Genomic DNA, 55,393 nt, shown 5'->3' with positions numbered 1-55,393 from the left:
CAAGCATAGGGTTTCAGACCTTCAGTCTGATATTTATCAGAGGTCAACATCAAGGGGCGTTGCCACCTTGTTTTGATGTAATAGGCCTTCAGCCTCTGTTCGATTTAAAGCTAATTTCATTTCGAAGCTGTAGAAAAATATTCATGGTATTTCTCAGGCTGACAGCCTGAAATATCATAGCTTGGGGTATCACCCCAAGTGCATGTATGTAGTGCATAATCAGGCTGTAAGTCTGAAACAAAAAATGACAGATAAGCAATCGTTCAAGTTCAGCAAAGCGTCCCGCAATGTTTTCTTATATTCCATATCCTTTCCAATGTAGTTGAATAGAGATCAATTATATGTTTTGTTAGTTGATGTAAATAGATTTAGAACGGCCAGAGGCCAATGTAAAACAGCGAAGCGAGACGCTTCGCTGAGCAATGAGTCAACATCAAGGGGCGTTGCCACCTTGTTGTGATGTAATAGGCCTTCAGCCTATGTTCGATTTAATGCTAATTTCGTTTCGAAGCTGTAGATTAATCTCATAGGTATTTTTCAGGCTGAAAGTCTGAAACAAAAAATGACAGATAAGAAATCGTTCATAGAAGCGAGACGCATCTATAAGCAATGTGATCAACATAGTCAAATTTTGATTTTTAACCAGATGTTATAGTTAATGTGAAATTAAAAGTTTCTGATAGACCTGATACTTTCTTCTTCTTCCTGTTTCTTTTTCTTCTTTTTGAACATACGTTTACGGTTTTTTCGATAATAGGTGAAGTTATCGTAGCAGATAGATATTTCATGGCTATTGTAACCGATACCAGAGTTATTTCTGTTCAGATCGTACGAATAACCCAATAGTAGTTCTTTTGAGAGCTGAACATTTACAATAAATGCCATAGTATGTTTTATTCGGTACGATGCTCCAACAATAAACTTTTTATTAACAGAAAGTAATGCATTCATATCTAAATTAGCTTCTGCATCATCATTCATCTTAAACAGAATGGATGGTTTTATGGATAGGGATTTATTTAAACCTACTAATAATCCGGAAGAAAGATATGCGTTTCGTTTGTAACCGGGAACCTCAATGTTGTCGTATTTTGAAAAATGAGTCTGAATAAGATGAGGGAATGAAAGCCCCACGTAAAATATCGGAGAATATAAAAAAGCTCCTGCTCCAAAGTCACCGTTGATCTGATTTGATAAATCACTTTGAAACATGGGGTCATTACTTTGTACGATGCTGATTTTAGATAGGGTAATGTTCTGATAAATAGCTCCAATATTTAAACCTAATGAAAGATGAAGTTGGTCGTTTAACTTTAGCAAATGAGCATATGAAAAACTTGCATTGTAAGTATTTACTGGTCCAACTTTATGGTTAGATATTAATCCGCCTATTGCATTATAGGTTTTGTTAATAGGGCCATTGATGCCTAGCATATATGTAGTGGGTGAGCCTTCTACGCCCATCCATTGTTTTTTAATATTAAGATTTGTTGATATGGTGTTTCGAATACCTGTATAAGCCGGGTTAATACATAACTGGTTATTCATGTATTGCGAAAAGGAGGGATCCCATTGCGAAAAGGATTCTCCTGCAAAAAAGAAAAATATAACAAAGAGTAATATGGATTGTAATAGTCTCAAGTAATTATAGCTTGTTGTGTTAAAAATTGATGTATATATAGCCTTTTAAATCTAAATCCAGGTCAGCTACAATAAACCTGTAAAAGTAAGTGCCAACATTTACTTTACTTCCAGATTGGGAACCTGAATTAGCAATTCCATCCCAGTCGTTTTTGTAATCTTTATTTTCATATATAATATCGCCCCATTGGGTAAAAATACTTAAATGAACATTTGATGCATTTTCAAAATCAGGAACCGTAAAGAAATCGTTTATGCCATCTCCATTGGGTGAAAATCCATTGGGTATAAAGATATCATCCGAGGAGTCATTGCTTAATAAATTGATGATGATCCAGGCAGAACTGTAATCGCCATCTTCATCAATAACCGAATATTGAATGGAGTCAGCACCTGAATATCCTTTTCCTGGTGCATAAATTATGGTTGTATCATTTAAAGTATAGCAATCACCTTTTTCAGCAGCAGTTTCAATATTTAATTCAATCGGAAAATTTAACAGGTTGGAATCATTGGCACAGCAGTTAATCATTTTTTCCATTGTCCAGTATGTTGATATAGTATCGTTTATGGCTACAGGAATATAATCTTTATAAATGGTATTAATTTCAACAGTTCCGGTACCACAGTCGCCATACATATTACAAATTTCATAAACAAGTCTGTCTTCACCTGTAAAATTGATCTCAGGTGTATATGAAATGGAATGATCCTCATTGATCAGTACTGTTCCGTGCTCTGGTTGTTCAACTAATTTCAGCGAACTAATACCATCAGCAAACCCGTAATCATTTTCAATAATGTTTATTATTTCTGTTTTATTAAGGCTAACTTCGGCATAATCATCGTTAACAGATACAGCATTTGTATTTTGATTTTTAAATGATGTGTTGATAAATAAAAGCGTTAAGCTTATTAATTGTAAAAAGAGTGTTGAATATGTTTTCATTATTTGCATAATGATGATTAACGTTTTATAGTTGAGTTGTATTCATTTAAATTATGGTAAACTTAGTGTTTTCGTTTAATACCATCGTAAATTACATCCTGAAAACTACAAGGAACAGCTCCCTTTTTAAAATTGTTGCAGTTAAATTTATAGCCAACAACCAATTGAACTCCATTTCCATAATAGTTTTGAGTGCCAGAAAGGCTCATTTGATATTCTATTCCAAAGCTCATTCTGTCGTAATTTACACCAGCAGTAATACTTGATGATAGGTCTCTTCCAATTTTATGATCCATACTTCTTCTGTAACATAAAATGGTCCAATAGGCAAGTTTTTGGTTGTAGGTTGGCATTTTTAGTTTTAGGTTTATATCAAACCTTGTATCGGCAAATTTATTTCTTCGGTACATTAATTCCGGAAATAAAAATACGTCCCGGGATGATAATTTAAACCAGGTTCCCATATGTATATTTAAATCTGCTGGTAATTCATTATCGTAGTCGTTGTTGTACAAAGGATTATTTTGAGGTAGCAAATTTGTTAATGACATGCCCAGGTGATGGTTGTTAAACTTAAGGAAGAATCCCGTATTTGAATTTATTCCCCATCCACTTTCTGTTCCTCCGCTCATTACCGGGTCAAAAGGTTGATCTTGTCCGATAAATGCAGATTGATCAAATCTTGATTGAGCAACATTTATCGAAAGGCCAAACTGAATACTCGATTTTTGGCGCATGTTATCTAATAATTTTATTTCGTATGAAAAGGATTGTTGTAATCCCAACTGACTGGTATAACCATTTTTATCGTTGTAGATATAGGTGCCTGATCCTAACTGACTGCTAATACCAAACTGATAACTGAAAAGTTGAGTAGAAGGAGAATCATCCATTCCAAACCATTGTTTTTGATAATAGGCATTAAATGTATTGCAGCTTTTATCGCCTCCGGCAGCTGCCGGATTCATTAAAAAACAATCGTACACGTATAAGTTAGTAATGTAATGTTCCTGACCATTTGCGGCCTGACCATATACAATTATTATTAATAGTATTAATATATAATTCCTCATTTTCTTAGGTTCGATTAGCGTTTTAAAGTAAAGTGTCCTTTAAGTAATTTTTTAGTTGGTAAGAGCTCTATCACGTACCAATAGTCAGTTGAAGGCATTGGCTTGTTTTGATAGGTTCCATCCCAACCATACTCAGAAGCAAATGCTCCATTGTACATCACCAGCAGTTTTCCATACCTGTCATATATTCTTACTGCAGCTTCCGGAAGCTTTTCTAATCCGTCAATTCTCCATTTATCATTGTAGCCATCTCCATTAGGTGTTACAAAGTTTGGAACATCAATATCAATGGCATCTGAAATATAAAACACCTGTGAATTGGTACAACCATTGTTATCCAGTATGTAAGCTGTATACTCTCCGGCTTCCAGATTAGAAAAAGTATTTTCGTTTTGCCAGAAAATACTGTCAAGACTATACTGGTAAGGCTCATTTGCCATATCCATTCTTAAAACAACCTGACGATATATTGTGGTATCCAGTACTTCTATTTGAGGAAGTGGTAAAAAATTCATTACAACCGTATCCTGCTTAAAGTAACATGTGGTTGTACTATTGTTGATACTAATACCAATGTTTACAATGCTGGTATCATTTTCAAAGAATGATTTAAAAGATGAAGTACTGTTATCGCTCAACCATAAATACTGTCCGGTATGATTATCAGCTTCCGAATCCAGATCAAGCAATGATATTGTAGTATCTTTTTGACAAAGCGTGAAGTTGTAAGTTGTATCTTCCACTTGCATGTACTGAATCTTTTGCTGGTCAAATGTTCTACAATTGTTGGCATCAGTAACATTAACCGTATTAATACCACCAATATCGGCATTAATAGCAAAGCTTGTTTCATTATTATGCCATAAATAGCTGTTGTAAATATCCCCTTCTATTGGCGAAATGGCCAAAACATCAATTAAAGGACAAATCAGTGTATCACTGCCTAAAGTTACTTTAGGAGCATCGTACCATTTTACTTCTGTAGTAGCAGAACCTGAACATCCATTTTGGTCATCAGTTACTGATACATGATACGTTCCCGCACCTGCATTAATGGTTTCGTTACTAGAGTTGGTAGACCACCACACGGAGTATGATGCCGGCCTGTTTGCAATTTGTGGTGTTAGTTCAATTTCAGTTCCAGGGCATGTTGCAGGCGTATTAGGAAGCGTTACAACAGGTAATGGAATAGGATTGATATTGATGTCATCTGTAGCAAAACATCCATTTTGGTCGTAAACTGTAACACTGTAATTAACCGGATTACTTGCATTGTTGATTTCAATAGAAGAATCGGTTGATCCTGTATTCCAGATATAGGATGTATAGTTTTGCGGTGATGGTATCGACAATGTTTCACCAACACAAATATTTCTGTCTAAACCTAATTCTATCGAAGGAGAATTATAGATGATGATTTCAACAGAATCAGATTCCTCACAAAGGTTATTATCAATGATGGTTAACAGGTAAGTGCCGGATTCATTCACAGTCCAGTTTGTATCCGGATTTGGATTTCCGGTTGTGGTTCCCTGTTTCGTCCACTGGAAGCTTTGTATGTCAGTACCAACAGTTAAAGGACATTCCAATAAAATACCTTCATTGGTACATCCCTGAGTATTAATTCCTGAAAGATCTATTATTGTTTTAGGATATTGTACCACCTGAACATCATTAGTGTTTTTACATCCGTTAGCATCAGTAGCTTCAACAGTGTATGTGGCTGGAGTATTAACTGTAATAGCACTGGTTTGTTCCCATGTGTTCCATAAAAATGTTGGATTATTAACATCTGATCCATTTGAATATTTTACAGATGATACAGAAATAATATCAGATGATCCGTCACATAATCCTAACGAATTTGTGTTTAAGCTAATGTTAGGTAATTCATTAACAGTCAGGCTTACGGTTTCTGTAGTTGAACATCCGTTTAATCCTTCAACGGTTAATTGATAGGTTCCGGCAGTGCTTACTTTTGTTGTATCGTACGTAGATCCGGTTGACCATAAATAACTATTGTAAGTAGATGGAGAAGCCTGGAATAGAGTAGTATCTCCCTGACAAATTTCCTGATCTCCAGATATAGTAATACTTGGATTTGCTTTTGTTAATAAAGACATCGTATCAGAAGCAATACAAGCCTCATTAGTATATTCAACCATTAAAGCGTACGCTGCAGGATCATTGGTGTTTAACCAATCCTGATCAGTTGGGTTGCTTTCCGTAATATTACCATTTGCATCGAGCTTAACCCATTGATAACTCTGTAATTCACTGTAGTTTTTAACTTCATTTGGCGTAATTAAATCCGTAGCATCACCCTGACAGATATATTGATCAAATAATGCAGGAATAACAAATTCATCATGATAGTCAACATTTACCTCTGTTGTTGAATAGCAATGAAAAGGAGCACTGGTATCGTAAAAATCAACATTGGTATTTGAAATTACTAAAGAGTAAACTCCGGAAGCATCAATCTGGATGGTGTTGGGATCTGTTGTAGAGGCTGTACTGCCATTCCAGAAATAATTGATTTGATTGGTGAAAAATGGATGATTTGAATTAGAACTGGTATTATTAAAATCAATTAAGTCATTTAGTATGATCACATCGTTAGCACAAGGTTCGATATGATCTGTTAAAGAAATTACAGGAGCAGCAACCTTATGTACAGTGATATTATCCGTAAGAGAACATCCGCTGGAATGTACCGCATAAATTTCCCAATCTTCAGCAGATAAAGTGGCATCGGTATATTGTCCGGCTTCAATTGATTGATTGGTTGATTTTATTCCTGAATTAGCGCCATTTTGTAATGTCCATTGGTAAGTATCAAAACCATCATTGGCATTTAATTGTATCACATCTCCATTACAAATGGTTTTATCCGGTCCAAGATTTATGGAACCCACATCAACCACATAAAAGTTAATGGTATCTAAAACACTGCTACAACCGTTTTCATTAGCCTGAACAACGTACTTACCTGCATCCGAAAGAGATACATTGTTAATGGTGTAAGAATCAATGTTATTGTTTAGGTCAGTAGTAGAACTTCCGTCATTAAAGAACCATGAAATATTTGAGATACCTGCATTAGTAGTAATAGTGTATGGAACAGTTGGACATGCAGTAATGGTATCATTAGCAAATATGTTTACAGTTTTCCAATTGTAAGTGGTGTTGTCTGAGTTAACACATCCGTTACTGTCTGTTATGGTTACAGCCACTTCTTCAGGAGTTACAGCTGTGTAGGTTTGCTGTGTTGATCCATCGTGCCACAAATAACTAAAACCTGTACCAGCATCATAGGTTTCCGTTTCACCCTGGCATTCATCAGCAATATCAGGTAAATTAATATTAGGAAGAGGATTTACTGTTACATTAACATGATCAACACTATAGCATCCGTTTGAATGTGTTGTCATTACATAATAAGTGCCTGATGTATTTACCGAATACGTTGCGCTTGTGGCCAATGGGGTTAAACCAGTGTTGGTTTCCGGATCCTGATCGAACCATCTAAAGGCAGAAGCAGAAGCAGACCCGATATTCAGCGTGGTAAATTCACCTTGGCATATATTTTTATCACTACCTAAATCAATGGGATCACCAAGTGTTACATTTAATGTGAAGGTTTGAGATACTGAACAACCATTAATATCTGTGCCGGTAACCGTGTAAGTTCCTTCCTGCGATTTCAACACGTTAACCAGGTTGAGTGTTGCACTGGTTTCGCTTAATGTTGTGTTGTTATATTCCCAAATATAGCCAGCTAATATATCAGCATCTGCATTTAAACTTACGTCAGTATATCCACAGATTGTAATGGTTTTGGGTGTTGTTGTGGTTTCTGTTCTTAAGGTAATCAATGCACTGTCTTTTGCTAAACAGCCTGTTGTGTTATCTGTAATATTAACATATACACTGTCTGTTTGATTAAATGATATCTGTGCATCAGTTGAGCTTATACCAGAGTTTATCGTTGTCCATGCAAAATCATAATTACTATTGGAACTTACAGGAGAGGTATAAGTAGCATCGTGACATAAAATTTCATCATTTAAAGTGTAGGTTGGTAATGGTGATACGGTTATTTCGATGCTGTCAACAGCAGAACATCCATCCTGACTGGCTGTGAGATAATACCAACCCGTTTGATTTACATTAACATATGGATCAGTACTTATTATAGCTGATGTTTTATCTCCATATCTCCATTCATAGTTATCTAAAGTGGTTGTGTTGTATATTCTACTACCTGTACAAATGAAATTCTGCGATGTTACTTCAACGTTTAAATCAATAGGTATTTCTTCTTTAGTAGTTATTTTTATTGTATCAGTGGCACTACATCCATCTTCATCAGTAATTTGAAGCCAAATTTCATCTGTCCCATTCGTATTTGATGTATAGGTATAATTTGAATCAGAAGAACCATCCTGCCAATAAAATGTACCTTCGTTAAGTGTGGGTGTTATCACGTAAGTATCGTTAAAACAGATTTCTGTATCTGCACCCAGATCAAATTCAGGCAAGTTAAATTCTACTTCAATGCTATCCGTAAGTTCACATCCTTCGTTTGAATTAATCATTCGTGAAGCAACCACCCAGTATAAACCCGACTCTGTAACTTCAAGAACCTGGTCGGTTGAAATAATCTGCTCTTTTGTTTTTTCACTAAACCAATTGTAAGTACCTAGAGATTCACTGGCTCTTAATTGAATTACATTACCCGCACATTGTTCTGTAGGTCCGTTTATTGCCAGATTGTTGAATGCTGAGAAATATCCAAAACTTGCACTACCTGAGTTTTCATCAAACACACTTAGGTGAAAAAGCCCTTGTGAATTAGAAAGTGTATGTGGTTTGTTTGTATCAAAACCATCCAGTCGTTTGTTTACAAAATACCATGTATCATCAGCATTAGCAGCGCCTGTGTTAGGTACTTTAACCCAGTTTACCCCACTTAAAGCATTACTAGTATTTCCATTGTCATCAACAAAGGTAAAATCATTAATGTTTTTATATTGTGTTAAGATCTGTACAAAAAAGCGGGCATTCAATATTTTTGTAAAGGTTACCGATGAGGAACCTGTACATTTTATTGGAGGAAGTATAGCACTACCTAATTCGTTTGAACTACCTACCAACCCTGCCAATTGATATACATATACCGAAGCCGTTGATTTGATATGTAGTGAAGAATTTTCTAAAATATCCAAAGAAATGCTTTCACCTTTATTTAAATTGAAAGATCCTGAACTGGAGTCGGTTTCATCAACAGTTACTGTAGTATTGTCTTTTGTAGCAAGAATATATACTTTTTCAATGGGCATCAGAGACCATGAATTGGCTTGAGGAGCTCCTGAAAACATAGCAATATATTCAGTTCCTGTAATGGATACAGGAACTGTCTGGTCACCAATTAAATCCCATGATGCTCCTTTTTCATCTCTGATGGAGTCGTCAGAAATGGTTACAGCTATAACTTTATTCGATTTTATATAAGTTCCCGAAAGTGTATAATTTTTATCAATACTGTTTCCCTCAATACTATAGGTCTCTCCTCTGTTAAGAGTAATGGTGTAAGTTGTTCCTGCACCATGCCCCACAACATCTGCTGTAGGTGTTATTTCAACAACCGTTCCATCCTCAGTGGCTACAATATCAATAGCTTCATATGGTAAAGGATTATAATTATTATCTTTATTTGCATATTCTGTCTGGGATGAAGCAAAAAATTCAGTACCCAAAGCATTCTTTCCTTTTAGCGTAAATTTATCAGGATTATTGCTATTGGCCACCTCATAGTAAACAGATATTTTGTTATCCGAAGTAATTAAAATCCCCTTTGAGTTAATACTGTTCCCCGGTGAGTTTTCAATGGCATTAATATCAGACCTGCTGGTAAACTCTATTTTATCCTGTTCAAATGCATCAAGACTTAAGGTTCTGGAAAAACCCGGGTTGGCAGGCATCGTTAATGTTATATTCGCTGGTTGATCAAGCGCGGTTATTCTAAATGCAATTGGAGCATCGCCATGTTGTTGAATGACAGAAGGAGCTACAAACCAAAATTCTGTATCAACCTGAGCTTTTATTGATGAATATAAAAGCATTAGAATAAAGACTGTGAGTGTTGTGTATTTGTTTGGCATGGTGTAAAAAATGTATGTTGAATATTGATTAAGGGATGATTTATATTACCGTGAATTTTTTAGGTATATGTTTATTTATAATTAATAAATAGGTTCCTTTGGGAAGCTCACTTACAGAGGTTGTAGTTGATTTATTTGTGTTTAATGGAATAACCTTTACTACTTGTCCATTAGTGTTTATGATTTGAGCTTTCTTATTTTCAGAAGGTTCTGCAACAGATATCGTAATGTATTCATGTGCAGGATTTGGGTAGATTGAAATAGCCTTATTTTCATCTGTTGAATTAATGGAAGAGGTAATGTCAAAACTTACCTCAATTTTTTTGTCTGAAGTAAGATCAGATATTGTCATAGTGTTTTGTATAACAGTGCTGACACCATTAATTTTTATAGCACTAATGATGAAGTTATTCTCAGGAGTTATGGTATAAGTAACATAATCCCCATCTTCCAATATATAAAACCCAGAAGGTTCAATGTTACCTCCTGGTCCGGCAACCGATTCTATTACATGAGTATTGGCAATACTAAACATGTAACCTGAACCTGCGTTAATAAACTGATTGGCGCCATTTGCATCATGACTTTCGTTGAAGGCTCCTATGATGGCTTTGTTACCAAATATATCAACTGCACAACCAAAGCTGTCTCCGGCAGTTTTATCCGAAGCTTTTATCTTTTGTATCTGAGTCCAGGAACCAGATGAATTTAAATGGTAATAATAAGCACTTCCAGAATTGGAGAGCGTGTTGCTACCTGAAATGTCTTCATCTTCGTATTCTGCTCCAACAATAGCATAATCCTGAAAGATCGCTACTGAAGAACCAAATAAATCTTCGCTGCTTCTATCATCTGCAACTATTTTTTGATCTTCAATCCATTGATTGGAACTGTTTTGTTTAAAAATATATGCAGCACCAGCTTTTATCAATGAGCTGTTGTTTCCTTCGTTATTAGCACCAATAATAGCTTTATCTTCTGTGATAGAAACAGAAAAACCAAAACTATCTCCCAATTCAACATCCGCTGCACTAACCTTTTGTTGTTCTTCCCATAGTTGATTAGAGCTGTTGTAAGTGAAAAAATAGGCACATCCCGTATTATTGTTTTTACCTTTAGCCCCCACTAAAAAGGTGTTTTTATCAATGGAAACAGTATTGCCAAAATTATCATTTGCTTGAGTATCTGAGGCCGTAATTTTTTGACTTTCAGTCCAGGTATTGTCATTGTTGTTTTTAAAAACATATACAGCACCTGCATTTGTTTTGCCTTCAACAGTTTTTTTAAAGGTGCCAACTATGGCAAATTTGTTATTAATAGACACAGAGGAGCCAAAGTTATCATTGGCAATTGCATCGGCATGTTGTAATCGGGTAACTTCATTCCATACCCCGATTTCATTTCGTTCAAAAATGTAAGCTGCACCCACATCTTCAGTTGAACCTGTATGTTCTTTTGCACCAATGATTATTAAGTTTTCATATATATCAACACTCTGACCAAAATTGTATCCATCACCAGTATTTGAAGGAGTGAGTTGTTGCGTTTCCTTCCATATTCCATTTTCATCTATATCATAAACATAGGCTGAGCCGGCATATGCAGTAAATTCAGTAAATGAAGTGTATACAGTTTTCTGAGGGGCACCAATAATAGCTGTATTTCCATAAATAGCTACCGAAGTGCCAAAATTATCATAGGAAAATCGATCAGAAGCAACAATTTTATTTGTTTGATCAAGATTTTGACCATAAGCATATATGTTAACCAGAGATAAAGTAGTTATTATTATTGCAAATATATTTTGGGAAGATTTATTTTTCATAGTTCGTAATTAGTTTATCGTACTATTGCATGTGTATTTGATTTTGAGTATGTATTATTTCAATCATTTGTAATTATATATGTTTAACAAAAAGTTAAAATATTGATTTATAACGGAAATATATTAGCCTTAGTGTTTATTGAACTGATATAAATTTAAAAATCAAACAAATATTTCAAATATTCATATTGATGGTTTATACATATGTTATGTCAAAAAGGTTACATCTTGAGGTCGTTGTATTTTAAATAGATAGCACTTTATATGATTTAGTTAATACTATACATAATGGTGGAATTGAAGTCTGCCATTATTTTCAGCTCTAACTTTTTTTAGAACAGAAGGTGAACTGAAAAAAAGATATAGCTTTGTTACTCGAATTACATGTATTAGAATAGATGGACAAATACCTAAAAGTATTAAAGCAATATTGGGGATTTGATGGCTATAGGGCCATGCAGGATCAAATTGTGCAATCAATAGGAGACGGTAAAGATACTCTGGGATTGATGCCAACAGGAGGAGGAAAGTCAATTACTTTTCAGGTTCCTGCTCTGGCAAAAGAGGGTGTGTGTATTGTGGTTACTCCTTTGGTGGCTTTAATGAAAGATCAGGTTGCCAACTTAAAAAAGAGAGGAATAAAAGCAGTTGCTGTGTTTTCCGGACTATCTAGAGAGGAAATAAATATAGCATACGACAATTGTATTTTTGGCGATTATAAGTTCTTGTATCTTTCTCCGGAACGACTGTCAACATCTTTGTTTCTTGAAAAACTGGTACATTTTAATGTAAGTATGATAGTGGTTGATGAGGCCCATTGTATTAGTCAGTGGGGCTATGATTTTCGCCCGTCCTATTTAAAAATTGCTGAGTTAAGGTCGGAACTACCTGATGTTCCGGTGCTGGCATTAACTGCTACAGCAACTCCTAAAACAGTTGAAGATATTCAGGAACGTCTTCTTTTTAAAGAAAAGAATGTTGTTCAAAAAGGTTTTGAACGGGATAATCTGGCGTACATCGTCAGAGAAACCGAGGACAAATTAAATCAGCTTGTAAAAATTGTAAAATCCATTAATGGTTGTTCTGTAGTTTTTGTTCGTAACCGAAAAAAAACGAAGGAATATACAGTTTGGCTCAGGGAAAATGGTATTACGGCTCATAATTATCATGCAGGCTTAACGCAGGAATCAAAAGACCAGCGGCAAAAAGACTGGATGGAAGATAAAGTTCAGGTAATTGTTTGCACCAATGCCTTTGGAATGGGAATAGATAAGCCGGATGTGCGGCTTGTGGTTCATATGGATGCACCGGATTCTATTGAAGCCTATTTTCAGGAGGCAGGACGTGCTGGTCGTGATGGCAAAAAAGCCTATGCTGTGATGCTGTGGTCTAATGCAGATAAAGTAAGATTAAAGAAAAACGTAACGGTTTCGTTTCCTGAAAAAGAAGTTGTTTTTAGGGTTTATGATGCCTTGGGTAATTTCTTTCAGCTGGCATCGGGTCATGGTGCCGATTTGGTTTATGATTTTGATATGGTGGCTTTTTGTTCCGCTTATCATTTTAATTTGCTAACGGTTTTCAATAGTCTGAAAATACTTCAGCGAGCCGGATACATTGAGTACGAAGAAGAATGTAACACGCCATCCAGAGTTCATTTTATTGCACAAAAAACAGATTTGTATCGATTCCAGGTGGCCAATGCACAGTTTGACGGATTTATTAAATTGCTTTTGCGTTCCTATACTGGTTTTTTTACAGAATATGTTGCCATTAATGAACAGCAGTTGGCCAATAGGGCTAATGCTAATATAAAATTGGTTTATCAGTATCTGAATAAATTAAATCATCTGAAAATCATACGTTATATTCCCCAGAAAAAAACGCCTTTAATAAGATATGTACAATCCAGAGAAGAAGTGCGCTACATGAAACTTCCGGATGAGGTATACAAGGATCGAAAGAAGGATATGGAATACAGGGTATCTGCAATGATTGATTATTGCGACTACACTCATATGTGCAGGAGTAAGTTCCTGTTGAATTATTTTGGACAAAAGAATGCTAAAAATTGTGGTGTCTGTGATGTATGTATTGAAAAAAAGAAACGGGGTATCAATTCAGATCTGTCCAATGAAATGGAGGATAAAATTGAAGAACATCTGCAACAACCAATGAGTTTTAGTGAATTGGAAGACATGATGAAATCGTATCAAAAAGAGTGGATTGAAGTTTTTAATTGGATGGCAGACAATCAGGTAATCTATCCAAATGATGATGAAAAGTGGCTTCTGCGTTAGAAATTAATGTTTGTGTCTCAGGCATTAGTATTTAGCTTTTAAAATTACTAGTTTTGCACATTATTTATATATAGTCATCCTATTTGATAAATGGAACAAGAAGGGTTAGATCATATTGTATATTCCAAAAATGTATTGGAATTTGTTACCGTAGGAAATGAGTACTGTAATCAATTAGAGAATTCTTTTGATAAAACATCAAAGGAATTGCTTACTATTATGGTTAGAATTTTACCACTATTGTATATTAAAGCAGTAGTGCTTCCTAAAACAGACTTTGTTTTAGAGGAAAATATAGAAAAAACGGTAAGAGAAGAGGATTATATCAGAGTTCAGCACACATTATTAAATATTCTGGGACAACATGATGATTTTCTGGAAGTGTTTGTTCAGGATAACGAACTGGATCAACGTGATGTGGCGAGTAGTATTTCAGAAAATCTTACAGATATATACCAGGATTTGAAAGATTTCTTGTTTGCTTACAGAATCGGAGTTACCGATATCATGAATGATGCTTTGGTTGAAGTAACCAATTCATTTGAAATGTACTGGGGGCAAAAGTTGGTTAACGTGCTAAGGGCTTGTCATAACGTTTTATACAGTGCTGAGGATTTAGATGACGATATTTTAGGAGGATCAGAAAGTGGAGACCCATTGAAAGATAATGATTGGTTTAGCCGTTTTCAGGATCAATGGAACGATGAGGAAAATTAAAAAGAAGAGTTTTGGTTAAAAACACAATAAGTAACGAAGTATTAAACGAATTACCATTACAACATTTCGAAGGAGAGATTGTATTGGTAGAACATGAGGACGGAATTGCTCAGGTGATGAAGGAGGTAGAAGGTGAAACTGTTGTAGGGTTTGATACGGAAACCCGTCCTTCTTTTAAAAAGGGTGTTACAAACTCAATTGCATTATTTCAGCTTTCAACAAAAGATTCTACTTATTTGATCAGACTTAATAAAACAGGTGTTCCTGAATCCTTAAAAGGTTTGTTAGAAGATGAATCCGTTTTAAAAGTAGGTGTTGGTATCCGTGATGATATCAGAGGTTTGCAAAAGTTAGTACCTTTTAAACCACAAGGTTTTGTTGAGCTGCAATCTCTTGCTATTGAAAAAGGATTAAAAGATTTTTCTCTAAAAAAACTAGCAGGTATTTTGTTGAAATTCAGAGTTTCAAAACGTCAGCGTTTATCAAACTGGGAAGCAGAAACACTTTCAAAAGCGCAAATGGTTTATGCCGCAACAGATTCGTGGGTAGCTCTTGAGATATATAAAAAACTATTGGTGTTAGATTCAAGTAAAGTTATTGATGTTGAAATCGAAAATCAACAATAACAGTTTTAAGAATAATAAATTACAAAATAATTCATGTCTTATATAAAAGTTGTTTTAAAATCTGGTAAAGATCAATCCTTACGCAGATTTCATCCGTGGGTGTTTAGCGGTGCGATAAAAAAAATGTACGGTGAGCCTGCAGAAGGTGATATTGTATCCGTTTTTGATAATAAGAATGAGTTCTTAGGTTTAGGACACTACCAGATTGGTTCAATTGCAGTTCGAATTGTTTCTTTTACTGAAGTAGAAGTAAATGACCAGTTTTGGGAAGATAAAATCAGGAAGGCATACCAGTTAAGAGTTGATCAGGGATTGGTCGATGATGAAACAACAAATGCATATCGCTTAGTACATGCTGAAGGCGATAATATGCCAGGACTGATCATTGATATGTATGATGATACAGCAGTAGTTCAAATGCACTCTGTAGGTATGTTTTTAATTAAAGATACCATCGATGAAATATTAAAAAAGATTTTTGGCGATCAGTTAAAAGCCATCTACAATAAATCAGAGAGTACCATTCCTTATAAAGCTAAGGTTAATCCGGAAAACGGATATACATTTGGTAAATCGGAAACACGTATTGCTCTTGAAAATGGATTAAAGTTCAGAGTAGACTGGGAAAAGGGTCAGAAAACAGGATTCTTTGTTGACCAGAGAGATAACAGAGCCTTGTTGGAAAAATACAGTAAAGGAAAATCGGTATTAAACATGTTTTGTTATACCGGAGGATTTTCTTTTTACGCCATGAGAGGTGGAGCTAAGCTGGTTCACTCTGTTGATAGTTCAGAACGTGCTATAGAACTAACCAAAGAAAATGTTGAGTTAAACTATCCTGGAGATGAGCGTCATGATGCGTTTGCTGTAGATGCGTTTAAATACTTAGATGATATAAAAGATCAGTATGATTTAATCATATTGGATCCACCTGCATTTGCAAAACATAACAATGTTTTAAATAATGCGCTTCAGGGATATAAGCGATTAAATGCCAAAGCATTTGAACAAATTAAACCAGGTGGAATTATTTTTACATTCTCATGTTCGCAGGTTGTAAGTAAAGATGCGTTCCGAAAAACAGTATTTTCAGCTGCAGCTAAATCAGGTAGAAATGTGAGAATATTAAACCAACTAACTCAACCAGCAGATCACCCTGTAAATATCTATCATCCGGAAGGTGAGTATTTAAAAGGATTGGTACTGTACGTTGAATAGTAGACCGTCATCAGTACGCAGTAGGCAGTCCACAGTAGGCAGTACATAGTCCACAGTCCACAGTAGGCAGAGACTGTAGACTGAGAACTGAAGACTGGTGACTGGGAACTGAAGACTGAAGACTGGTGACTGAAGACTGGTGACTGAGACCTGTAGACTGAAGACTATATGCTGAGACCTTATATCTCATATCCTTATCTAAATAGTAATTTATGAAATTTAAAGAATTTGGATTTACCCCGGAAGTAATGGATGGTTTGGATGCGATGCGTTTTGAAACTGCAACTCCCGTTCAGGCACAAACCATTCCGGTAATTCGATCTGGAGCTGATTTGATTGCATGTGCACAAACCGGAACCGGAAAAACAGCAGCATATTTGCTTCCTGTTTTAGATCGATTGGTAAATGGAAATCAAAAAAATACATCCGCAGTTATTCTGGTGCCAACAAGAGAGTTGGCTTTGCAGATAGATCAGCAGATAGAAGGATTTAGTTACTTTTTATCTGTTACTTCTCTGGCTGTTTATGGAGGTAATGATAAAGATCTTTGGGATCAGCAAAAAAAGGCTTTAACACAAGGTGCTGATATTATTGTAGCCACTCCCGGCCGAATGATTCAGCATCTGAATATGGGTTATGTCGATTTTAAGTCGGTAAAACACTTTATTTTGGATGAGGCGGATAGAATGCTTGATATGGGATTTCATGAAGATATTATGCAAATTGAAAGCTTTCTTCCAAAGGAAAACCGTCAGAACTTATTGTTCTCAGCAACAATGCCGCCTAAGATCAGAGATTTAGCAAAAAAATTGCTGAATAATCCTGAAGAAATAAATATAGCTATTTCAAAACCTGCAGAAGGAATTCTGCAAGCTGCTTATGTTGTTCATGATTATCAGAAAAATGATCTGATTGTTGATTTGTTAAAGGGTAAGGATCTGCAGAGTATCATTATTTTCGTATCGCGAAAAGCCATCGTAAATGATGTGGTAAAAGCATTAAGAAAGAATGATTTTAATGCCAGAGCCATTCATTCCGATTTGGATCAAAATGAACGAATAGAAGTTCTTAGAGAGTTCAAAAACAGGAATGTGCAAATTTTAGTTGCCACAGATATTGTAGCCAGAGGAATTGATATTGAAAAAATTGATTTGGTTATTAATTATGATGTGCCTAATGATGCAGAGGATTATGTACACCGTATTGGACGAACAGCAAGAGCTAAAACAACTGGTGTCGGTATTACCTTTGTGAATGAAAAAGATCAGGTTGATTTTTATAAGATAGAACAGTTGATAGAAACAAATATCTATAAAATACCGTTGCCGCCGGAATATGAAGATGGTCCTGAATATAATCCGGAGGCAAAAATGAAAAAGGGCGGTAAAAATCGAAAAAAGAAATCAAATGGATTTCGCCCCAAAAGAAAGAAAGATCATAAATCATAAAAATATTTCGAGCCGTTCTTATTTATGCCAAAGGCAAATGAGAGCGGTTCTTTGTTTAATAGAATTAATAATTACCCAATGTCTGCTCAAATAAGTCAAATTATAGCCACTGAGTTGCAGTTGCAGCTTAATCATGTTGTTAATACCATTGAATTATTGGATGAAGGTGCTACCGTTCCTTTTATTAGTCGTTACCGTAAGGAAAGAACCGGTAGTATGGATGAAGTAAATGTTGCTGCTGTTAAAGAACGATACGAGAAACTTCAGGAAATAATAAAAAGAAAAGAATCCATTCTGAAATCAATGGATGAGCAAGGTGTGCTTACTCCGGAATTAAAAGAAAGAATTGAGAATACTTTTAATGCCACAGAACTTGAAGATATTTATTTGCCATTTAAACCAAAGAGAAAAACAAGAGCTGTTAAAGCTAAAGAAAAAGGTTTGGAGCCATTGGCAAAAGTGATCATGAAGCAATATGAACGTGATGTAGAGGGTAAAGCATCACATTTTATTAACGAGGATGTGGCGGATGTGGATGAGGCCCTGCAAGGTGCTCGTGATATTATTGCTGAATGGATTAATGAGAATAGTGTAGCCCGCGATATTGTACGTAGTGTTTTTGAACGAGGCGCAATAGTAACTTCATCTTTAGTAAAAGGAAAAGAGGAAGAGGGGATTAAATATAAAGATTATTTTGAGTTTTCTGAACCCTTAAAAAAATGTCCGAGTCATCGTTTGCTGGCCATACGCAGAGGCGAAAAGGAAGGAATTTTAAAGGTCACTATATCTCCCGAAGATGAGGAAATTACACATCGTTTAGGAAGGTATTTTGTAAAAGGAAATACAGAAGCTTCTGCACAGGTTGAGCTTGCATTGAAAGATGCCAATAAACGATTGTTAAAGCCATCTATTGAAACTGAGTTTGCCAACCTTTCAAAAGAAAAGGCGGATGCTGAAGCCATAAAAGTGTTCTCAAATAACTTGCGCCAATTATTGCTTTCGTCGCCTTTGGGACAAAAGAGAGTGTTGGCCATTGACCCGGGCTTTAGAACGGGTTGTAAAGTGGTGTGTTTGGATGCTCAGGGTAACTTGTTGCATAATGAGAATATCTATCCTCATGCTCCTCAGCGAGAAACCAAGCAGGCGGCAAAAAAGATCAGTTCAATGGTGGATGCTTACAAAATTGAGGCAATAGCCATTGGAAATGGAACCGCTTCGAGAGAAACAGAGTCTTTTGTTCGAAATATACAATACAGTCGTGATGTTCAGGTGTTTGTAGTGAGTGAAGATGGTGCATCAGTTTATTCGGCTAGTAAAGTTGCCAGAGATGAATTCCCGGAATATGATGTAACTGTTCGTGGAGCTGTTTCTATCGGTCGCAGGTTGATTGATCCTTTGGCAGAATTGGTCAAGATTGATCCAAAATCCATTGGTGTAGGACAATATCAGCACGATGTGGATCAGGGTAGTTTAAAATCTTCCTTGGATCAGGTAGTAGAGTCTTGTGTAAATAAGGTAGGTGTTGATTTGAATACATCAAGTATGCACCTGTTGACTTACGTGTCAGGTCTGGGTCCTCAGCTGGCAAAAAATATTGTTGAGTATCGTAAAGATAACGGTGCTTTCAGTTCAAGAAACGAATTAAAGAAAGTGCCAAGATTAGGTGCTAAAGCCTATGAGCAGGCAGCTGGTTTTTTAAGAATTACAGAAGCAAAGAATCCATTGGATAATTCAGCTGTTCACCCGGAATCTTATGCTGTAGTTGAAAAAATGGCAAAGGATTTAGGATGTAAGGTTCAGGACCTGATTACAGATGCACAGTTAAGAAATAAAATTAAGCTTGATAATTATGTGACAGATACAATTGGTTTGCCAACATTAAAGGATATTTTAAGCGAGTTGGAAAAACCAGGTCGCGATCCTCGCCAGATTATTAAAGTGTTTGAGTTTGATAAGAGCATTTATTCCATTGAAGATTTAAAAATAGGAATGGAGCTTCCTGGTATTGTTACCAATATTACCAACTTTGGAGCTTTTGTGGATGTGGGTGTTAAGCAGGATGGATTGGTTCATATATCCCAAATGGCCGATCGTTTTATTAGTGACCCTAATGATATTGTAAGCTTACATCAACATGTTAAAGTAAGAGTTACTGAAGTGGACATGGCTCGAAAAAGAATACAGTTGTCTATGAAAGGCCTCTAGTTTCATTTTGTAATCAAATTAGAATAATGGGTTAAAAATTATATATTTGCCTTTTTATAAGTTGTTAATATAAAAAATAAAGGGTTTATGCAGGAGATAAATGAAATTTTAGTACTTATTGACTCATATATTGGGAGTAGTGAATGGTTTGTTTATCTTTTGCTGGGCGTAGGTCTGTTTTTTACATTGTATTTGGGTTTACCTCAATTTAGGTATTTTAAGTATGCCGTAAGAATGGTGCGAGGTAAAATGGATACAGAAGGAGGTGAAGGTGATGCCTCTCATTTTCAGGCATTGGCAACTGCATTATCAGGTACTATAGGAACAGGAAATATTGCAGGAGTTGCTTTGGCTCTTTACCAGGGCGGACCTGCAGCTTTATTTTGGATGTTGGTAACAGCATTGATTGGTATGACCACAAAATTTGTGGAGGTTACTTTGTCTTTAAAATACAGGGAAAAAGCATCGGATGGAACAATGTCCGGAGGTCCCATGTATTTTATGAAGAAACGACTGGATATCAAACTTCCTTCAGGCAAAGTAATTAAAACAGGTCATGTTATGGCCGTTATTTTTGCGGTAGCCACGGTTTTATCATCTTTCGGTACAGGTAACCTTCCTCAGATTAATAGTATTGCCGACACCATTAATACTACTTTTCATATTCCGAATATGATAACAGGATTGGTGTTATCTATTCTTCTTGGAGTTATTATCATTGGAGGTATCAAACGTATTGTAACCATAACTTCTAAGTTGGTACCAACAATGGCTATCATTTATTTTATAGGTGCAGTAGCGGTTATCTTATATAATTATGAAAATATTTTACCATCCATCGTGGCTGTTTTTGCTGATGTATTTACAGGCACTGCAGCGGTAGGCGGGTTCTTAGGTGCAACAGTAGCTTTTACGTTTAATCAGGGTGTTAACCGAGGTTTGTTTTCAAATGAGGCGGGGCAGGGATCTGCTTCTATTGCACACTCGTCAGCTCGTGTTACAAATCCGGTGTCTGAAGGTATGGTGGCTTTGCTAGGACCTTTTATTGATACCATTGTTATTTGTTCTCTAACAGGTTTAACACTTCTGGCATCAGGTGTCTGGACTCAGAAGTTTCAGTGTGACTTTGAACGTGCTGACATGCAATTTATTCAGGGCGTGTATAATGATCATCTTGAATCGGACAAGAAGCTATTATCAAATCATTTAACAGGAAAAGATACCATTCCGTTGTTTTCAGGTAATATTCATGTTGAGGATGGCGTTATGCAGGGAGATATATCCTTAATACATGCCAGATCATTAGCTGAATATGTTAAAGTTTACGATGAAGATTCTTTATACACAGGAGAACTAAATGTTTTGCATGGTAATTTAACTTCTGATAGTGATATTGTACTGAAAGGAAAATCATTATTACATAGTGCTCCCTTAACTACAATGGCATTTACCAAAAGCTGGTTTGGTGATTTTGGTAAATATATTGTTTCCATTGGATTGCTGTTATTTGCCTTCTCAACTGCCATTTCATGGTCGTATTATGGCGATAGAGCTGTTGTGTTTCTTTTTGGAGGCAAGGGGATTTGGCTATACAGGGTTGTTTATGTACTGGCTTTTTTTGTCGCCTCATTTATGGATACAACCTTAATATGGACTTTTTCCGGGATAACAATTGCCTTTATGACTATTCCAAACCTGATAGGTATTTTTGTCTTGCATAAAGAAATGAAGTTTGAAGTAAAAAACTTTTGGAAAGAATATGCCAAAAGATTTCCGAATGAAAAGCTCCCTCTATTAACAAAAAAGTGATTTTTACACATATATCCTGCATTCTAAATATAGAATAAGTTATAAATAAATTATCTTTATTATCATTGTGATATCTTTATAAAGAAAGTTATTTATGATGATTATATTATCAAACTTAAAAGTTAAGTGGATAATAGGGATGTTTTTATGTTTCCTTATTTCTTTTAATGTAGTTTCACAATCTAAAAAAACAGAGCTGGATTTAGATCAGTTATTTTCCCAAATGGATTTTAACGGTACTTATTATCCGGAAAAAGCAAAGCATGACTTACAATCTTTAAAGCAACATATTTCAGAAGGAGATATATACAAGTATGATGGTTATCTGAATTATACAGATGCATTACTTTTATTTTCAGATCTTGAAATGGATTCATCATTGGTATGTATTGAAAAGGCAATGGCATCTTTTTCTGTGTCTGAAAATTCAAAATGGCTGGCAAAAAGTCAAATTTTATTGGGGCAGATTGCAGAAGTTTCGGGATTGTATGAACAAGCTAAAATTAATTTTTACGAAGCAATTTCTATCGGTGAAAAATCAAGTGTTGATGCCGGTTTTGCTTACATAGGTGTTGCTAGATGTAAAAGAGTTCTTAAAGAAGATTATAAGGAAGAGTTTAGTTTAGGAATTCAAATACTAAAGGATGCTGAAGAGCTGGAAATTCAACTTTTTGCAGAATTTATGGAGCTGCTTTTTGATCTGTCTAATCAGGAAACTCCACAGAAGTTAAATGAGCTGGCTTCTAAATATTTAGATATGAAGCTGTATTTGCGAGCTGCAAGTGCTTATAAAGTAATAGCCAGCAGTTATAATGCAAAAGGAAACCTGAAAGACTCTCATCATTATTGTGATTTAGCTATTGATATATGTGAAAAACATAAAATAGGAGACTTAATTAAACCCGCATTATATCAGTTTAAAGGCGTGTTGTATTTTAAGCAGAAGTTGTTTGATACAGCAGAAGTGTATTTTAATAGATCGCTCGAATTATACAAAAGCTTAAATCAAGAACACAGAATGTTGTATTCCTATAGCTATTTGCATAAAATAGACATAGCTAAAAATGACTATGTAAAAGCTTATGATGATCTTAATACCTATCAGCAGTTATTAGAAGAAACAAAGTCTTTTGAAAAAATACGGATGGCTAAGGTTTTGGAAATAAACAATAAAATAGACCTTATCAAAAGTCAGTTGGTTAAATTAAAAGTTGAAAAAAAAGCCAGTGAGTTTATGCTGTATCTGGTTATTGTAATTACCATCGGAATACTTAGTGCAGTAGGTGTATATGTTTATTTATATCAGAAAAATAAAAAGGCGAAGATTGCTGAGCTAAATAAAGAGTTTCATAATTTACTTATAGGAATCGGAGAAAAACAATTATTGGAACATCGTTTGAGTCATGATAAGAAATTACTGAAAAAACAAAAAGAAGAATTTAGTAAGATAAACAGTACAGGTGATATTGTAGATAGTTTTGATTCATGCTATATGGAAACTATAAATTTGTTTACAGACTCATTTCCTCAGTTAACAAAAACAGAAGTCAGATATGCGGTTATGTTGTGCCTAAAACTACCTATGGAAGTAATTGCCAAAGTGCAAAATGTTCAACCAGCATCAATTCGAAAAGCAAAACAGCGTATCAGAACCAAACTAAATGTAGAAAGTAATATTGAAGATTATTTACAAAATTATCGTGAAAGATTGATTTCAGATATGACAAAATAGTCCGTTTTGAGTCCGATTTCTATGTTGTTATAGGTCTAAATATGCCGTGCTTTTATGTTTTTTTGAAATATTAATAAATTAATTAATCAGATTTAAGATTTTGGCTTAGAAATAATTAACTGGTACTTAGAGTGATGGATTTTGTCACGTTTTTGTCACGCTAAAAAAGCGTAAAGTGCTTGTTTTCATATAGATATTTGTTGTGAACTACAAAAACAAATATCATGAAAGCAATTAACACACTTACAAAAATCACAGCACTATTATTAATGTTAATCATTACTCCTTCAGTATTTGCAGAAGAAGATCCAATCGTTGTTACTAAATTAGTTGAAGAAGATCCTATTGTTGTTACCAAGTTATTTGAGGAGGACCCAATTGTAGTAACAAAGCTTACAGAAGAAGATCCTATCGTTGTTACAAAACTTTTTGAAGAGGATCCAATAGTTGTTACTAAATTAATTGAAGAAGACCCTATTGTTGTTACAAAATAATTTAAATAGTCTGAAAATAAATATGTTTTGATGTAAGATATATCTCGTCTTATATCGAATAGAAGCTCATTTTTATTAAATGGGCTTTTGTTTTTTTATTGAGATTGTTTTAACTTAAAGGTAATGGAACACAGGTCTTCATATAAAATATACAACAAGGATAAACTGATATGCATATCTCATGTAGGTTTAATTCGTTATGATTCTTTGAACGGTTATGTGGAAGAGTTAATGAATAGTTGTGATTTATCTGAAGATTTTAATTTTATTGTAGATTTAAGAGAAGCCCAATATACCAGAGATGCCTATATGGCGTATAAGTTTTCATACCATTTTAAAAAGAATTTTCCAGCTTTAAGTAAGCGCAAATATGCCATTATTGTAAAAAGCACAGAACAAATTGCCATGGCTTCCATATTCCGATTTTTGGTAGGTGGTTTGCTAAGAAACGTTTATGTTTTTAATTCAATAGAAGAGGCTAAGGTTTGGTTGGGTATTAAAATGGATATCAAAGAAATCACAAAGGCCTTTGAAGCATTAAGTATAAATCATTGGTAAATAAAGTTTATTCATCGTAATAATTTAATAAATCTTCCATTTTTTCAGTAGAAGCATCTAATCCTCCAATTCTGTTTCTTAATATCCAGATGTTTTTATGACCTTCAATAATACCTTTTAATTCGTGCTTTAAAGTTAGTTTGGTTTCATCCTTGATATTTTTAGTGTCTTGCTTTGCAGCATTTAAGCGTGCTATACCAAGATGAATACCATGCTTTGCCAGATTACATGCCTGGTTGATTTCTTTCCTTATGATATCAGAATCGTTACAAGTCGGCTGAGCTTGCTTCAATAGATTTAATGCATGATTGATTTCTGTTTCCGATGATTTAAGATTATCAATTTTTAACAGCTTTGTTTGATATTGTCCCTTCATGGTCCATTTGTATCTTCTGAGCATTAAATGAAAAGCATTGGCATTACCTTCCGGAATTTTACATTTTAAATAAGCATCTCCTAATTGAAGAATTGCTTTTGCTGTATTTTGAGTTGGATCTTTAAAAATATAATGATTCAGAACAGATTCAATTTTTAATTCAGGTTTGGAATCTACATTCCATGAATAGGCAGAACCTGCTGCCATAGGGGCATAACAAACGGAAAGAGGCTGCCAGTGACCGTAATCACCCCAGTTGGTGTTTAAATAACCTTTTGCCTTAAATTTTTTTCCATTCACAGCAGCGTTTTTAAGATTTAAAAATGCATCGTGATTTCTTCCGATAATACTTCGCCAGGTTGAGGTTCCGGGACAAACATAATATTGCAAACCTGCTTTTTGAAATTCAGGTAATTTTTCAACAAAAGGAAAATTACTTTCATACCCCCAAACCATGGCCGTCATATTTTTAGGTATAGAAGGTATTAATTCCGGATGATTTAGGATGATATCTCCCCAGAATTGGGCTAGTCTTCCATTTGAATTTACTTCTTTGTTTAGTTTAATTAAGTAATCAAGATAGACTTTCCCCTTTCCATATTTCTCGCAAGAATCTTTTGATAATCCTGAACCTAATTCAACAGTTTCATCACATCCAATATTAAAATACTGGCTTGAAAAATTGGGTAGTAACTCTGCGTAGAGTTCTTTCATTAAAATTAAAGATCCAGGGTTAGTGGGATTGAGGCTGGTGCGATTGCGCATTCCCCAAATTGTTTGGCAATCCGTTGGACATTCTGCTAAATCTAAATATTCATCATGCTTTAGCCAGTTTTCCATGTGTCCAAAAGAATTTTGATTGGGAACCAGATCAATAAAACGAACCTTGCAATAGGTATCCAGTTTTTGAATTTCTTCAGGCGTCATTGGACTGGACTTTTCCCATACTGTTTTATGGTTTTTGTATGCAAAAGTGTGTTCTGTATAAAGTTGAAATTCATTGATTTTCCACATTGATAAAATGTCTATGATATGGTACAATGTTTCCATGTTAGGAACTTTATCACGACTAATATCAAGCATGTAACCTCTTTTTTCAAAGTCGGGCCAATCTTCAATTTTTAAACAAGGGATGGCTTTGTTGGTAGTTTTACCGTATTCAATAAGTTGCTTTAAAGTTTGTTTCCCATAAAACAAAGCAGCTTCATCTTTACCTGTAATTTTAATATTTGTTGAATCGATCAAAAGAATATACTGCTGTTTATTGGGTAATGAACTATCAACAGAAAAACTAATAGTATTAAATTGTAGGGGAGAGCAAAGCTCTTTTAATTCTCCTTGAATATTTATTGTTTCAAGTGTTTCTATCAGGTCAAATAGTTTCTGCGAATCGTATTGAAAATCGTTAATTTGGTTAAGGTGCCCATCTTTAATCATTAATTTTTTAGGGCTGGGGAATAAAAAATCCTGTAATGATTCTGCTTTAATGTTATTTCCAATAATAAGAATTGCGATAAGGAATATATATTTCATCATACGAATATGCTATTGTGTTTAATATGGAGTAAATGTATAATTAATCCCAAACAAATTTGTAGGAACCATCAGTTTGTTTTTTCCAAATGGTATGAAAAATCCCGGTTTGTATTTGTTTTTCATCCTGCTTATTATAAAATTCAAATGTGTAATTGCCATAAGAGTAGGCCAAATCACCATCATCAGATACATCTATAAAATCAGGATTCCATTTTAGTGTGGCCCTGTCATAAAGACTGTTGTTTTTGATGGATTTGAAGATGTTCTCTTTGCCTTTTATAATTTGATTATTGCGAAGAATGACTCCATTTTCGTCCGCAAAAAATTTAAAAGCTTCTGCTATGCCAGTTTCATTAGCCATTCTTTCAAAAGCTTTTTCTGTGTCAAAAATTTTTTGTTTGTATTGATCCTTATCTATTTTCTTTTGAGTGCATGAAAGAAAACTCAAAATAAGGATAACTGAAATAAATATAGGTTTTATAATATTAAAAGTCCGCATTCTCTAAGTTGATTAAAAGCATATCCATTGCTAAAAACATTAAAATCTCCAAGTTTTTCAAGTTCAAAGCTGTTGATTAAATCATTATAAGTAAGCGTGTTTTTGTTATTTACCTGACATTGTTCTGTTATATTAATGATCCAATTTGCAGTGTTTTCTTTTACGTTTAGAGAGATTACATCATTTTTTAGGTGTATGGTAATCTCAGCCATTGGAGTTGTTTTTCCCTTTTTCTTTTTAGTATAGTATTTTATTTCAGGAATGCTGTTGATCCATAATATTTTACTGCTGTTTTTGTGCTTGTCTGTAATTGATTGTTGCAGCGTGTTGTATATAAAATCAGGAGCAATATTTGTAGGTGGAACTTTAAAATCAAACCAATCTTGTAGGGGTAAATCGAAGCCAATATCATGCATAAAATTGTACAATGATTTTTTTAAACCCTCGCTAAATAATTCGTGTTTAGCACCTTTGTTGTCAATGTGTTCCAGATCGTTGTTGGCAAACGGATGGATTGATTTATTAACTGCCTTTACATTAAAGTTTTCGGGATTTTGACCAACCGGACTATGAGCTGTCATTGCAAATTGGTGCCAGTAACCTGATTGTAGAATACTGTTTTCAAACAATTGTCTTACTACTTCCAATGAATCTATGGTTTCCTGTTGGGTTTGAGTTGGAAATCCATACATTAAATAGGCATGAGTTAAGATACCTGCACTAGTAAAATTATAACAGGCTTCAGCTACGGTTGAAATACTAACTCCTTTATTAATCAGTTTTAGGATACGTTCAGAAGCCACTTCTAAACCACCTGAAACAGCAATACAACCAGATGCTTTTAAAAGTCGGCAAACATCAAAGGTAAATTGTTTTTCAAAACGAATATTTGTCCACCAGGCAATGTTTAAACCTCTTTTTAAAACTTCCTTGGCAAAGGCTACCATTAGAGCAGGCGGTGCAGCTTCATCAACAAAATGAAATCCGGAATTACCTGTTTGCTTAATGATTTCCTCTACTTTATTACATAGAACTTCTGCAGATACAGGTTCGTAACGTTTTATATAATCTAAAGACGTATCACAAAAAGTACATTTGGCCCAATAGCATCCATGAGCCATGGTTAATTTATTCCAGAAACCATCGCTCCATAATCGGTGCATTGGATTAATGATTTCAATAACAGATATATAATCGTTAATTCTTAATCCAGAATAGTTTGGAGCTACATCATTTTTAAAAGAGAAATCTTCAGTTTCTGATTCATCGATATAATAAACCTTATCTTCTGAGGATAATAAAGTTCTTTTTAATTTTTCAAGAGGTCTCTCTCCATTTAAATATTCAATCAAATTTAACAATGGAGTTTCTCCATCATCAAGAGTAATAAAATCAATAAATTCAAATATTCTTGGGTCACTAAGAGATCTTAATTCTGTATTAGGATATCCTCCTCCAATACAGATCTTTATTTCCGGGTATTTTAATTTTATAAATTGTCCACACTTTAATGCTGCAAAAAGGTTGCCCGGAAAAGGTACCGAAAAGGCAATTAATGATGGTTTTTCTTTATCGATATATTCAGAAAGCAGATTATTTTGAATTTCACTTATAAGTGAATTTTGCTTGTTCAGTTCGTTGTAAATAGGATCAAAACTAAAAGCAGAGGAACTGATTCTTTCTGCATATCTGCTAAATCCAAAATGCGGATCTATACATTCTACAATAAAATCACAAAGATCTTCTAAAAACAAGGTACACAGATGTCGCGCTTTATCTCTGATACCCATATTTCCAAAAGCCCAATCCAGTTCGTCTAATTGGTTAAATCTGGAAGCCTGAGGTAAAAAACTTTCATTACAAATAGTATGAGCAAGCATTTCATTTTTTCCTTGTAAAAAAGAAATGGAATCTTCAATTGTATTGATATAATGTTTTTGTAATGAAAATATTCTTTGGGCATTTTCCGAAAAGGTCTCTTTTTTCTTACTCGATTCTTCAAAAATATGAGCCAACCCATTTTTTGAGAAGATCTTTAATAAAACATCTAAACCCAGGTCAATTTGAGTAGATGCGATTTTTTTATAGTCAAAAAATCCTTTTAAATATGCTGTTGCCGGGTAGGGGGTATTCAGCTGAGTAAATGGTGGAGTAACTAATAATACTTTTTGGTTCAAAGGTCTCATATTTTAATAATGGTGCAAAATTAAAAACAAAAAGATGGTTTGGTTAAAATAAAGTTAAAATCTTAATTAATATACTAATAAAAGGACGGTAGTTTTAAAAACTTTTCTATTTTTGTGCCTCCTATTACTACTTCATACTCAAGAGATACTTTAGCTTTGCATATTACAATTTTATGTTAGTGGGGACAATATAAAATTGAAAAGGATGTCAGAGCGAAAAAAATCATAATGTTTTTGAGATTTATCAAAAAGAAAAATGTGCATGTAAAAATCCCATTTTATAAAGGTTTTTTACATCAAAGGGAGGTTTGTACTTTAATTAAAATCAAAGTTCTACAATTAAAAACCGAAACCTTTTAAAAGAGCTTTCGTTATAAGTTGATAAATGACCAAAAATAATATGTGAATGCATAAAAATGGTTGATTAATGTTTTTTTAAGTACTGAACTAATGAACTGAACAGCTGTGATGAAATAAATAATTTGTTTTGGGGAAAGTAAGTTATTTATATCATTTGACAGGCTCTAATTATAAAAAAGAACGAATGAATTAAAATTTTACAACAACACAACAACACAACAACACAACACAAAATGCAAAAACTTATTTTACTTTCACTTATCTTGTGGGGAATGACTGTTCAGATCGTATCTGGACAAGGAGGAGAATCTTGTACTGCAGCTGTAGCAGCAAATCAAGGGATAAATATTAGTAATAATGCTTCCGGCGATCAGTGGTTTACTTACACTGCAACAATGAATGGTAAGGTTACCATTTCCTCTGTCGGATTAACTACTGCAAATACTTATGTAGAGATTTATGATGGCTGTGATTTGGATGCTTTTACATTAAGTGACAATTTCATTGGCGAGCAATCAGAGGTTTCATTTGAAGTAATTAGTGGATTAACTTATTACATTAACTGGAGAAATTATTATACAAACCAGGAGTTCGAATGGAGTCTTGAAGAAGCTTCACTGGCTCAGGGTGAGTTTTGTAGTTTTCCGCTAGCATCCACAGCAGGTTATATGGTAAGTAATGCTCCTCAAAATAAATACCGTTGGTTTGAGTTTACAGCTTCAAGAAATGGAAAAGTGACAGTAAGAGCAGTCGGTGATAATGCTGATGATTGCAGAGTAGCTGTTTTTGATGATTGTAGCTATACTTCTTCAATAAATAATGATCAAAGTTGGAACCCAAGTAAGATTGCTTTTGATGCAGTTGAAGGTGAAAGTTATCTTGTTTGTTGGCAAAATGGAGCTTCTAATGGTCAAATTGAGTGGACCATTGAAGAAAGTAACTGGGAAGCTGGAGAGCGTTGTATTGACCCAATTGATATAGATGTTTCTGAAGGTAATGTTATAGATCATGAGTCTGCAACCAACAAGTGGTATAGATTTATTGCTCGAGAAGATGGTGACCTTACAATTACAAGTGTAGGTTTAACTGCAGAAGATACTTACTTAGAGGTTTATACAGGCTGTGGTGAGCAGAGAGCATTTTATAGTGACGACGAAAATGGTTTACAATCTGAAATATCATTAGATGTAGAAGCAGGTAAAGCTTACTTAATTAAATGGGATAAAATCTTTACTCCAGATGCATATACTTTTAGCTTAAAGTCTTCTCAATTAACAACTGATTTACCAGATGTTGCAGAAAGTGATTTAGTTGTTTATCCAAACCCAACAGAAGGATTAGTGAATATAGATTTAACCAGCTATGATTCAAAAACTGTTCAGGTAAAAGTAGTAAGTCTTTCAGGAGCTACTGTAAGTGCATTTGAATTGAGTGCAGGTATGGTTGATCAGTTTGATGTATCAAACTTACAAAGTGGAATTTATCAGATTGTTGTTGAAGATTTAGTATCACGAAAAGTTGTTAGACTTGTAAAACAATAAAATATAACCACGCATTTTGAATGATGCACTTTAGGGCGGTTAATACCAATCTAAAGTGCATTTTTTATTTATTTTTGCTAGTCTAATTCGTATGTAAGATGATTACTTTTATAGTTTCTATTGCCTTATTGGTTTTAGGATTTGTTTTTTATGGCAGGTTTATCGAAAAGTTTTTTGGAGCTGATGATTCCATTAAAACTCCGGCAGTTTCTCAAACTGATGGTGTTGATTTTACTCCTCTTCCAACCTGGAAAGTTTTTACAATTCAATTCTTAAATATAGCAGGCTTAGGACCTGTGTTTGGTGCTATTTTGGGAGCGCAGTATGGTCAGTGGGCTTATGTTTGGATTGTTGTTGGTTGTATTTTTATGGGAGCAGTCCATGATTATTTTTCAGGGATGTTGTCATTAAGAAATGGAGGAGCAAGCGTTCCTGAATTGGTAGGTAAATATCTTGGGAACGGGTTTAGACAATTGTTAAGAGTCTTTACGCTGCTACTTTTAATATTTGTTGGAGTAGCCTTTGTTTCTGGTCCTGCAGGTTTATTAGCCTATCAAACCAATGGAGGTTTTGAAATATGGGTTTATATTATTTTTGGGTATTATCTGTTGGCTACTTTATTACCTATTAATAAAATCATCGGAAAGATTTATCCTTTTTTTGCCGTTGCTTTATTGCTTATGGCAGTTGGAATTGCCGCCGCAATGATGATTAATTACTGGTCTGGAAATTTTCAAATGCAGGAATTGTCATTAAAAGGATTAAAAAATCTACATCAGAATCCCGCTCAAAATATTCTTTTCCCAATGATGTTTATTGTGATTTCGTGTGGTGCCATATCAGGTTTTCATTCAACCCAGGCACCCATGATGGCCAGATGTTTAAAAAAGGAGAGCTATGGACGATATGCTTTTTATGGAGCGATGGTTGCAGAAGGAATTGTTGCTATTATTTGGGCAACCGCAGCTATGAATTATTTTGGTGATGCCAATGGATTGAATGAAGCTATGCTACCTAAGGCTCATAATCCGGCTTGGGTGGTAAACATGATTTCGGAGCATTGGATGGGTAAAGTGGGAGCAATATTTGTAATTGTGGGTGTTATTGTATTGCCAATTTCAACCGGAGATACTGCGTTTAGGAGTGCAAGACTAACCTTGGCAGATGTGTTTTCTTATAGTCAAACAAGCATTAAAAGCAGACTGATTATAAGTATTCCACTTTTTATTATTGGATTTGTTTTAACTCAGTTAGAGTTTACAACGATATGGAAGTTTTTAGGTTTGTCCAATCAGGTTTTGTCAGTTGTAATGTTATGGACTGTGGCTATGTATCTCAAAAAATCAGGCAAAAATCACTGGCTGCTTACAATACCAGCCATGTTTATGACAACTGTTTGTGCAAGTTATTTATTGGTTGCTCCATTTGCAAACGGAGGGTTTGGCTTAGATGTTAAACTCGGAGTTTCTTTAGGAATAATAGTAGCTTTTATTGCGTTGGGAAGTTTTTTATACAGAACAAAAATAAGATAGCCACTTACAAATGAATATAAGTGGCTATCATACTACAGTAATAACAAACAAAGCACTAATAATTAATAACAAACTCGTTTAATGGATATCTTACCTTAGCTAAATTTTGGTATTTATCTTCCTCTGATCTATAACCAACAGTAGCAACTACAACCGAGCTTAAATTTTTATCTTTTAAACCCAGAATTTCATCAAAGCCTTGCGCATCAAAACCTTCCATCGGACAAGCGTCAATTCCCAATTGAGCTGCTGTATATAACAGAAAGCCTAAACCAATATAACATTGTTTCGAGGCCCAGGTTGTAAGGAATTCTTTAGAAGCATTATTTACTTTTCCCATTATCATTCCTTTGTAGTCAGCTAAATCATCCACATTAATATTTCTTGCAGCAGCCGTACGTTCCATAAATTCTGTCACGTCAGTTTCTGAAATATTGTTGTTTGCAGCAAAAACAATCACCTGAGAAGCTTCTGTAAATTGTGGTTGATGATATCCTGCTTCTTGAAGATTTTTTCTTACCTCTTCATTTTCAATAACTAAAACTTTATAAGGTTGTAATCCATATGATGAAGGCGCAAGATTAACAGCATTTAGAAGCGTATTTAAATCTTCACTTTTTATCTTTTTTGAGGAGTCGTAATGCTTTGTGGCATATCTCCAATTTAGTTGTTTTAATAAGTCCATATTGTGTTTTTATAAAGAAACAATCATTTCAATATTTTGTTTTCGAAATAATATTCGAGTCTGTGAATTTTAGTTAAAAATTATTTTGAGCGTGAATTTCGTATCTCAGTTTTAAAATTAATTATTAAAATTGCATACTGAAAAGTAAACCAGATAAACTTAAATAGTATACATATGGCTAAGGTAGGTGACTTGGAATTAGAAACAAGATTGTTTGAAACAACAAAGGAAATGCTTGTAAAATATGGTGTTAGAGGCTGGAATATGGATGAGCTTTCAAAGGAGTGTGGTGTTTCAAAACGTACTTTATATAAGATTATTGGCAACAAAGAAGACTTGTTATATAAGGTTATTGAAGTTAATTTTTTAAGTGAGATTGAAAAGAGAAGGGAGTATTTAAACGGAGTAGATGACTATGTTTCAAAATTGGATTCGTTTGGAAGTTTTTTTGCCAATAACTTTGAAGATTTTGTGTTGTTGAATGCAAGAGACATAACAAAAGAATATCCTCGTATTGAGGATATGATAAAAACAAGGAAACAAAATCTGAATAATATTTTAACAGACTTTTTTAAGCAAGGTCAAAAATTAGGTTTAATTGATAAATCCATTAAACCGTCGTTTATAAGCAACTTTATAGATGTAATTATAACAGCAAATATTAATTCGGGACAATCTTCAGCAGAATTTAGAGAAAAATTAAAGCCAGAGTTAGAAATCATTATCCGTGGAATTAGGATTTCTTAACCTTATATTTTTTTATTCAAAAGTAAACTATAAATACAAATATAGTTTACTAGGTGTTTTTAGATAAATAATTACTAAATAATAATTAACAAAATGAGAAGTGGAAAATTGATTCTATTGCTACTTGTTGCTCTTGTTGGGTGTAAAGAAAGCAAGCAAATAGAAAAAACTGTAAGAAGTGTAAAGGTTGCTAAGGTAACATCGCTTGAGCAAAGCAAAAATAAGCTGACTTTACCGGCAACGATTAATGAACGAAGAAGGGTGGATCTTGCTTTCAGAGTTGGTGGGCCTCTTGTTATTTTAAATAATATTGTAGGTAGTTTTGTTGAAAAGGGTCAGGTGGTTGCAAGTATTGATAACCGGGATTTTAAAGTTGGTTTGTCAAAGGCTGAGTCAAATTATAAGCTTGCAAGTGCTGAGTATGAAAGGTATAAAACACTTTTAGAACAACAGAGTGTTTCAAAGAGCTTGTTTGATAAAATGGAAGCTCAGTATATTTTGGCAAAAGGAAACTTCGAAGACGCCAGAAATGCATTAACAGATACAGAATTAAAGGCACCATTTTCCGGATATGTTGATATGGTTTATGTTGAAAACTATGAAAAGGTAAACCCGGGTCAGCCAATAGTTTCATTTTTAGATTTATCCAGTTATAAAATTAATGCTTGGATTTCGGTTGAAGATGCTCAAACTATCAATGCAAATACAAAATTTGTTTGTGTAATTAATGATGCGGATTCTATTTATCGTTTTACAGCCTCTTTATTAGAGTTAGGTTCAAAAGCAAGCTTTACTAAGCAATCCTATCCAATTTCTGCAGTAATCAATGCTCCTGAAGATTTAAAGTTAAGAGCCGGAATGACAGCAAAACTTGAGGTTTACAAAGCTTCAGAAGACACCAATTCATCTTGTGTAGTGCCGGTTACGGCTGTGTTTTCAAAAGCTGCAGAAACCTATGTGTGGATTTATAAAAATAACCAGGTGGTAAAACGACCTGTTGAGTTGGGACAAATTTTATCGACAGAAGAAGTCGTAATTAAAAGCGGACTCAGAGAAGATGAAATCGTAGTGACAGCGGGTGTTAACTATTTACATGATGGTGAAAATGTGAATATATATAAGGGTTTCACATCAACAAATAAAGGAAATCAACTTTAGAATCTTACAATGAATTTAGCAGAATATACTTTAAAGAACAGGGTTTTTGTATACTTTATTCTGGTGTTGGTATTTATTGGAGGTATTGTATCTTATTTCAATGTTGGAAAGTTAGAAGATGCAGAGTTTACCATTAAAACTGCACTGGTTGTAACAAGATATCCTGGAGCATCTCAATATGAAGTTGAGCAGGAGGTGACAGAAAAGATTGAGCGAGCTGCTCAACAAATGGATAATATAGATGAGATTTATTCCAGTTCGTATGCAGGTTTATCTATTATACAAATAGATTTAAAAGAAAGCATGAGGGCAAAACAAATGCCTCAGGAGTGGGATATTTTAAGAAAAAAAATAAATGATATCAGGGGAGAATTGCCTCCGGCAGCTATGACTCCAACTGTAGTTGATGATTTTGGAGATGTGTATGGAATGTTCTACGCATTAACAGGTGAAGGTTATTCTCAGGATCAAATCAATGACTATGCACGTTTTATTCAACGTGAATTGTTAACAGTGGGTCAGGTTGGAAAAATCATCCTATTTGGTGACAGAACTGAATGTGTGGATTTGGTTATTAATCATGAAAAACTTTCGGAACTTGGAGTAAATCCAGGTGTAATTATTGGAGCACTAAACGCACAGTCTACAGTTGCTGAGGCCGGAACGATCCAGTTAAATGATTTAAATGTTAGAGTAGCAGGAAACACTGCGTTTAATAGCATTGAGGATATTAAGAATACCATTGTTAATGTTGGTCCGGAACAGTTTTATCTAAAAGATTTGGTTCAGGTAAAAAAATCGTATCTGGAACCTGTAACCAGTATGCAGCGATTTAATAATAAACAAGCTGTAGGTATTGGAATTTCAACAATAAACGGAGGCAACGTTTTAACAATGGCAGAAAATATTAACGCCAAGTTAGAGCAGGTTACAGCACAACTTCCAGTGGGTTTGGAGCTTCATACGATATATGATCAGGCAAGAGAGGTAAATAATGCCAATGATGTTTTTATTGTTAACCTGATAGAATCCATAATTATTGTGATTGTGATTCTATTGGTTTCTATGGGATTAAGATCTGGTATTTTGATTAGTAGTGGTCTGTTATTTTCAATTTTTGGAACACTGATAGCCATGAAAGCTTTCAATATTTCATTGCACCGTACCTCTTTGTCGGCAATTATTATTGCAATGGGTATGTTGGTTGATAATGCAATTGTGGTAACTGATGGTATTTTGGTTTCATTGCAAAGAGGACTTAAAGTGAGAAAGGCTATTGTAAACGTTGGTAAATCAACTGCATGGCCATTGTTGGGAGCAACTTTTATTGCTATTCTGGCTTTCTTACCTGTGTTTTTAGCGCCTAATAGTGCAGGTGAAATTAATGAGGATTTGTTTAAAGTGCTGGCTATTTCATTAGGTTTAAGTTGGATTTTTGCCATGACTCAAACACCTTTGGTTTGTGAACGATTTTTAAAACCATCTAAAGATGTTCAAAATCCTTTTGACGGGAAATGGTATAAAATGTTCAAAAGCGTATTGGAGAAGTTGCTTAAATACCGCAGAATATCTTTGGCTGGAGTTTTGATCTTGTTAGTTGGAGCCATCATTGCTTTTGGTCATACCAAAAAGGCATTTTTTATGCCGCTTGAAAAAAATTATACGCTGGTAGATTATTGGTTGCCTGAGGGAAGTAATATTCATAAGGTGTCAAGTGACTTAGCTACAATAGAAGCTTATCTGTTAGATAGTGTAAGTGAGGTTAAAAATGTTACTACAAGTATTGGACAGACACCTCCTCGTTATATTTTAAGTGCTCAAACACAGAGTTATAATTCAAGTTATGGTCAGTTAATGATTGAAACACATGACCTGGATGAAATAGAAACTGTAAATGACATTATTCGCAATAAGGTTGCAGGTCGTTATCCGGATGCTCGTTTCAGAATTAAGGGATATATTGGAGGACCTCCAATTGAATATAAAGTAGAAGGAAGGTTTATCGGTCCGGATCCGGCTGTGTTACGTGATTTGGCAAATCAGGCAGAAGAAATTTTAAGATCAGAACCTGCATGTGGCGATATTACCAACGATTGGCGTAATAAAGTTTTGGTGTGGGAACCAAAATATTCACAGGTTAAAGCTGGTAAAGCTGGTATTACAAGAGCTGATTTGGGAAGTGCCATTTTAAGTTCTACTTCTACAGGTTTAGGTGTTGGGCTATATCGTGATAACGATGTTATGAGACCTATTTTCTTAAAAACAGATCAGCAAGCACAAAATAATCTGGACAGAATTGTAAATACACAGATTTGGGGACGCAATAGTGAGGCATCTGTTCCCTTAAAAGAGATTGTGGAAAATCAAATAGAAGTATCGTTTGAAAATAGTGTAATTCAACGTTATAATCGTCAAAGAGCTATTACAGTACAATGTGATCCTGTTGATCCAAATATGAGTGGGGCTTCGTTAAAAGATTTAGTTGGTAGTAAATTAGAAGCAATCCCGTTGCCTTCAGGGTATTCATTTATGTGGGATGGAGAATACAAACCATCTCTTGAAGCGAATGAGGCAACGGGAACCTACATGCCATTAGCCATGTTATTAATTGTATTAATTGTAGTAATGCTGTTTAACAGTATTCGTCAATCACTAATTGTAATGGCAATTATTCCACTTTCAATTATTGGAGTTTCCATAGGATTGTTTGTGACAGGTAAAGCGTTTGGTTTTATGGCTATTACAGGTTTCTTAGGGTTGATTGGTATGGTGCTTAAAAATGCCATAGTTATGATGGATGAGATTAATCTTAACCTTAATATGGAAAATGTTAGTCCTTATGAGGCTGTGGTTAATGCCGCTGTAAGTAGAATGCGTCCTGTTTTGTTGGCAGCATTAACTACAATCTTTGGTATGTTCCCGTTAATTACTGATGCCATGTATGGATCAATGGCCGTAACCATCATATTCGGGTTATTCTTTGCTACATTTTTAACCTTGTTGGTTTTACCATTATTCTATGTGTTGTTCTATAAAATTAAACCTTCAAACTAAAATCTTAAGCAATGGCAAATTATACGAGTAATCAGTATTATAATATAGAAAGTAAACAAGGCATTGTTCAGTTACAATTAAACTATTGCTTGTTTCTGGAAAGTAAAACTTACGAATATAGGGATGAGTTACTTTCTTTGTTGGATGATTTATCAAACGACAAAGAAGTTAATGTGCTGATAATAACCAATGATCATCCTGATTTTTCATTAGAAAAATATAAGCAATTATGGAATTCCTTTTTTGAAGGAGGAGATCTTAAAGATAATGTGTTAAGAGCATTCCGGATTTTTGATCAATTGGTAATCAGACTTTATTCTTTAAAAAAGGTTGTTATTTCAATGATCACAGGTCCCCTGAATTCAATGCTTTTTAACTTCAATCTTATATCTGATGTAAGAGTTGTTACTAATGAGTTTTATTTGGACAACAATAATGAAATGATGGTTAATGTGCCTAAGGGTGCTATTATGTATGATCATTTTAAAGTGGCAAATATTAATCCTGTGAAGTTGTTATTTCTTTCTGATAAAGTGTTTTATCAGGAGTTTTTGAGTAATAACCTGGTGGATAAAGTTTTTACACAAGAGGAAATTGCGGATAGAGTTTATGCTTTGGCTGAAAGGTTTGTAAAAATCAACTATGCAGAAATTGAAGCCGCAAAAATGGCAAAGTCCATCGACAATCTTGAGGAGTTTGAACAGTCCTTACAAAAGGAAAATGCTTTTTTACTGGCTTGTATCAGAGAGAAGTTAAATCCGGGATCTCAAAAAATTCATCGTTTTCATTAAAAAATAAAGAAATGCATAAATATATTATTCTGGCAATGTTTATTTCTCTTAGCTATGTTGTGCAGGCGCAGGATCATCTTACGCTTGAGCAATGCCGGGAAAAAGCATTGGAACATGACCAAAATATTAAGTCAGCACAGGCTGATTTAGCTATAAACGTTGCATCTCATAAAATGAGTAAGAGAGCAATGTTACCACAATTTGATTTTTCAGCTTCTTATACTTATATGAATGATCCACAGGTGATGGATGTGCCAAGCTGGCAATTGCCTAATATGGATGGTACACCCAGTGGAGTACTTTTTACAGGTTTGTATAAAGAACTGACCTATCATAATATGTATGATGGAGGAATTGATTTCAGTTTACCTATTTATTTAGGAGGTAAATTAAGAAACTATGTAAAAATGTCGTCTTATGGAATTGGGATTTCTGAGCAAAATGTAGAAAATACTAAAGAAAATTTAGTGTTGGAGGTCGATCAAAAGTACTGGGCTTTGGTATCATTAAAGGAAAATTTATTGGTGATTCAAAAATCCGTAAACCTTTTGGAAGATGTTGTTCGTGAAACTCAAAACAGATTTGAAGTTGGTATTGTTACAAAAAATGAGGTGTTGAAAACTCAGGTTGAGCTAAATAATGCAAAACTGGCTTTAATTCAGATGAAGGATAATATTCATCTGGCTAAAATGGCACTAAATCAGAGTATTGGTAATAGTATTCTGGATGAAATAGCAATAGCAGATTCAGTGATAATCCCTGATACAAATCCGGTTTCTATCAACGAAATAGAACGTGTTGCATCTAACCGAAAAGAGTTGAAAATGCTTGAAGGACAAGTTGGAATCACTTCTGTTGATGAAAAAATAGCCAGAGCAGATTATATGCCTCAATTGGTTTCATTTGCTAATTATGGATTTCAAAATCCCGATCATAAAGCAGAAGATAAAACGGAGTTAACCTGGGTAGCAGGTGTTTCTTTATCTGTACCAATTTTTCATTGGGGAGAAAAAGGGTTAGCACTTGAAAAAAAGAAGCTGGTTACTAAAAAAGCACAACTTAGCTACGATAAAGCCAAAGAAGGTATTATTCTTCAAATTCAGCAAAGTGCCTTTAACTTAAACGAATCTCTGGTTAAAATTTCGTTTACAAAAGCTTCATTAGCTCAGGCAGATGAAAATTTAAAATTAGAAATGAATCGTTTAAATCAGGGTGTGGTTACAACTACAGATGTGTTGGATGCTCAGGTGCAATGGCAAAGGGCAAATTCTGATTTTATTTCCGCTAAGGTGAATTATAAAATAAATCAGTCAAAATATCTGAAAACAATCGGTCAATTAGATATTTAGCGGAATCTGCAGCGTGTTATAAAACATGCGGAAAATTTAAAATTATTATAACAAAAAGATAAAAAAATTAATAGTTTTAAACAATTATCTGGAAATAGAGTTGGATATAGGTTACAATTCTATTTCCGGATGATATTGGTCAAGTTGTTTTATTTTCGGTTTGGTTATTTTTAACAGGAAATTCTTTTGGTCCATATCTAAAATTTAACATTTGATTTTATAATCAAACTGTCACTGGAATATAAAGTATATATTTATATAGATTTTACTAATTCTTTGTTAATAGATAGATGCCTGATTTACTTAGGTATTTATCAAAAAAAATACGAGTCAAAATTATGCAATCAAAACTTCAAGAGCTAACAGATAAGCTTTATGCAGAAGGGGTTCAGAAAGCGAACCACGAGGCAGAAGCTATCTTAGAAAAAGCCCGAAAAGAAGCGGAGGAAATTCTTTCTGAAGCTAAAAGTAAGGCATCCGGTATTATTGAAGATGCGAATGAGAAGGCTGCTGAAAAACAACGTAATGTTGATGCAGAAATAAAGCTGGCCTCTCAACAAGCAATCTCATCTTTGCAGCAAAAAATAGGACAAAGTATAGCCGTTCAAGTTGCTGAACCTTCATTAAAAGAGGTGTTTAGTGATAAGGAATATGTGCAATCGCTTATTCTTAAAGTTGTAGAAGGTTGGTCGAAAACAGGAAACTTTGATATTAATGTAGTTTTATCTGAGTCGGATAAGGCCGAAATGGAAAAGTTCTTGAAGAATAATTTGGCTGCCGAAATGAATAAAGGCTTAAGCTTTGAATCGGATCAGTCTGTTAAAGCTGGATTTAAAGTAGGACCTGCTGATGGAAGCTATGTAATTAGTTTTGAAGAAGGCGATTTCCAAAACTTTTTTAAATCATTTTTACGTCCTAAAACAAATCAATTATTATTTGAAGAGGAGTAAAACATGGGTAAAAAGTACTATTGTTTAATTGCCGGATTACCTGATATTGTATTAGGTGATAAAAAAGTTTTGTTCAACTCAATCATTCTGTGTGAATCATTGCTTGATGAATTGAGTGCACAAGACCTGGAAATGGCTAAAGCGCTCTACTTACCCTTCGATCATTATAATCTCATAAGTTTATTATTTAACCAACAAAAAGAATTTGACCCAAGGGGCTTGTTTACTCTGATGGATCTTGAACTTATGTTGGATAAAAAGAATATTGAGGATATCGATAATTCGAATTACCCTCAGTATATGATCCAGTTTGTTAAAGAAATATTACTTGCCGAAGAAAAGATTTCTTCAACAGAGGCTGAAGTTTTATTATTTAAAAAGTACATAGGTTATCTAAAATCATTCTCAAATCAGTTTTTAAGTGATTTTGTTGATTACGAGGTGAATGTGAAAAATGTATTTACAGCATTAACCGGTAAAAAATACGGAATCGAGTATGAAAAAGAATTGATAGGAGGAGGCGAAATTGTTGAAGCACTTGTTAAAAGTCGCTCCAGAGATTTTGGTTTAGCCAGTGAATTTGATCAGATAGAAACTTTAGTGCAGACATATGAGAATGAAAGTTTGTTGGAGCGAGAACTAAAAATAGATCAACTGAAGTGGGAATATCTTGATGAAGCTACTTTCTTTCATTATTTCACGATTGAAAAAGTGCTTGGATTCATCTTTAAACAATTTATGGTAGAAAGATGGATTGCCCTGGATGAAGAAGAAGGTCAAAAGATGTTCCGTAAGTTACTTAGTGAGTTGGAATCTAGTTATGAATTTCCTGAAGAATATAAATTAAGCCATGGAAAGAAAAAATAAAACTACCGGAAAAGTAGCCGGTATTATTGCCAACCTTGTAATTGTGGAGGTTGATGGTCCTGTGGCCCAAAACGAAATATGCTTTATATCTCACCCTGAGAATAAACTAATGGCAGAGGTGATTAAGATTTTGGGTAAAAATGTTTATGTACAGGTCTTTGAAAGTACCCGTGGATTAAAGGTTGGAACTCCGGTGGAGTTTGAAGGACACCTTTTAGAAGTTAGCTTAGGCCCGGGTATTTTATCCAGAAATTATGACGGTCTGCAAAACGACTTAGATAAAATGGATGGGGTCTTCTTAAAAAGAGGAGATTATACCGATCCTTTAGATAGAGAAAAGAAATGGGACTGGACTCCAATTGCCAAAGAAGGTGATCAGGTGGTTGCCGGAAGCTGGTTAGGAGAAGTGCCCGAAAATAGTGTACCTCACCGTATTATGGTTCCTTTTAAATTTCAGGGAACATATACAATTAAAAGCATTGTAGCTGCAGGTCAATATACTGTTGATGATGTGGTTGCCGTTGTTACAGATAGAGAGGGCAATGATATAGAACTAACAATGGTTCAAAAGTGGCCGGTTAAAATGGCTGTTAAGGCCTATAAAGAAAAACCGCGTCCGTTTAAACTGTTACAAACAGGAACCAGAACATTAGATACATTAAACCCAATTACTGAAGGGGGTACCGGATTTATACCAGGACCATTTGGAACAGGTAAAACGGTATTGCAGCATGCGATTTCAAAATTTGCTGATGCTGATATAGTAATTATTGCAGCTTGTGGTGAACGTGCCAATGAGGTGGTGGAAATCTTTACTGAGTTCCCTGAATTGGAGGATCCAAAAACAGGTCGTAGTTTGATTGAGCGTACCACAATTATCGCAAATACATCAAACATGCCGGTAGCAGCTCGTGAAGCTTCTGTATATACTGCCATGACATTGGGTGAATACTATCGTTCAATGGGATTAAAAGTGGTTTTAATGGCCGATTCAACTTCTCGTTGGGCTCAGGCACTTAGAGAGATGAGTAACCGTTTGGAAGAGCTTCCCGGACCGGATGCATTCCCAATGGACTTAACTGCTATTATTACAAGTTTCTACGCTCGTGCAGGTTTCGTATACTTAAATAATGGCGAATCAGGTTCCATTACCTTTATAGGTACAGTATCGCCAGCAGGTGGTAACTTGAAAGAGCCTGTAACTGAATCTACACGTAAGGCTGCAAGATGTTTTTACGGATTAAATCAGGGACGTGCAGATAGTAAGCGCTATCCTGCAATTGATCCAATTGATAGTTATTCAAAATATCTTGAATATCCTGAAGTACAAGAGTATTTGAAAGAAAATATCGGTGAAAACTGGTTAGATAATGTTCTTAAAACAAAAACATTATTATTAAGAGGAAAAGAAGCTCAGGAGCAAATCAACATTCTTGGTGATGATGGTGTGCCTTTGGAATTCCATGAAAAATTCTGGAATTCAGAGTTAATTGATGCGGTAATTCTTCAGCAGGATTCTTTTGATAAGATTGATGCAAACTGTCCAATGCCTCGTCAGAAATATATGTTGGAGAAGGTTTTAGAAATCACTGACAAAAAATTCAAATTCGAGACTTTTGAAGAAGTAAACGGATTCTTTAAGCGAATCATCAACCAGCTTAAGCAGATTAACTACAGTGAGTGGGAATCTGAGAAGTTTAAAACTCATGAAAAAGAGTTGGAAGAGATTATGAATGAACGCTTAAATTAATTTTGAAAATTATAGATGCATGGAAACTCAAGCATTTCAAAAAGTTTATACAAAAATTACTAACCTGACAAAGGCTACCGTAACATTAAAGGCTACTGATGTAGGCTACGATGAAATGGCTATGGTACATGGTCGTATGGGGCAGGTGGTAAAAATTATGGGCGATGAGGTTATTCTTCAGATCTTTGCAGGTACTGAAGGTATTCCTACAAATGCCGAAGTGGTGTTTTTAGGTCGTCCCCCACAATTAAAAGTGAGTGATCAATTAGCAGGTCGTTTTTTCAATGCTTTTGGTGATCCGATTGATGGAGGTCCACAGGTTGAGGGAAGAATTGTTGATACAGGAGGTCCTTCTGTAAATCCGGTTCGAAGAAAGCAGCCATCTCAATTAATTGCTACAGGTATTGCAGGTATTGACCTGAACAATACATTGGTTACAGGACAAAAAATTCCATTTTTTGCGGATCCTGATCAGCCTTACAATCAGGTAATGGCAAACGTGGCCTTAAGAGCTAAAGCAGATAAAATTATCCTGGGTGGTATGGGATTATCAAATGATGATTACCTGTACTTTAAAAACATATTTGACAATGCCGGGGCATTGGATCGTATTGTAAGTTTTGTAAATACAACAGATGATCCACCGGTAGAACGTTTGTTGATCCCGGATATGGCGTTAACTGCAGCAGAGTATTTTGCAGAAGAAAAGCAAGAAAAAGTATTGGTGTTATTAACTGATATGACCTTGTATGCAGATGCTTTATCTATCGTATCAAACCGTATGGATCAAATTCCATCAAAAGATAGTATGCCGGGTTCATTATATTCTGATTTAGCCCGATTGTATGAAAAAGCGGTACAATTCCCACATGGAGGTTCAATTACTATTATTGCGGTTACAACCTTAAATGGTGGTGATATTACGCATGCGATTCCTGATAACACTGGTTATATCACAGAAGGACAGTTGTTCTTACGTATGGATTCAGATGTAGGTAAGGTAATTGTAGATCCATTCCGAAGTTTATCACGTTTGAAGCAGTTGGTAATTGGTAAACAAACCCGCGAAGATCACCCTCAGGTGATGAATGCTGCAATCCGTTTGTATGCTGATGCCGCAAATGCTAAAACCAAGCAGGATAACGGTTTTGATTTAACAGACTACGATGAGCGTACTTTAAAATTTGCCAGAGAATATTCAGAACATATTTTAGCTGTTGATATTAATATTGATACGGAGAAAATGTTAGATACTACCTGGAAATTATTTAGCGAAAATTTTGCTCGCGAAGAGGTAGTAGTACGTGAAGAGTTTGTTGCAAAATATTGGAAAGGAGCTAAACAGTAGACTATTAGTTAATAGATGATGTTTAGTAATATAAAGATGATAAATAGATGAATTGGATAAGTTGAATCTTAAAATCACTTATCTGAAATCTAAAATCTAATTTTTATGGCCGTAAAGTTTCAGTATAATAAAACTTCTCAACAGCAACTTGATAAACAGCTTAAGGTTCGGGAGCGTGCATTGCCTACGCTTCAGAATAAGGAGGCTGCATTGCGTATAGAAGTAAAAAAAGCAAAAAGACGAGCCGATGAGCTCGGGCAAGAACTTGAAACCCAGATGGCTGGTTTAGATAAAATGTCTCGACTTTGGGGAGAATTTGATATGCAAATCATTTCTATTGAGGATGTTATTCTTGAAAGTAAAAAAATTGCAGGTGTTCAAACTCCTATTTTAAAAGATGTTGTATTTAAAAAAGAGCCGTTTGCACTATTTAGTAAGCCGGTATGGTTTTTTGACGGTGTTAAAATCATAGAAGATCTGGCAAAAGTAGGCATTGAGCGAGAAGTATTTCTTCGTAAAATGGAACTACTTGATGTGGCCAGAAAAAAAACAACGCAAAAAGTGAACTTGTACGAAAAAGTTCAAATTCCGGGATATAAGGATGCCATTAGAAAGATTAAACGATTCCTTGAGGATGAAGAGAACCTTTCAAAATCGGCACAAAAGATTGTGAAAAACCGTCAACAACAAGAAAAGGAGGTTGCATCATGATAGTACCAATGTTTAAATATTCATTCTTGGTTCATCATTTGGATTACAATTCCTTTTTGGAAGACTTAAAAAAGTTGGGGGTTGTTCACATTATTCAGAAAAAGGAAGAACCATCTATTGAAATTCTGGATGCTTATCGTCGTGTGAATGAAGTTGAAAAAACAATGAAAACTTTAAGCACTTTTAGGGATGAGAATGCATATGATGAGGTACAAATTCCTCAGTCAGGTAATGAAATAATGGAAGCTGTAGCTAGTGTACAAACTAATATTGAACATTACAATCAGCAAATAAGTATTCTGAACAAAGAGTTGAACCAATTATTGCCATGGGGTAATTTTTCATGGAGTAAAATTGAGCAGCTTGAAAATGAAGCTGGTGTTCAAATGTACTTTTTCTACGTTTCAACCAAGAAATTTCAAGATGAATGGGAGGCAGCGTATAATCTCACAAAAATCTCTGAAGATAAAGGTTATACCTATTTTGTACTCGTTCTGGAAAACGACCAGACTATTCCTGATATTGATGCAGAGGAAGTAAAACTTCCAAAACAATCAATCGGTGAAATTCAAGGTCAGTTAAAAGAACTTACAGAACAGTTGGAACAGGAGAAAGCAACTTTACATGCTTATGCAAATAAAGGATCTCTGGTTCTTGAAAATTATAGTCTTGAATTAAAAGATGCTTTGGCTTCAAGTGAAGCAGTGCATCATACAAGCGATGAGCTTGAAGGTCAGGTAAAATTGATGGAAGGATGGGCGCCTAAAGACAGGCTTGCTGAGTTGGATGCCTATTTGGAGAATGCATCAGTTTATTATCTGAAGAGTGAAGCAAATCATGCAGATAAACCTCCGGTTCAACTAAAAAATAACAGGTTTAACCGCTTGTTTGAAACCATTAGTAATCTGTATGCATTACCATCTTATAATGAATTGGATTTGACTCCGTTTTTGGCGCCATTCTATTTGTTATTCTTTGGTTTCTGCTTTAGTGATGCAGGGTATGGTCTTTTGTTTGTGTTGGTTGCAACAATTGTAAAAGCCAAACAAAAAGAAGCTAATCCTATTTTATCCTTGATTCAGCTATTGGGAGCATCCACCATGTTCTTTGGTATATTGGGAGGTACTTTTTTCGGTATCGAGCTATACAAAACAAATCTGCCTGTATACAGGGATTTGGCAAAATCAATGGAAGCGTCAGGTATTACAGTTCAGGATATCATGTTTAAATCCTCATTGATCTTAGGTCTGATTCAAATGTTATTTGGAATGTTCCTGAGAGCAGCTAAGGAGATTAAACAAGCTGGATTTATACATGCTGTTTCAACGCTAGGTTGGGCTTTTCTAATCATAGCTTCTGCTGTAAACTATCTGGTAGCAGATAAAATGAATGTTGAGTTTATGAACATTCCTTATATGATTATTGGCGGAATATGTCTGATCGGAATTTTCTTTATGAATACTCCGGGGAAAAGTCTTTTACTCAATTTTGGATCAGGGTTATGGGACACATATAACACTGTTGTAGGTGGTGTTGGTGACTTATTATCTTATGTAAGATTGTTTGCCTTAGGTTTAGCAAGTGCTATTCTTGGATTGGTTTTTAATGATCTTGCTTTGAAATTGATAAACCCTGAAGCAGGAATTGTAATGCAAATTGTCGGTTTTGTTCTAATGCTGGTTATTCTGGTTGTAGGACATGCTATTAATATTTTTATGTCAGGATTAGGTTCTATGGTTCACCCATTGCGTTTAACTTTTGTAGAGTTCTACAAAAACGCAGGTTTTGAAGGTGGAGGTAAGGCATATAATCCTTTTAAAAAACAAGTTAACTAATAAATTAAACAGAATTTAAATTTAAATAATTATGGAAGCTATTGTATTTGCTTATATTGGAATTGGATTAATGGTTGCACTAACAGGAATTGGTAGCGCTTATGGTTGTTCTATGGGCGGTAATGCTGCTATTGGTGCAATGAAAAAGAATGAATCTGCATTTGGTAGTTATTTAACATTGAGTGCCTTACCTGGTTCTCAGGGATTATACGGATTTATCGGATATTTTATGTTAGCAGGTTTGTTACAAGCTGATATGTCATGGTTACAAGCTGGTGCTGTATTTGGTGCTGGTTTAGCTTTAGGTATTGTTGGTTTATTATCTGCAATTCGTCAGGGACAAGTTTGTGCAAATGGTATTGCTGGAATTGGTGCTGGTTACGATGTTTTTGGTAAGTCGTTAATTCTTGCAGTATTCCCAGAGTTATATGCGATTTTAGCTTTAGTGGCTGCTATCTTAATTGGACAAGCTGTAGCTTAATTAAAATAATAACCTTATATATTAAAACCCGATGGCTTGTGTCATCGGGTTTTTCTTTTTTATAGTAACTCAAAAGTATACAGGATGATTGTTTTTATAACAGTTCCTATAAATGAATAGTATAGAAAAATATGGAAATTAGGTGATTACGGAAATTGTGTATTTGATATAAGAAAATATGTTATTATATTAATGTATTGTTAAAAGCCCGATTTATTATTTGTCAGTCTTGTCGTTTTTTAGATATGGAATACATCTATTTATCAAATATTTTTAATGATACCATTGGTATTGAAGAGGCATATCTTAAGAAATGGCGTAATAATTTAAGTCTGATATCTGATTTCTATAAATCAGCGACTTGTATCTTAACACAACGAGAAGGAGACTTTTTGAAAATATTACCCACCTGTCATAATAATTCTATCCAACTTAATATAACAGATGGCCTTTCTTTAGAATCTTTAATAGGAGATGTTGAATCTCTTTCTGATCAAACCTATATATTAAAGAACTTTGATAGATTCCAAAATGTTGGTGAATTAAAGTTTAAGTCAATACTAGTAGTTCCTGTTTTTTATCCGGATGATGTACTCATGGGATATATTATTTTGTTGGATGAAAAGAAAGACTGTTTTGATCAGGCTGCTATTAAATTAAGCCTGCAGATCAAGGAGCTAATAGAGGTCGATTTAAAAAATATTTATCTAAAATTTAATGATAAGTATGATGACAATTTCACTAATGATCTTGTGTGTAAGGTGCTTTACGAAAAGTCAGGAGCTTTAAATTGTTTTTATTCCAAAAATCTCAAACTGTCATTTTATAATGATAATTTTAAATCTACATTTCTTACTGCAGATCATAATGTTGTGGACTTAACCACTGTAGGTTATAAAAACTACTATAATTTAATTCTTCCAAACCTTAAAGAGGTTGTAAAGTCAAATCAAGCACTTAATTCCATAGATAAAATTGAATATAATGGTTCAAACATGTGGTTTAATCTTGACTTTAATCCTATAAGTGATAATAGCAACCAATTGATAGGAGTATATGTTGTTGCAAATAATATTACAGACCTTATTATTACCAAGCAAAGAATGCTCAATAAAAAGCAGGATTTGTTAGAGTATGAACGTATTTTTAATTTGGTTGCCAATCCTATTTGCATCGCTGATATAAATGGTGTTTTTATAAAGACCAATCCTGCATTCTATAGAATATTAGGTTTCACATCTGAGGAAGTACAGGGACGATCTATGTTTGAAATGATTCATCCCAATGATTTAAAGAGAACAGTAGACTATATTAGTGAAAAAATTAAGGAGCAACCAGAACTGCTTGAATTCGAAAATAGATATGTTTGTAAAGATGGTAGCTCTGTTTGGTTTTCGTGGATGGTACAACCTATTTATGAAAAGGGTATTTCATACTCTGTAGCACACGATATTACTACACTAAAGGAAACACAGGAGGAATTAAGTAAAGCAAAAGAACATGCGGAAGAAAGTGATCGTTTAAAAACAGCCTTTCTGTGTAACATGTCGCACGAAATCCGAACTCCAATGAATGGTATTGTTGGATTTTCTGACCTGTTGAAAAGTACAGCGCTCCAAAATGAAGAATTGGAATACTATTGTGATATTATCAGGTCGAGTGGACAGCAATTACTCAGAATTGTAAATGATATTATCGATATTTCAAAAATTGAGATTGGAGAAGTTGATATTATCGAAAATGAAGTTAATATTAATGAACTTATAAGGAGCATCGCTGCTTTTTATAAGCCCGATATTGCAAGTAAGGGTCTTGAAATTATTACAATGCTTCCTTTACCTGATAAGGATGCTATTTTAAAATCAGATGAAACTAAATTACGTCAGATTTTGGATAACCTTTTAAGTAATGCCTTGAAATTTACAGAAAATGGTTTCCTCAAAATTGCTTATGAAGTGCAAGGTACTGATATTGTTATTTCTGTTGAGGATACTGGTATAGGTATTCCTGAAAACAAGCGTAAAAATATTTTTGAACGATTTGCTCAGTTAAAGGATCCAAATAAATCATATGGTGGTGCAGGTTTGGGCCTGGCTATTTGTAAAGCTTATATAAATAAAATGGGTGGCGATATTTGGGTTGAAACTTCAATGGACTCAGGAAGCATTTTTAAGTTTACACTTCCCTTTATTGTTTAATTATTATTGCAGTTCTGTTGTTAAATTGAAATCGAATTAAGGTAATAGAGTGCCTGTATGCACAAAGGTGTGAGGTTTAATGTAATAGGATGGTCGTATCTTTAGAGTGTTGTTATATAGTGTTTTATGTAGCTTGTTTCATGCCTTTTCTTCTTTGTTTTTAGTAGCTTATTCCTATGTTTCCAATATATATAGTAGGTGAAATATAGGTTCGAATTTGATGAAAATAGCCTGGACTATGATTAAAGATTGTTCGAATAATTTTAGCCAACTATTCCTTCAATTATATTTGTAGCAGAAAAGATGAACAAATAAGAGTAAAAGTTTATTGGTCAAAAATCAGGGGGTATTCGCTTGAATATTCGATTTTTGATTGTGGGGGTGATTTTTATTCGGTTAAGACATTTACAAATAATCAAAATTTTTAATTGTAGGGAAGATATGAATTTACGTAACATTTCAATTCGTTTTCGATTAGCGTTGGGGTTTAATATTCTGGTGTTATGCTTAATTGTTGTTGGTGCTATTGGTTGGATTGGTTTAAAAAATACAACAAACATAGCTAAAGTGTCAAATGAGGTTAGAGACGTTCAAAGTAATTTATTGGGGGCACGACTAAATGTAATGTATTTTCTACGGTTTTCAGATTCTGGCGTAATAAGTAAAGCCATTGATAATCTGGATAGAGCTATTGAAAATGTGGATTTGGCTGTAGAAAAATCGGGTAATAGAATAGAGAATGGAAATGACTTTAAAGTTCATATTCAAAATTATAAGGCATCTTTTAATGAATATGTCAATCTGGAGAATAAGAAAGAGCAAACTTTCAATAATTGGTATAAAGTAGGTGGCGATTTAAGTAAGTTAATCACTGCAGATAATCAGGCAAATGCTTCTTTAATTCAAAAGTTAGTTAATCCACATAACTCATTAAGAATATCTGCATGGGAGTTTATTGCTAATCCTATGAGTGCCGATGGTTCTATTAATTCAGATGGGGTTAGTAAAGTAAAGGTTAGATTAAATGACTGTATTTCCTTATTGGAGGCTAACAAAAGTATTTATGGATCAAATAGTAAGATCATTAATAACCTGGTGTCAAAATATGCAGATTATCAGATTGCTTTTAATGATTATACCAAATCTGTTGTAAAGCAAGGTGCAAAAGTGGCTGAGATGCAGCAGGAAGGCGCTGAAGTGGCTCAGTTGGGTGAAAAACTTGTTGAAGATATTTTAGCAGCAGAAGAAGCTGTTGTGCAAAGTGCTGATAACCAAATTATATTTGTTATTGTTATCGCTTTAATATTAGTGGCAATTGTAATTAATCGTATTTCAAGAAGTATTACAAAACCTCTCGAAGAAGGGGTGAGGCTGGCAGAAAAGATGTCGATGGGAGATTTATTTCATACAATTGAAGTTGTAGGTAAAGATGAAGTAAGCAGATTGACGATGGCAATGGATAAAATGTGTGAAAAATTGAAAGAAGTTGTAGGGGAGATTATGAGTGGTTCGCAGCAATTAACAGTTGCAAGTGAACAGCTAAATACCAATTCTCAATCAATATCATCAAGTTCAAGTGAGCAGGCTGCTTCGTTAGAAGAGGTTTCAACAGCTATTGAAGAAATGGTGGCTAACATTGAGCAAAGTAATGATAATGCAGAAGAAGGTGAGAAATTGGCAGATAAAACAATGACTGATATTGCTGAAGTGAGCAGTGAATCACGAAAAGCAATGGAGGCCAATAAAAAGATTGCTGAAAAGATTAATGTGGTAAGTGAGATCGCCCGACAAACAAATATATTAGCTTTAAACGCAGCTGTAGAATCGGCAAGAGCAGGCGAGCATGGAAAAGGTTTTGCTGTTGTGGCTGCCGAAGTACGCCAATTGGCTGAAAGAAGTAAGGAAGCAGCAGATGAAATTGTTAAATTGGCTAAGGAAAGTAATGATCTGTCTGTGGCATCCAATCGAAAGTTAGAATCTGTTTTACCAGGAGTAGATAAGGCAAACTTGTTTATGAAAGAAATTGCGGCCTCTTCTAAAGAGCAACGAACAGGAGCAGGTCAAATAAATAGTGCGGTTCAACAATTAAACCAGGCTACTCAGGAAAGCGCTGCAGGAAGTGAAGAGATGGCGAGTAGTGCAGAGGAGTTAAGTAGTCAGGCCATTCAATTACGTCAATTGATTGAATATTTTAAGTTGGAAGAAGGAGTTGATACGAAAATTAATACTAAGATTAAATCCGAAGTAAAAAGAAATATGAGTTTTAATAAAATTCATATTCCAAACAGTAACTCAATTACTGTTAATAAAATGAGCAAAAAGGAGAAAGAAGAATATGAAGTGTTTTAATAAATGCTTCATATTGAACTCATAGCTAAAAACGAATAATTGTCTGCTGATAATATTCAAAAATAAACCGGTAATGCAATTGTAAAATATTGCTCTGTATTTTGTTAATTTCTTATATTGTATATTAAAATATAAAGATATGGACTTAACCGGTAGATGGATTTTTAGAGAAGAATTTGATTCAGGCAAAGACGAAGGTGTTGCAATTCTGGCTCAAGCAGGAGATCGGCTTTATGGTGTTTTAGATTTTACAGAATATATAGAGAATGAAACACCATTCCAGGTAAAATGTCAGTTGGAAGGAAAAGTTGACGGGGATAAAGTTTCACTTGAAATGATTGATTACGAGATTATCTCCGTTGAACCTTTTGAATATTTCCCGGAAAAAAGAGAAGGTATTATTAATCAAAATGGACAAATAGTTGGATCAAGTGAAGATGAACAGGGCGTTTGTGGCGTTTTTGTTTTTGAAAAAGAAGAAAAATAACAGTGATCAATAAAAACGCTACGAGATTGCATGTGGTAGATGCTTTGCGAGGTTTTGCAATAGTATCCATCATGTTACTTCATAATATCGAACATTTTGATGTTTATTTTCAACCACAGGATTTGCCTTCCAGGATGGTAACTCTGGATCAAACCATCTGGGATAGCCTGTTCTTTTTATTTGGAGGTAAGTCTTATGCTATTTTTGCACTTTTATTTGGACTAACCTTTTTTATTCAAACAGATCACCAGGAACAGAAGGGTAAGGATTTCAGATGGCGTTTTGCATGGAGGCTTGTTTTACTATTCGGGTTCGGACTCATTAATTCAGTCTTTTATCAGGGAGATATATTAACATTATATGCACTTGTAGGTTTTCTGTTAATTCCCTTTGCGAAAATGAAAAGCAAGTGGGTGTTTTTTTCTGCAATTCTTTTATTGTTGTTACCTACTGAGTGGGTTAAATTAATTCAAGGGATAAATAACCCGGATCTTTCACTTGAAAACCCTGTTTCATGGACTTATTTTGGTAAGATGAATGATTATATTCTGGATGGTTCATTTTTGCATACAGCTAGAGGGAATTTAACTAATGGTAAAATGGCTGTTCTACATTGGAGCTGGGAAAATGGACGGTTTTTTCATATACTGGCCCTGTTTTGTTTTGGAATGTTAGCCGGTAGAAAAAAACTATTTGCCTGGAATACTCAAAATAAAAAGATCTGGATTGGAATGTTTACTATTTCCATATTGGTATTTATTCCGTTGTATATATTAAAGAATAATCTGCCCCACCTAATAACTTCAGAGGTGATTAAAAGACCTTTGGAAACAATTGAAACCGCATTTACTAATATTAGCTTTATGTTAGTGTTGGTAGCTGGTTTTGTACTGTTGTTTCAAACAAAATATGGGAATAAGGTGCTAAATGTTTTTTCTCCGATAGGGAAAATGAGTTTATCAAATTATCTGTTTCAATCTATGATCGGATCTTCAATCTATTATGGTTTTGGATTGGGATTGTACAAATTTACAGGAGCCACTTATAGTGTAATAATAGGAATAGCACTGGCTATATTGTTGGGAATATTTTGTACTCAATGGGCCAAAAAGTTCAAGCATGGACCACTGGAAACAATCTGGCACAAATTAACCTGGATAAATTCAAAATAAACCTATCCAAGTTTTGATATTTTCTCTAATGTTTCCTGATCTAAGATTCGAATTATTCTACCGTCAACGGTAATTACCTTTTCATTTACAAAGGTTGACAATGTTCTTATGGCATTAGAAGTTGTCATGTTTGAGAAGTTAGCCAGATCCTCACGAGATAGATAAACATTTAATGTGATGCCATCGTCTTCAAAGCCGTAAATATCTTTCAATACTAATAAGCTTTCAGCAAGTCTACCTCTAATGTGTTTTTGAGTCAGTGTAACTGTTCTGTAACGTGAAAAACCTAACTCCTGAGCAAGTGAGCGAATAATATTTAAACTAAACTGATGATTGCTTTCAAGTAGTTCGTATACAATAGCTTTAGGAATATAGAAAATGGTGCAGGGTTCAATTACTACAGCTGAGGCAACATGCGGACCTTCAGCAAAAAAAGCGCGATAACCAATAAAACTGGTTGGATTAGCCATACGTACAATCTGGTCACGTCCACCAAATCCAACTTTATAAACTTTAACTTTTCCAGAACCAAGACATAATAAACTGTCTGGAATTTCGCCTTCCTGGTAAATTACGTCGTTCTTCTTAAAATGCTTTACAGAATGATTGTTAAGAACTTTTTCTTTTTCTTCATCGGTAAGGACATCATAAATTTGAGAAATATCTTTTATA

38 protein-coding genes (1 of these 38 running past the window's edge) are annotated in these 55,393 nt (G+C 34.5%); 28 read left to right on the top strand and 10 right to left on the bottom strand.

The annotated features are described in order from the left end of the window. Nucleotides 1-666: 666 nt before the first annotated feature. The 5 genes from OM075_RS08040 to OM075_RS08020 all read right to left on the bottom strand — a co-directional run bounded on the left by OM075_RS08040 (nucleotide 667) and on the right by OM075_RS08020 (nucleotide 11,655). On the bottom strand, nucleotides 667-1,641 hold the full coding sequence (locus tag OM075_RS08040) for a PorP/SprF family type IX secretion system membrane protein (RefSeq protein WP_301189978.1): 975 nt from the start codon (nucleotides 1,639-1,641) through the stop codon (nucleotides 667-669). 19 nt (nucleotides 1,642-1,660) lie between these two features. Next, on the bottom strand, nucleotides 1,661-2,590 hold the full coding sequence (locus OM075_RS08035) for an Ig-like domain-containing protein (RefSeq protein WP_301189977.1): 930 nt from the start codon (nucleotides 2,588-2,590) through the stop codon (nucleotides 1,661-1,663). Nucleotides 2,591-2,652: 62 nt separating this feature from the next. Further along, nucleotides 2,653-3,663, bottom strand: a complete 1,011-nt coding sequence (locus OM075_RS08030) for a PorP/SprF family type IX secretion system membrane protein (protein WP_301189976.1) — start codon at nucleotides 3,661-3,663, stop codon at nucleotides 2,653-2,655. A gap of 14 nt (nucleotides 3,664-3,677) precedes the next feature. Continuing rightward, nucleotides 3,678-9,791 carry a T9SS type B sorting domain-containing protein gene (locus OM075_RS08025; RefSeq protein ID WP_301189975.1) on the bottom strand — a complete coding sequence of 2,038 codons (6,114 nt, stop codon included), beginning with the start codon at nucleotides 9,789-9,791 and terminating at the stop codon, nucleotides 3,678-3,680. 79 nt (nucleotides 9,792-9,870) lie between these two features. Further along, the gene (locus OM075_RS08020) at nucleotides 9,871-11,655 is read right to left on the bottom strand and encodes a T9SS type A sorting domain-containing protein (RefSeq protein ID WP_301189974.1); all 1,785 of its coding nucleotides are present in this window, start codon (nucleotides 11,653-11,655) and stop codon (nucleotides 9,871-9,873) included. A 398-nt stretch (nucleotides 11,656-12,053) separates the two neighbouring features. Between OM075_RS08020 and OM075_RS08015 the strand changes: the two genes are divergently transcribed. The 10 genes from OM075_RS08015 to OM075_RS07970 all read left to right on the top strand — a co-directional run bounded on the left by OM075_RS08015 (nucleotide 12,054) and on the right by OM075_RS07970 (nucleotide 24,759). Further along, complete coding sequence (locus tag OM075_RS08015) at nucleotides 12,054-13,952, top strand: RecQ family ATP-dependent DNA helicase (protein ID WP_301189973.1); 1,899 nt, start codon at nucleotides 12,054-12,056, stop codon at nucleotides 13,950-13,952. A gap of 90 nt (nucleotides 13,953-14,042) precedes the next feature. Further along, nucleotides 14,043-14,669, top strand: coding sequence for a DUF5063 domain-containing protein (locus tag OM075_RS08010; protein WP_301189972.1), 627 nt, complete (start codon nucleotides 14,043-14,045; stop codon nucleotides 14,667-14,669). 11 nt (nucleotides 14,670-14,680) lie between these two features. Next, nucleotides 14,681-15,295, top strand: a complete 615-nt coding sequence (locus OM075_RS08005) for a 3'-5' exonuclease (protein ID WP_301189971.1) — start codon at nucleotides 14,681-14,683, stop codon at nucleotides 15,293-15,295. A gap of 33 nt (nucleotides 15,296-15,328) precedes the next feature. Then, entirely contained in the window at nucleotides 15,329-16,513 is a 1,185-nt protein-coding gene (locus OM075_RS08000; protein WP_301189970.1) for a class I SAM-dependent rRNA methyltransferase, read from the top strand. 212 nt (nucleotides 16,514-16,725) lie between these two features. Beyond that, on the top strand, nucleotides 16,726-17,961 hold the full coding sequence (locus OM075_RS07995; RefSeq protein WP_301189969.1) for a DEAD/DEAH box helicase: 1,236 nt from the start codon (nucleotides 16,726-16,728) through the stop codon (nucleotides 17,959-17,961). A 78-nt stretch (nucleotides 17,962-18,039) separates the two neighbouring features. Continuing rightward, nucleotides 18,040-20,166 (top strand): Tex family protein, encoded by a 2,127-nt coding sequence (locus tag OM075_RS07990; RefSeq protein ID WP_301189968.1) that lies wholly within the window; start codon nucleotides 18,040-18,042, stop codon nucleotides 20,164-20,166. 87 nt (nucleotides 20,167-20,253) lie between these two features. After that, nucleotides 20,254-21,975, top strand: a complete 1,722-nt coding sequence (locus OM075_RS07985; protein ID WP_301189967.1) for an alanine/glycine:cation symporter family protein — start codon at nucleotides 20,254-20,256, stop codon at nucleotides 21,973-21,975. A gap of 94 nt (nucleotides 21,976-22,069) precedes the next feature. Continuing rightward, entirely contained in the window at nucleotides 22,070-23,707 is a 1,638-nt protein-coding gene (locus OM075_RS07980; protein ID WP_301189966.1) for a transcriptional regulator, read from the top strand. A 224-nt stretch (nucleotides 23,708-23,931) separates the two neighbouring features. After that, entirely contained in the window at nucleotides 23,932-24,201 is a 270-nt protein-coding gene (locus tag OM075_RS07975; RefSeq protein WP_301189965.1) for a hypothetical protein, read from the top strand. A 123-nt stretch (nucleotides 24,202-24,324) separates the two neighbouring features. Then, nucleotides 24,325-24,759 (top strand): hypothetical protein, encoded by a 435-nt coding sequence (locus OM075_RS07970; protein ID WP_301189964.1) that lies wholly within the window; start codon nucleotides 24,325-24,327, stop codon nucleotides 24,757-24,759. Nucleotides 24,760-24,766: 7 nt separating this feature from the next. On the opposite strand, the gene OM075_RS07965 is transcribed toward OM075_RS07970, so the two are convergent. Genes OM075_RS07965 through OM075_RS07955 form a run of 3 tightly spaced genes read right to left on the bottom strand, consistent with a single transcriptional unit; the run spans nucleotide 24,767 to nucleotide 29,356 of the window. Next, entirely contained in the window at nucleotides 24,767-26,671 is a 1,905-nt protein-coding gene (locus OM075_RS07965) for a beta-N-acetylhexosaminidase (RefSeq protein ID WP_301189963.1), read from the bottom strand. 40 nt (nucleotides 26,672-26,711) lie between these two features. Next, the gene (locus tag OM075_RS07960) at nucleotides 26,712-27,170 is read right to left on the bottom strand and encodes a YybH family protein (RefSeq protein ID WP_301189962.1); all 459 of its coding nucleotides are present in this window, start codon (nucleotides 27,168-27,170) and stop codon (nucleotides 26,712-26,714) included. Further along, complete coding sequence (locus tag OM075_RS07955; protein ID WP_435873470.1) at nucleotides 27,149-29,356, bottom strand: B12-binding domain-containing radical SAM protein; 2,208 nt, start codon at nucleotides 29,354-29,356, stop codon at nucleotides 27,149-27,151. The genes OM075_RS07960 and OM075_RS07955 overlap by 22 nt, the downstream gene beginning before the upstream one ends. A 593-nt stretch (nucleotides 29,357-29,949) precedes the next feature. Between OM075_RS07955 and OM075_RS07950 the strand changes: the two genes are divergently transcribed. Together OM075_RS07950 and OM075_RS07945 are read left to right on the top strand one after the other, a co-directional pair. Next, nucleotides 29,950-31,257: a T9SS type A sorting domain-containing protein gene (locus OM075_RS07950; RefSeq protein WP_301189960.1), complete on the top strand. Its 1,308-nt coding sequence runs from the start codon at nucleotides 29,950-29,952 to the stop codon at nucleotides 31,255-31,257. A 98-nt stretch (nucleotides 31,258-31,355) separates the two neighbouring features. Next, nucleotides 31,356-32,789, top strand: a complete 1,434-nt coding sequence (locus OM075_RS07945) for a carbon starvation CstA family protein (RefSeq protein WP_301189959.1) — start codon at nucleotides 31,356-31,358, stop codon at nucleotides 32,787-32,789. A 55-nt stretch (nucleotides 32,790-32,844) separates the two neighbouring features. Here OM075_RS07945 and OM075_RS07940 read toward each other — a convergent pair whose 3' ends face one another. Continuing rightward, entirely contained in the window at nucleotides 32,845-33,474 is a 630-nt protein-coding gene (locus OM075_RS07940; protein WP_301189958.1) for an NAD(P)H-dependent oxidoreductase, read from the bottom strand. Nucleotides 33,475-33,648: 174 nt separating this feature from the next. Here OM075_RS07940 and OM075_RS07935 point away from each other — a divergent pair, with 174 nt between their 5' ends. From OM075_RS07935 to OM075_RS07860, 16 genes are all read left to right on the top strand, one after another. Next, nucleotides 33,649-34,221, top strand: a complete 573-nt coding sequence (locus tag OM075_RS07935; protein ID WP_301189957.1) for a TetR/AcrR family transcriptional regulator — start codon at nucleotides 33,649-33,651, stop codon at nucleotides 34,219-34,221. Nucleotides 34,222-34,314: 93 nt separating this feature from the next. Further along, nucleotides 34,315-35,379: an efflux RND transporter periplasmic adaptor subunit gene (locus tag OM075_RS07930; protein ID WP_301189956.1), complete on the top strand. Its 1,065-nt coding sequence runs from the start codon at nucleotides 34,315-34,317 to the stop codon at nucleotides 35,377-35,379. Nucleotides 35,380-35,388: 9 nt separating this feature from the next. Beyond that, nucleotides 35,389-38,433, top strand: coding sequence for an efflux RND transporter permease subunit (locus tag OM075_RS07925; RefSeq protein WP_301189955.1), 3,045 nt, complete (start codon nucleotides 35,389-35,391; stop codon nucleotides 38,431-38,433). A gap of 11 nt (nucleotides 38,434-38,444) precedes the next feature. Beyond that, a complete protein-coding gene (locus OM075_RS07920; protein WP_301189954.1) occupies nucleotides 38,445-39,224 on the top strand; it encodes an enoyl-CoA hydratase-related protein in 780 nt (259 codons plus the stop codon). 11 nt (nucleotides 39,225-39,235) lie between these two features. Then, nucleotides 39,236-40,573 (top strand): TolC family protein, encoded by a 1,338-nt coding sequence (locus OM075_RS07915; protein ID WP_301189953.1) that lies wholly within the window; start codon nucleotides 39,236-39,238, stop codon nucleotides 40,571-40,573. A gap of 338 nt (nucleotides 40,574-40,911) precedes the next feature. After that, a complete protein-coding gene (locus OM075_RS07910; protein ID WP_301189952.1) occupies nucleotides 40,912-41,523 on the top strand; it encodes a V-type ATP synthase subunit E in 612 nt (203 codons plus the stop codon). A gap of 3 nt (nucleotides 41,524-41,526) precedes the next feature. After that, nucleotides 41,527-42,390: a DUF2764 family protein gene (locus tag OM075_RS07905; protein WP_301189951.1), complete on the top strand. Its 864-nt coding sequence runs from the start codon at nucleotides 41,527-41,529 to the stop codon at nucleotides 42,388-42,390. Next, on the top strand, nucleotides 42,374-44,140 hold the full coding sequence (locus OM075_RS07900) for a V-type ATP synthase subunit A (protein WP_301189950.1): 1,767 nt from the start codon (nucleotides 42,374-42,376) through the stop codon (nucleotides 44,138-44,140). Before OM075_RS07905 ends, OM075_RS07900 begins: the two co-directional genes overlap by 17 nt. A 19-nt stretch (nucleotides 44,141-44,159) precedes the next feature. Beyond that, nucleotides 44,160-45,488, top strand: a complete 1,329-nt coding sequence (locus OM075_RS07895) for a V-type ATP synthase subunit B (RefSeq protein ID WP_301189949.1) — start codon at nucleotides 44,160-44,162, stop codon at nucleotides 45,486-45,488. 105 nt (nucleotides 45,489-45,593) lie between these two features. Beyond that, a complete protein-coding gene (locus tag OM075_RS07890) occupies nucleotides 45,594-46,199 on the top strand; it encodes a V-type ATP synthase subunit D (RefSeq protein ID WP_301189948.1) in 606 nt (201 codons plus the stop codon). Beyond that, the gene (locus OM075_RS07885) at nucleotides 46,196-48,034 is read left to right on the top strand and encodes a V-type ATP synthase subunit I (RefSeq protein ID WP_301189947.1); all 1,839 of its coding nucleotides are present in this window, start codon (nucleotides 46,196-46,198) and stop codon (nucleotides 48,032-48,034) included. Before OM075_RS07890 ends, OM075_RS07885 begins: the two co-directional genes overlap by 4 nt. Nucleotides 48,035-48,065: 31 nt before the next feature. Next, on the top strand, nucleotides 48,066-48,515 hold the full coding sequence (locus tag OM075_RS07880; protein ID WP_301189946.1) for an ATP synthase subunit C-like protein: 450 nt from the start codon (nucleotides 48,066-48,068) through the stop codon (nucleotides 48,513-48,515). Between the two features lie 245 nt (nucleotides 48,516-48,760). After that, nucleotides 48,761-50,713: a sensor histidine kinase gene (locus tag OM075_RS07875; RefSeq protein ID WP_301189945.1), complete on the top strand. Its 1,953-nt coding sequence runs from the start codon at nucleotides 48,761-48,763 to the stop codon at nucleotides 50,711-50,713. A 441-nt stretch (nucleotides 50,714-51,154) separates the two neighbouring features. Further along, a complete protein-coding gene (locus OM075_RS07870; protein ID WP_301189944.1) occupies nucleotides 51,155-53,062 on the top strand; it encodes a methyl-accepting chemotaxis protein in 1,908 nt (635 codons plus the stop codon). Between the two features lie 139 nt (nucleotides 53,063-53,201). After that, entirely contained in the window at nucleotides 53,202-53,549 is a 348-nt protein-coding gene (locus OM075_RS07865; RefSeq protein WP_301189943.1) for a hypothetical protein, read from the top strand. Between the two features lie 2 nt (nucleotides 53,550-53,551). Beyond that, a complete protein-coding gene (locus OM075_RS07860; RefSeq protein ID WP_301189942.1) occupies nucleotides 53,552-54,721 on the top strand; it encodes a DUF418 domain-containing protein in 1,170 nt (389 codons plus the stop codon). A 2-nt stretch (nucleotides 54,722-54,723) separates the two neighbouring features. On the opposite strand, the gene OM075_RS07855 is transcribed toward OM075_RS07860, so the two are convergent. Beyond that, nucleotides 54,724-55,393: the 3' portion of a Crp/Fnr family transcriptional regulator gene (locus OM075_RS07855; RefSeq protein WP_301189941.1), read on the bottom strand. The gene runs 41 nt beyond the window's last position; 670 of the gene's 711 nt are visible here — the last part of the coding sequence; the start codon falls outside the window, past its right edge; the stop codon is at nucleotides 54,724-54,726.

The organism is Plebeiibacterium sediminum, from assembly GCF_026013605.1.
Taxonomy (GTDB): Bacteria; Bacteroidota; Bacteroidia; order Bacteroidales; family Marinilabiliaceae; genus Saccharicrinis; species Saccharicrinis sediminus.
The sequence above is the reverse complement of the archived record's forward strand: the minus strand, read 5'-3'. Positions and strand labels throughout refer to the sequence as shown.

What these genes read in the sequence shown, in the direction of transcription:
- OM075_RS08035 (WP_301189977.1), bottom strand. Translation starts at nt 2,590, where the DNA reads ATGAAAACATATTCAACACTCTTTTTACAATTAATAAGCTTAACGCTT.
- OM075_RS08030 (WP_301189976.1), bottom strand. Translation starts at nt 3,663, where the DNA reads ATGAGGAATTATATATTAATACTATTAATAATAATTGTATATGGTCAG.
- OM075_RS08025 (WP_301189975.1), bottom strand. Translation starts at nt 9,791, where the DNA reads ATGCTTTTATATTCATCAATAAAAGCTCAGGTTGATACAGAATTTTGG.
- OM075_RS08020 (WP_301189974.1), bottom strand. Translation starts at nt 11,655, where the DNA reads ATGAAAAATAAATCTTCCCAAAATATATTTGCAATAATAATAACTACT.
- OM075_RS08015 (WP_301189973.1), top strand. Translation starts at nt 12,054, where the DNA reads ATGGACAAATACCTAAAAGTATTAAAGCAATATTGGGGATTTGATGGC.
- OM075_RS08010 (WP_301189972.1), top strand. Translation starts at nt 14,043, where the DNA reads ATGGAACAAGAAGGGTTAGATCATATTGTATATTCCAAAAATGTATTG.
- OM075_RS08000 (WP_301189970.1), top strand. Translation starts at nt 15,329, where the DNA reads ATGTCTTATATAAAAGTTGTTTTAAAATCTGGTAAAGATCAATCCTTA.
- OM075_RS07995 (WP_301189969.1), top strand. Translation starts at nt 16,726, where the DNA reads ATGAAATTTAAAGAATTTGGATTTACCCCGGAAGTAATGGATGGTTTG.
- OM075_RS07990 (WP_301189968.1), top strand. Translation starts at nt 18,040, where the DNA reads ATGTCTGCTCAAATAAGTCAAATTATAGCCACTGAGTTGCAGTTGCAG.
- OM075_RS07985 (WP_301189967.1), top strand. Translation starts at nt 20,254, where the DNA reads ATGCAGGAGATAAATGAAATTTTAGTACTTATTGACTCATATATTGGG.
- OM075_RS07980 (WP_301189966.1), top strand. Translation starts at nt 22,070, where the DNA reads ATGATGATTATATTATCAAACTTAAAAGTTAAGTGGATAATAGGGATG.
- OM075_RS07975 (WP_301189965.1), top strand. Translation starts at nt 23,932, where the DNA reads ATGAAAGCAATTAACACACTTACAAAAATCACAGCACTATTATTAATG.
- OM075_RS07970 (WP_301189964.1), top strand. Translation starts at nt 24,325, where the DNA reads ATGGAACACAGGTCTTCATATAAAATATACAACAAGGATAAACTGATA.
- OM075_RS07965 (WP_301189963.1), bottom strand. Translation starts at nt 26,671, where the DNA reads ATGATGAAATATATATTCCTTATCGCAATTCTTATTATTGGAAATAAC.
- OM075_RS07960 (WP_301189962.1), bottom strand. Translation starts at nt 27,170, where the DNA reads ATGCGGACTTTTAATATTATAAAACCTATATTTATTTCAGTTATCCTT.
- OM075_RS07955 (WP_435873470.1), bottom strand. Translation starts at nt 29,356, where the DNA reads ATGAGACCTTTGAACCAAAAAGTATTATTAGTTACTCCACCATTTACT.
- OM075_RS07950 (WP_301189960.1), top strand. Translation starts at nt 29,950, where the DNA reads ATGCAAAAACTTATTTTACTTTCACTTATCTTGTGGGGAATGACTGTT.
- OM075_RS07945 (WP_301189959.1), top strand. Translation starts at nt 31,356, where the DNA reads ATGATTACTTTTATAGTTTCTATTGCCTTATTGGTTTTAGGATTTGTT.
- OM075_RS07940 (WP_301189958.1), bottom strand. Translation starts at nt 33,474, where the DNA reads ATGGACTTATTAAAACAACTAAATTGGAGATATGCCACAAAGCATTAC.
- OM075_RS07935 (WP_301189957.1), top strand. Translation starts at nt 33,649, where the DNA reads ATGGCTAAGGTAGGTGACTTGGAATTAGAAACAAGATTGTTTGAAACA.
- OM075_RS07930 (WP_301189956.1), top strand. Translation starts at nt 34,315, where the DNA reads ATGAGAAGTGGAAAATTGATTCTATTGCTACTTGTTGCTCTTGTTGGG.
- OM075_RS07925 (WP_301189955.1), top strand. Translation starts at nt 35,389, where the DNA reads ATGAATTTAGCAGAATATACTTTAAAGAACAGGGTTTTTGTATACTTT.
- OM075_RS07920 (WP_301189954.1), top strand. Translation starts at nt 38,445, where the DNA reads ATGGCAAATTATACGAGTAATCAGTATTATAATATAGAAAGTAAACAA.
- OM075_RS07915 (WP_301189953.1), top strand. Translation starts at nt 39,236, where the DNA reads ATGCATAAATATATTATTCTGGCAATGTTTATTTCTCTTAGCTATGTT.
- OM075_RS07910 (WP_301189952.1), top strand. Translation starts at nt 40,912, where the DNA reads ATGCAATCAAAACTTCAAGAGCTAACAGATAAGCTTTATGCAGAAGGG.
- OM075_RS07905 (WP_301189951.1), top strand. Translation starts at nt 41,527, where the DNA reads ATGGGTAAAAAGTACTATTGTTTAATTGCCGGATTACCTGATATTGTA.
- OM075_RS07900 (WP_301189950.1), top strand. Translation starts at nt 42,374, where the DNA reads ATGGAAAGAAAAAATAAAACTACCGGAAAAGTAGCCGGTATTATTGCC.
- OM075_RS07895 (WP_301189949.1), top strand. Translation starts at nt 44,160, where the DNA reads ATGGAAACTCAAGCATTTCAAAAAGTTTATACAAAAATTACTAACCTG.
- OM075_RS07890 (WP_301189948.1), top strand. Translation starts at nt 45,594, where the DNA reads ATGGCCGTAAAGTTTCAGTATAATAAAACTTCTCAACAGCAACTTGAT.
- OM075_RS07885 (WP_301189947.1), top strand. Translation starts at nt 46,196, where the DNA reads ATGATAGTACCAATGTTTAAATATTCATTCTTGGTTCATCATTTGGAT.
- OM075_RS07880 (WP_301189946.1), top strand. Translation starts at nt 48,066, where the DNA reads ATGGAAGCTATTGTATTTGCTTATATTGGAATTGGATTAATGGTTGCA.
- OM075_RS07875 (WP_301189945.1), top strand. Translation starts at nt 48,761, where the DNA reads ATGGAATACATCTATTTATCAAATATTTTTAATGATACCATTGGTATT.
- OM075_RS07870 (WP_301189944.1), top strand. Translation starts at nt 51,155, where the DNA reads ATGAATTTACGTAACATTTCAATTCGTTTTCGATTAGCGTTGGGGTTT.
- OM075_RS07865 (WP_301189943.1), top strand. Translation starts at nt 53,202, where the DNA reads ATGGACTTAACCGGTAGATGGATTTTTAGAGAAGAATTTGATTCAGGC.